The organism is Streptomyces sp. NPDC087270 (assembly GCF_044744625.1).
Lineage (GTDB): Bacteria > Actinomycetota > Actinomycetes > Streptomycetales > Streptomycetaceae > Actinacidiphila.
In genome coordinates, this window is the sequence record NZ_JBIUYR010000005.1 from 281067 (window position 1) to 338737 (window position 57671).

40 protein-coding genes, 1 tRNA gene and 4 pseudogenes (2 of these 45 cut by a window edge) are annotated in these 57671 nt (G+C 72.7%); 19 read left to right on the plus strand and 26 right to left on the minus strand.

Translation table 11 applies throughout. The features are described 5' to 3' along the window. Both ACIPAE_RS12660 and ACIPAE_RS12665 read right to left on the minus strand, forming a co-directional pair. Positions 1 to 1529 carry the 5' end (the start) of a TIM-barrel domain-containing protein gene (locus ACIPAE_RS12660; protein WP_329362959.1) on the minus strand. The gene continues 1747 nt to the left of window position 1, outside the view, so 1529 of the gene's 3276 nt are visible here — the first part of the coding sequence; the start codon lies at positions 1527 to 1529; its stop codon lies off the left edge, out of view. Then, positions 1526 to 3868, minus strand: a complete 2343-nt coding sequence (locus tag ACIPAE_RS12665) for a glutaminase domain-containing protein (RefSeq protein ID WP_402444834.1) — start codon at positions 3866 to 3868, stop codon at positions 1526 to 1528. The genes ACIPAE_RS12660 and ACIPAE_RS12665 overlap by 4 nt, the downstream gene beginning before the upstream one ends. Before the next feature lie 624 nt (positions 3869 to 4492). On the opposite strand from ACIPAE_RS12665, the gene ACIPAE_RS12670 reads away from it, so the two are divergent. Both ACIPAE_RS12670 and ACIPAE_RS12675 read left to right on the plus strand, forming a co-directional pair. Next, a complete protein-coding gene (locus ACIPAE_RS12670) occupies positions 4493 to 7654 on the plus strand; it encodes a glycoside hydrolase family 2 TIM barrel-domain containing protein (protein ID WP_402445050.1) in 3162 nt (1053 codons plus the stop codon). 98 nt (positions 7655 to 7752) lie between these two features. Continuing rightward, positions 7753 to 8280 (plus strand): NUDIX hydrolase family protein, encoded by a 528-nt coding sequence (locus ACIPAE_RS12675; protein ID WP_366410944.1) that lies wholly within the window; start codon positions 7753 to 7755, stop codon positions 8278 to 8280. Positions 8281 to 8354: 74 nt separating this feature from the next. Here ACIPAE_RS12675 and ACIPAE_RS12680 read toward each other — a convergent pair whose 3' ends face one another. From ACIPAE_RS12680 to ACIPAE_RS12705, 6 genes are all read right to left on the minus strand, one after another. Next, positions 8355 to 9209, minus strand: coding sequence for a hypothetical protein (locus tag ACIPAE_RS12680; protein WP_402444836.1), 855 nt, complete (start codon positions 9207 to 9209; stop codon positions 8355 to 8357). 280 nt (positions 9210 to 9489) lie between these two features. Further along, the gene (locus tag ACIPAE_RS12685) at positions 9490 to 11754 is read right to left on the minus strand and encodes a right-handed parallel beta-helix repeat-containing protein (RefSeq protein WP_402444838.1); all 2265 of its coding nucleotides are present in this window, start codon (positions 11752 to 11754) and stop codon (positions 9490 to 9492) included. Continuing rightward, complete coding sequence (locus ACIPAE_RS12690; protein ID WP_402444840.1) at positions 11751 to 13298, minus strand: M1 family metallopeptidase; 1548 nt, start codon at positions 13296 to 13298, stop codon at positions 11751 to 11753. Before ACIPAE_RS12690 ends, ACIPAE_RS12685 begins: the two co-directional genes overlap by 4 nt. Then, entirely contained in the window at positions 13295 to 14977 is a 1683-nt protein-coding gene (locus ACIPAE_RS12695) for an extracellular solute-binding protein (protein WP_366410908.1), read from the minus strand. Before ACIPAE_RS12695 ends, ACIPAE_RS12690 begins: the two co-directional genes overlap by 4 nt. 53 nt (positions 14978 to 15030) lie before the next feature. Then, positions 15031 to 15891, minus strand: a complete 861-nt coding sequence (locus ACIPAE_RS12700) for a carbohydrate ABC transporter permease (protein ID WP_329373731.1) — start codon at positions 15889 to 15891, stop codon at positions 15031 to 15033. A 133-nt stretch (positions 15892 to 16024) separates the two neighbouring features. Further along, complete coding sequence (locus ACIPAE_RS12705; RefSeq protein WP_328471644.1) at positions 16025 to 17017, minus strand: ABC transporter permease subunit; 993 nt, start codon at positions 17015 to 17017, stop codon at positions 16025 to 16027. Positions 17018 to 17401: 384 nt separating this feature from the next. Here ACIPAE_RS12705 and ACIPAE_RS12710 point away from each other — a divergent pair, with 384 nt between their 5' ends. The 4 genes from ACIPAE_RS12710 (at position 17402) to ACIPAE_RS12725 (ending at position 24255) form a co-directional block, all read left to right on the plus strand. Beyond that, complete coding sequence (locus tag ACIPAE_RS12710; protein ID WP_402444843.1) at positions 17402 to 18391, plus strand: hydroxyacid dehydrogenase; 990 nt, start codon at positions 17402 to 17404, stop codon at positions 18389 to 18391. Positions 18392 to 18483: 92 nt separating this feature from the next. Further along, a complete protein-coding gene (locus tag ACIPAE_RS12715) occupies positions 18484 to 19587 on the plus strand; it encodes a LacI family DNA-binding transcriptional regulator (RefSeq protein ID WP_402444844.1) in 1104 nt (367 codons plus the stop codon). Between the two features lie 142 nt (positions 19588 to 19729). Further along, positions 19730 to 22144 (plus strand): polysaccharide lyase 8 family protein, encoded by a 2415-nt coding sequence (locus ACIPAE_RS12720; protein ID WP_402444847.1) that lies wholly within the window; start codon positions 19730 to 19732, stop codon positions 22142 to 22144. A gap of 110 nt (positions 22145 to 22254) precedes the next feature. Further along, on the plus strand, positions 22255 to 24255 hold the full coding sequence (locus ACIPAE_RS12725; RefSeq protein ID WP_402444849.1) for a DUF2264 domain-containing protein: 2001 nt from the start codon (positions 22255 to 22257) through the stop codon (positions 24253 to 24255). 114 nt (positions 24256 to 24369) lie between these two features. On the opposite strand, the gene ACIPAE_RS12730 is transcribed toward ACIPAE_RS12725, so the two are convergent. The 7 genes and pseudogenes from ACIPAE_RS12730 to ACIPAE_RS12760 form a co-directional block, all read right to left on the minus strand. Further along, positions 24370 to 25026 (minus strand): DUF309 domain-containing protein, encoded by a 657-nt coding sequence (locus ACIPAE_RS12730; protein ID WP_402444850.1) that lies wholly within the window; start codon positions 25024 to 25026, stop codon positions 24370 to 24372. Positions 25027 to 25214: 188 nt separating this feature from the next. Next, positions 25215 to 25424 (minus strand): hypothetical protein, encoded by a 210-nt coding sequence (locus tag ACIPAE_RS12735; protein ID WP_402444852.1) that lies wholly within the window; start codon positions 25422 to 25424, stop codon positions 25215 to 25217. 77 nt (positions 25425 to 25501) lie between these two features. Then, the gene (locus ACIPAE_RS12740; RefSeq protein ID WP_329362982.1) at positions 25502 to 26095 is read right to left on the minus strand and encodes a DUF4291 domain-containing protein; all 594 of its coding nucleotides are present in this window, start codon (positions 26093 to 26095) and stop codon (positions 25502 to 25504) included. A gap of 103 nt (positions 26096 to 26198) precedes the next feature. Further along, the gene (locus ACIPAE_RS12745) at positions 26199 to 27137 is read right to left on the minus strand and encodes a GlxA family transcriptional regulator (protein WP_402444854.1); all 939 of its coding nucleotides are present in this window, start codon (positions 27135 to 27137) and stop codon (positions 26199 to 26201) included. Positions 27138 to 27270: 133 nt separating this feature from the next. Further along, positions 27271 to 27858: pseudogene (locus tag ACIPAE_RS12750) on the minus strand (cysteine hydrolase family protein); the annotation flags it as partial. A 247-nt stretch (positions 27859 to 28105) separates the two neighbouring features. Beyond that, positions 28106 to 29008 (minus strand): transketolase family protein, encoded by a 903-nt coding sequence (locus tag ACIPAE_RS12755; protein ID WP_402444856.1) that lies wholly within the window; start codon positions 29006 to 29008, stop codon positions 28106 to 28108. A gap of 105 nt (positions 29009 to 29113) precedes the next feature. After that, the gene (locus ACIPAE_RS12760; protein WP_402444858.1) at positions 29114 to 29845 is read right to left on the minus strand and encodes a transketolase; all 732 of its coding nucleotides are present in this window, start codon (positions 29843 to 29845) and stop codon (positions 29114 to 29116) included. A gap of 54 nt (positions 29846 to 29899) precedes the next feature. On the opposite strand from ACIPAE_RS12760, the gene soxR reads away from it, so the two are divergent. After that, the gene (soxR, locus tag ACIPAE_RS12765; RefSeq protein ID WP_329362989.1) at positions 29900 to 30364 is read left to right on the plus strand and encodes a redox-sensitive transcriptional activator SoxR; all 465 of its coding nucleotides are present in this window, start codon (positions 29900 to 29902) and stop codon (positions 30362 to 30364) included. Between the two features lie 76 nt (positions 30365 to 30440). Here the strand turns inward: soxR and ACIPAE_RS12770 are convergent, their stop codons facing one another. After that, complete coding sequence (locus tag ACIPAE_RS12770) at positions 30441 to 30734, minus strand: YiaA/YiaB family inner membrane protein (RefSeq protein ID WP_328471618.1); 294 nt, start codon at positions 30732 to 30734, stop codon at positions 30441 to 30443. A gap of 154 nt (positions 30735 to 30888) precedes the next feature. Here ACIPAE_RS12770 and ACIPAE_RS12775 point away from each other — a divergent pair. Continuing rightward, a tRNA-Pro gene (locus tag ACIPAE_RS12775) sits at positions 30889 to 30965 on the plus strand. A 537-nt stretch (positions 30966 to 31502) separates the two neighbouring features. On the opposite strand, the pseudogene ACIPAE_RS12780 reads toward ACIPAE_RS12775, so the two are convergent. After that, positions 31503 to 31863: pseudogene (locus ACIPAE_RS12780) on the minus strand (transposase); the annotation flags it as partial. 205 nt (positions 31864 to 32068) lie between these two features. On the opposite strand from ACIPAE_RS12780, the pseudogene ACIPAE_RS12785 reads away from it, so the two are divergent. Both ACIPAE_RS12785 and ACIPAE_RS12790 read left to right on the plus strand, forming a co-directional pair. After that, positions 32069 to 32311, plus strand: a pseudogene (locus tag ACIPAE_RS12785) (winged helix-turn-helix domain-containing protein); the annotation flags it as partial. 432 nt (positions 32312 to 32743) lie between these two features. Beyond that, the gene (locus tag ACIPAE_RS12790) at positions 32744 to 33490 is read left to right on the plus strand and encodes a tyrosine-type recombinase/integrase (protein WP_402445051.1); all 747 of its coding nucleotides are present in this window, start codon (positions 32744 to 32746) and stop codon (positions 33488 to 33490) included. 169 nt (positions 33491 to 33659) lie between these two features. On the opposite strand, the gene ACIPAE_RS12795 is transcribed toward ACIPAE_RS12790, so the two are convergent. From ACIPAE_RS12795 to ACIPAE_RS12805, 3 genes and pseudogenes are all read right to left on the minus strand, one after another. Next, positions 33660 to 34028: a hypothetical protein gene (locus tag ACIPAE_RS12795; RefSeq protein WP_402444861.1), complete on the minus strand. Its 369-nt coding sequence runs from the start codon at positions 34026 to 34028 to the stop codon at positions 33660 to 33662. A gap of 882 nt (positions 34029 to 34910) precedes the next feature. Further along, positions 34911 to 35261 carry an RHS repeat-associated core domain-containing protein gene (locus ACIPAE_RS12800; protein WP_402444862.1) on the minus strand — a complete coding sequence of 117 codons (351 nt, stop codon included), beginning with the start codon at positions 35259 to 35261 and terminating at the stop codon, positions 34911 to 34913. Between the two features lie 860 nt (positions 35262 to 36121). Next, a pseudogene (locus ACIPAE_RS12805) lies at positions 36122 to 36493 on the minus strand (hypothetical protein); the annotation flags it as partial. Here ACIPAE_RS12805 and ACIPAE_RS12810 point away from each other — a divergent pair. Beyond that, the gene (locus ACIPAE_RS12810; protein WP_402445053.1) at positions 36389 to 36718 is read left to right on the plus strand and encodes a LamG-like jellyroll fold domain-containing protein; all 330 of its coding nucleotides are present in this window, start codon (positions 36389 to 36391) and stop codon (positions 36716 to 36718) included. The pseudogene ACIPAE_RS12805 and the gene ACIPAE_RS12810 sit on opposite strands and share 105 nt — an antisense overlap. Positions 36719 to 37181: 463 nt before the next feature. On the opposite strand, the gene ACIPAE_RS12815 is transcribed toward ACIPAE_RS12810, so the two are convergent. The 6 genes from ACIPAE_RS12815 to ACIPAE_RS12840 all read right to left on the minus strand — a co-directional run bounded on the left by ACIPAE_RS12815 (position 37182) and on the right by ACIPAE_RS12840 (position 42742). Beyond that, the gene (locus tag ACIPAE_RS12815; protein ID WP_402444864.1) at positions 37182 to 37706 is read right to left on the minus strand and encodes a VOC family protein; all 525 of its coding nucleotides are present in this window, start codon (positions 37704 to 37706) and stop codon (positions 37182 to 37184) included. Positions 37707 to 38225: 519 nt separating this feature from the next. Then, positions 38226 to 38627, minus strand: a complete 402-nt coding sequence (locus tag ACIPAE_RS12820) for an STAS domain-containing protein (RefSeq protein WP_329362993.1) — start codon at positions 38625 to 38627, stop codon at positions 38226 to 38228. Continuing rightward, positions 38624 to 39718, minus strand: a complete 1095-nt coding sequence (locus ACIPAE_RS12825; RefSeq protein ID WP_402444866.1) for a B12-binding domain-containing protein — start codon at positions 39716 to 39718, stop codon at positions 38624 to 38626. Before ACIPAE_RS12825 ends, ACIPAE_RS12820 begins: the two co-directional genes overlap by 4 nt. Before the next feature lie 200 nt (positions 39719 to 39918). Further along, positions 39919 to 41577 (minus strand): PP2C family protein-serine/threonine phosphatase, encoded by a 1659-nt coding sequence (locus ACIPAE_RS12830; protein WP_402444868.1) that lies wholly within the window; start codon positions 41575 to 41577, stop codon positions 39919 to 39921. 285 nt (positions 41578 to 41862) lie between these two features. After that, positions 41863 to 42324 (minus strand): ATP-binding protein, encoded by a 462-nt coding sequence (locus tag ACIPAE_RS12835; protein WP_366414519.1) that lies wholly within the window; start codon positions 42322 to 42324, stop codon positions 41863 to 41865. Positions 42325 to 42394: 70 nt separating this feature from the next. Then, positions 42395 to 42742, minus strand: coding sequence for an STAS domain-containing protein (locus tag ACIPAE_RS12840; protein ID WP_402444870.1), 348 nt, complete (start codon positions 42740 to 42742; stop codon positions 42395 to 42397). Positions 42743 to 42900: 158 nt separating this feature from the next. On the opposite strand from ACIPAE_RS12840, the gene ACIPAE_RS12845 reads away from it, so the two are divergent. The 8 genes from ACIPAE_RS12845 to ACIPAE_RS12880 form a co-directional block, all read left to right on the plus strand. Next, positions 42901 to 43167 carry a GlsB/YeaQ/YmgE family stress response membrane protein gene (locus ACIPAE_RS12845; RefSeq protein ID WP_328471521.1) on the plus strand — a complete coding sequence of 89 codons (267 nt, stop codon included), beginning with the start codon at positions 42901 to 42903 and terminating at the stop codon, positions 43165 to 43167. Positions 43168 to 43450: 283 nt separating this feature from the next. Further along, on the plus strand, positions 43451 to 43621 hold the full coding sequence (locus ACIPAE_RS12850; RefSeq protein ID WP_329363004.1) for a hydrophobic protein: 171 nt from the start codon (positions 43451 to 43453) through the stop codon (positions 43619 to 43621). A gap of 900 nt (positions 43622 to 44521) precedes the next feature. Continuing rightward, a complete protein-coding gene (locus ACIPAE_RS12855; RefSeq protein ID WP_402444872.1) occupies positions 44522 to 44863 on the plus strand; it encodes a sulfurtransferase TusA family protein in 342 nt (113 codons plus the stop codon). A gap of 31 nt (positions 44864 to 44894) precedes the next feature. Continuing rightward, positions 44895 to 49139: a carboxypeptidase regulatory-like domain-containing protein gene (locus ACIPAE_RS12860; RefSeq protein WP_402444874.1), complete on the plus strand. Its 4245-nt coding sequence runs from the start codon at positions 44895 to 44897 to the stop codon at positions 49137 to 49139. Between the two features lie 97 nt (positions 49140 to 49236). Next, positions 49237 to 52638: an ATP-binding protein gene (locus ACIPAE_RS12865; RefSeq protein WP_402444876.1), complete on the plus strand. Its 3402-nt coding sequence runs from the start codon at positions 49237 to 49239 to the stop codon at positions 52636 to 52638. Between the two features lie 787 nt (positions 52639 to 53425). After that, positions 53426 to 55036, plus strand: a complete 1611-nt coding sequence (locus ACIPAE_RS12870) for an AMP-binding protein (RefSeq protein ID WP_402444878.1) — start codon at positions 53426 to 53428, stop codon at positions 55034 to 55036. After that, positions 55033 to 56307, plus strand: a complete 1275-nt coding sequence (locus tag ACIPAE_RS12875) for a pyridoxal phosphate-dependent aminotransferase (protein ID WP_329363014.1) — start codon at positions 55033 to 55035, stop codon at positions 56305 to 56307. The genes ACIPAE_RS12870 and ACIPAE_RS12875 overlap by 4 nt, the downstream gene beginning before the upstream one ends. A 31-nt stretch (positions 56308 to 56338) precedes the next feature. Next, positions 56339 to 57671 carry the 5' portion of a KamA family radical SAM protein gene (locus ACIPAE_RS12880; RefSeq protein ID WP_402444880.1) on the plus strand. It continues 11 nt past the right edge of the window, so only the first 1333 of its 1344 coding nucleotides appear in the window; it begins with the start codon at positions 56339 to 56341; the stop codon falls past the right edge of the window.

The following is a 57671-nucleotide window of genomic DNA, read 5'->3' on the forward strand; positions in this document are numbered from 1 at the left end:
CCGTAGCCGAAGAGGTAGCCGTCCTGGTAGGGCGCGCCGCCGTGGCCGGGTCGCGCGGAGGCCGTCCCGGTCGCGGTGGAGTACAGCGCCGAGGAGGTGTCGTCCAGCAGGTACCAGCCGTCCCGGTAGAGCAGGCCGGGCGTGATGGACGGGTCGCCGTTGTCGCCGTTGACCCCGTCCAGGCCGCGGCGGTAGCCGCCCAGGGCGATGTGCGGCGCGGGCGCGGGCGCGCTCTGGTCGCTGACGGACACCGTGTCGGCGTTGACGTGGCAGCTGGTCGCGTCCGGGCAGCCCAGGGTGATGTCGTCGGTGCCCGCGGTCAGGGTGACCGGGACCGACGCGGTGCCCCAGGTGTCCCAGTCGGCGGTGGCCGGCAGGCTGAGCGTCGTGTCGTCGCCGCCGGCCGTGACCGTCATGGTGCGGGTCTGGTGCAGGCCGTCGCCGCCGACGCCGTTGGCGTAGCGCACCCGCAGCAGGTAGGTGCCGTCGGCCGGCACCCCGACGATCCGGTGGGTCAGCCCGGCGCCCTGGTTCAGCTCCGCGACGAAGCCGGCCCCGGAGTAGCCCTGGTGGTTCGTGGCGACCACCGCGGAGCCCGTGGCGCGGCCCGCCTCGGACTCGCAGCTCACCCCGAACCGGCAGTCCGTGATCGCGGTGGCCGACGTCCCCGGGTAGGACGCGCCGGGCGTGACCACCGCGACGCTGTCGAGGTTGACGTTGCCGGAGTCCGCGGCGGCGTGCGCCAGCGTCACCGTGTGGTGGCCCGCGGTCAGGTCGATCGGCACCCGCGCGACGGCCCAGGTGTCCCAGTCCGCGGTCACCGGCAGGCTCACCGTCCGCGCCGTGCCGCCGTCCACCGTCAACGACAGCGTGCGGGTGGTGTTCTTGCCGTCGCCGCCCAGCGCGTTGGCGTACCGGGCGTCGAACTCGTAGGAGCCCGCCGACGTGGCGTCCACGTCGGCGGAGACCGAGTCGCCCTGCGCGGTGAAGCCGGCCAGGAAGCCGGTGCCGGTGGCCCCGGTGTGGTCCGACGCGGTGCTGACGCCCGCGGCCGAGAGGTCCTCCGCCTCGCACAGCGCGCCGACCGTGCAGGTCAGCCCGTTCCACGGGGTGGCGGTGACCGGGGTGGTGCCCGCGTTCTGGTCCACCGTGAGGTTCTGCGCGGTGAAGGCCCCCGAGTCCACCTTGTACCGCAGGGTCACCTTGCTGGTGGTGAGGGTGAGCCAGCCGTCGGAGGTGCTGGAGGTGTACGGCGTGCTGGTGAAGGAGTCCCGGCCGATGGCGTTGAAGGTCGGGCTGTCGGTGAACTGCCCGTCGCCGGCGTACTCGGTACGGATCAGCGTCGGCGACAGCACCTCGAACCGGGCGTCGCCGGACGTCACGGTCGGGATGCGGGGGTGGGCCGTGCCGTGCGCGGACGCCGCCTGTCCGGTGCCGGTGAGCACCGTGGCGGCGGCCGCCGCCGCGGCCACGACCGCGATCCGCCGCCGTACGCCGATCGCCCGGCGGCGCGACCTCGCCGCGCTCATCGGGTCACGCTCAGCAGGGCGAAGACGCCGCCGATCACCGGGCGCGCCTGGAAGCCGCCGGCCGGCCGGTCGTTGACGGTGTCGTACCAGTCGGTGAACGGCACCCGGGACGGCGTGGTGTGCGCGAACGCGTAGTACGAGTCGATGAGGTAGGCGCTCACGGGGTGGTCACGCAGCCAGGCGGCGGTCCACATCTCCCAGTCTCCCTTGGTGTAGGCGTGCCGGACGTCCAGCGGGATGCCGTAGGGGTTGACCTGGGTGAGGTACCACGCCGCCTCCTCGGCGGCGACCGAGGACGGCACCAGGCCGAGGCCGAGCAGCGCGTCCGGGTAGCCGTTGTACTTCAGGCTCCAGGTGCCCGGCTGGTCGTAGGCGAGCTTGAGGTGGTCGGGGGTGGTGTCCTGCGCCTTGCCGGTCCACTGCCCGATGTAGTCCTTGGCGACGCCGAGGTAGCGGGTGCGGTCGGCGGCGTTGCCGGCCGCGGCGGCCACCTGGCTCATCGCGCCCAGGCCGAGGATGCCCTTCAGGGCGAGGTTGGCGCTGTGCCCGATGAAGCCGGTGAAGTCGTCGGTCTGGTTCTGGAAGCCCGGGTCGAGGGCGTTGTCGACCAGGTAGTCCGCCCACTGCTTGAGGATCGGGTAGTGCCCGGTGGCGAAGGCCCGCCCGGCCGAGGCGGACGCCCCCTTCAGGTAGGCCGCCGACATCAGCAGCATGTTCGCGGACTCCTCGACGGGCATGTCCTCCTCGTTGCCGTCGTTGTGGCCGGCGGCGTTCGGGTAGGAGGAGCCCAGGTCGTGCTCGGCGAACTCCTTGGGCCAGCCGCCGTGTTCGGCGTACTCCAGCACCGGCGCCAGCAGCAGCCCGAGGTAGGCCGGGTCCGCCCAGGCGAAGACCGGCATCGCCGGGTAGAGCAGGTCCACGGTGGAGACGTTGCCGGAGGAGGAGATCTCCTTCAGCATCGCCCACGGCTTGCCGTCCTTGCTGACCAGTTCGGTGCCGCCGTACGCCTGCCGCAGCGCCAGCGCGCACAGCGCCGCGTACTTCGGGCCGCCGGCCGCCGTCGCCTCCTGGCGCACCTTGCGGTCGAGCGCGGCCGTACGGGTGGCGGCGGTGGCGAGGTCGCCGTGGAAGAAGGCCGCCATCTGCTGCCAGGTCGGCCAGTACGACTTCCACAGCGGCGGCAGCGGCGTGCCGAGGTAGCTCACCGCGGGCTCGCGCACATGGCCGACGGACAGCACCGCCTGCTGCGCGGTGCGGTGGACGCTGCCGAGGTCGAAGTGGAAGGCGAAGACCGGCCAGGCGTCGTTGATCGCGCGCGGCTGGCGGGTGTCGGCGCTGCCGGCGAGCTTGCCGTCGGTCAGGGCGCCCGGGCGCACCACCGTGTCGGCGCCGATCTGCCAGGTCAGCCCGGGGCGGTTGGTGGCGCTCCACACCACGGTGCCCCAGGTCGCCATGTCCCCGTTCTCCGCGAGGGACTTGGTGCCGTCGGGGGTGAACGACAGCGAGGTGAGCGAGCCGCTGCCGGCGCCGGCCACCTGCTCCCCCGACCAGCCGATCTTCGTGCCGGAGTCGCCGTGCGCCCACTCGCCGGAGATGTCGAGGTACAGCTTCACGTCGTGCGCCGCGCCGTCACCGCTGCGCGCCTCCGCCGTCAGGTACGACAGCGGCACCGACTGCCGGCGCAGGTCGCCCGGCTCCACCGGGGACAGGAAGGTCAGCGTCAACTCCACGCCGGCCGCCTCGTACTGGAACACCGAACGCGTCGCGGTGGTGGTCAGCGAGCGCTGCGCCATGCCGCGCAGCACCTGCCCGTCGATGTTCGGCGCGCCCAGGAACAGGTACGGCACGCCGTCGATCTGCGCGATGCCGGTCATCGCGGTGGTGCGGCCGGTCCAGAACGTCGGCCAGGTGCCGGCGGTGTTGCTCGCCGGCAGCCAGGCGCTCAGATACGGCGAGCGCACCGCCAGCGGCACCGCCGGCGGCCGGATCGGGTCGAAGACGGTGTCCACCGCGGTGGTGCCGCCCGGCTTCCCGGACGCGCCGCTCCGCGCGGCGGCGAAGGAGGCGGTGGAAGCGGAGGAGGAGGGGGCCGCCGTGTCCGCGGCCCGCGCGCTGCCCGCGACACCCGGCAGCAGCCCGGTGCCCGCCGCGCCGAGCCCGACGACGCCGGCCGCTCCCGTCCAGCGGATCAGGCCGCGCCGGCTCATCCCCTGCCCCGGCCCGGCGGCGGCAACGGTGGTGTCGGCGTCTGCGTCGGCGGCGTCGGCGGCTTCCACGGGCGGCGGGCCGTCCGGCGGCCCGGTGACGGGTGGGGCCACGTCGTTGCTTCTGTATGTCATCGGTTTCCTCCAGGAACCGCTCCCGTGCGGAGCGGGATGGCAGGGGCGCGCGCTCCGGCCCGGGTGGGGCAGACCGAAGCCGCGGCTTGGGGCGTGCCCGTCGGAAGAGATTCCTACAACGATGTAAAGCGAGGCGAGATGATGACAGCACAGCCCAGATGTCATGTCCATCCCCTGTACCGGACAGATTTCCGCCGCGTTTCGCGATGTCCGGCCACGGCACACCGCGCCCCGTGAATATCCGAACACCCTTGCCCATCAGCAGGTTTGAAGCCGACTCCAGGAGGAGCGAGCCGGTCGGGGAGAGCGCCGCCGGCGCCTCGCGCAGCCGCGCACGAAGGAGCCCGCACGCCTGGCACGCGCCAGGAGAGCGTCACGGCGACCGCACACGTTCGGCACCGTGGCGACCGGGTTTCTCCATCGTTGTAAAGGCGCCCGCCGGACCCGGCGCACCGGCCGCGACCTGCGGTCGGCGACCGCGAAAGCCGTGCCGCACCCCTTGACCCGCGACAGTACGGCGATGCGAGAATCCGTGAGTTCCTGGTTGGTTCTGTTCAATGCTGGTCAGTTATGACGCCTCTTCGGGGCGCCATCGGTGCACGCGTCGACGAGAAGGGTCCCACCATGCCGGTCGACCGCAGGTCTTTTCTGATCGCAGGAGCGGCCGGAGCCGCGGCCCCCGCGCTGCCCGGGCTCGCCGCGACCGCGAGCGCCCACACCGACCCGGCGCGGCCGGCCGGCTCGCACTCCGCCCTCCCCCGCACCGTCGACCTCGCGGACGGCTGGCGCTTCGCGCTGGTGAACCCGGCCGGCATCACCGACCCCACCGGCTCCTACGCCGACGCCGCCGACCCCGGCTACGACGACTCCCGCTGGCGGGCCGTCCGCGTCCCGCACGACTGGAGCATCGAGCAGACCCCCACCACCGCCGACAACACCTCCGGCGGCACCGGCTTCCTGCCCGGCGGACTCGGCTGGTACCGCAGGTCGTTCACCCTGCCGGCCGCCGTCAAGGGCCGCCGCGTCTCGGTCGAGTTCGACGGCGTCTACATGGACAGCTCCGTCTACTGCAACGGCACCCTGGTCGGCTCCCACCCTTACGGCTACACCGGGTTCGCCTACGACCTCACCGACCTGCTGCACACCGACGGCCGCACGGCCAACGTGATCGCGGTCCAGGTCCGCAACCAACTGCCCAGCAGCCGCTGGTACTCGGGCAGCGGTATCTACCGCAACGCCCGGCTGGTCGTCACCGACCCGGTGCACGTCGCCCGGCACGGCACCTACGTCACCACGCCCGACCTCGCCGACACGCTGAACCCGAGGCAGGGAAGCGGCTACGCCACCGTGCGCGCCCAGGTCGGCGTCGTCAACGAGACCGGCGGCACCGTCGCCGCCACCGTGGTCAACACCGTCCGGGACCGCCAGGGCCGCCAGGTCGCGCGGGCCAGCTCGCCGCTGACGCTCGCGGCGGCCACCGGCGCGCAGGACGTCACCACGGAACTGCGCGTGGAGCGGCCGCAGTTGTGGTCGTACGCCACTCCGGAGAACCGGTACACCCTGGAGACGGACATCCAGGTGCACGGCGAGACCGTGGACACCGTCACCACCACCTTCGGCGTGCGCCACTTCACCCTCGACCCGGACCACGGCCTGTCCGTCAACGGCGAGCCCACCAAGATCCGCGGCGTGGACCTCCACCACGACCAGGGCGCGCTCGGCGCCGCGATCCACTACGACGCGGTGCTGCGCCAGATGACGATCATGAAGTCCATGGGCGTCAACGCCTTCCGCACCTCCCACAACCCGCCGTCGCCGGAGATGATCCGGGTCTGCGAGGAGCTGGGCATCGTGATGATGGTCGAGGCGTTCGACTGCTGGCGCACCGGCAAGAACACCTACGACTACGGCCGGTTCTTCGACGCCAACAGCGCCGCCGACATCGCGGAGATGGTGTCCGCCGCCCGCAACTCGCCCGCGGTCATGATGTGGTCGATCGGCAACGAGATCCCCGACTCCACCTCCACCGCGGGCCTGGCCATGGCCGACGGGCTGATCGCCGCGATCCGCGCGCTCGACACCACCCGCCCGATCGTCATCGGCTCCGACAAGTACCGCGGCCTGCCGGCGGTCGGCTCCCCCGCCGACCTGATGCTCGCCAAGCTCGACGGCCTCGGCCTCAACTACAACACCGCCGCCTCCGTGGACGCGCTGCACGCCCGCTACCCGCACCTGTTCCTCTTCGAGTCCGAGTCGTCCTCGGAGACCTCGACCCGCGGCACCTACCAGGAGCCGCAGCACCTCAACACCGGCGAGAACCACACCCCCGGCCGGCGGGCCACCTCCTCGTTCGACAACAACCTCGCCTCATGGACCATGAGCGGCGAGTACGGCCTGAAGAAGGACCGCGACCGGGCCTTCTTCGCCGGCGAGTTCCTCTGGTCCGGCACCGACTACATCGGCGAGCCGACGCCGTACGGCGTCTTCCCGGTGAAGGCGTCGTTCTTCGGCGCGGTCGACACGGCCGGCTTCCCGAAGGACATGTACCACCTCTTCCGCAGCCAGTGGACGTCCGAGCCGATGGTGCACCTGCTGCCGATGGACTGGACGGACCACCGGCCGGGCGAGACCGTCGAGGTGTGGGCGTACTCCACCGTGGACACCGTCGAGCTCTACCTCAACGGCCGCTCGCTGGGGGTGCGCCGCTTCGACACCAAGAAGACGGTGGACGGGCGTACCTACCTGGAGACCACCGAGCCGACCGGCGACGACAAGACCGTCACCACCGGCGCCTACCCCGGCAGCTACACCAGCCCGAACGGCAGCGCGGGCAAGCTCCACCTGACCTGGCAGGTGCCGTTCGCCGCCGGCGAACTGAAGGCGGTCGCCCGCAGGAACGGCAAGGTGGTGGCCACCGACGTGCTGCGCACCGCCGGCGAGCCGCACGCCGTCCGGCTCACCCCGGACCGCGCCTCCGCGGTGGCCGACGGCGACTCGCTGGTCTACGTCACCGCCGAAGTGATCGACTCCCACGGCGTGGTGGTGCCCGGCGCCGACCACCTGCTCACCTTCACCGTCTCCGGCGGCTCCCTGGCCGGCCTGGACAACGGGCAGCAGGAGAGCGCCGAGCGCTACCAGGCCACCACCCGCACCGCCTTCCACGGCAAGGCCCTCGCCATCGTGCGCTCCGGCACGAGCGCGGGACACCTCGACGTGACCGCGAGCGCCCCCGGCCTGCACCGCGGCACCACCTCGGTGCGCACCACGCGCGCGCCCGGCGCGGTGGCCGCCACTCCCCCGGTCCGCTTCGTCCCGGACCCCGGCCCCGGCACCCCGTCCTACCCGCTGGCCGACGCGAGCTACTCCGGCTCGCCCTCCTCGCTGCCGGCCGCGATGCTCGACGGCGACCCGGCCACCGGCTGGTCCAACGCCTTCGCCAAGAGCGCCACCGCGCTGCTGCCCGCGTTCAACGGCGCCCGCCCCGCGGACTGGGTCTCGGTCACCTGGGCCACCGCCCGCCGCGTCGACACCGTCTCCGTCTCCTTCACCGTGGACGCGACGCACACGCTGCCGGCCACGGTCACGGTGTCGTACTGGGACGGCGACCGCTGGACCCCGGTGAAGCACCCGGCCGTCTCCTGGGCGAGCGCGAGCGACAGCCCCACGGTCGTCTCCTTCACCGCCGTCCACACCGCGCGGCTGCGGCTGGACCTGACCAGCGCGGCCCCCGGCACGCCCGCCGGCGCGCAGCGCGTCAGCGCGCTGACCGCCACGACGGCCGGGTGAGCGGATGAGCGGATGACCCGGTGGAGCGGCGCTGCTCGGAGTACCCCACGTCATAGTGGAGAGCGCGCCGCTCCACGTACGATCACGCAATGGCTGACATGACCGACACCACGCCCGGCTGGCTGGCTCCCGAGGAACTGGAGCTGGCCCGCGCTCGTATGCCGATCCTCTACGTCGACGCCGTGCCGGTGCGGGTCGACGACAACGGAGAAGTCACCCACATCGGGCTGCTGCTGCGCATCGGACCGGACGGGACGGTCAGCCGCAGCCTCGTCTCCGGGCGGGTGCTGCACCACGAACGGGTGCGGGACGCGCTCGTCCGGCACCTGGAGAAGGACCTCGGGCCGGTCGCGCTGCCGCGGGTGCCCGCCTCGCTCCAGCCGTTCACCGTCGCGGAGTTCTTCCCGACCGAGGGCGTCACGGCCTACCACGACCCGCGGCAGCACGCGGTCTCGCTCGCGTACGTCGTACCGGTGGCGGGTGACTGCCGACCGCGGCAGGACGCGCTGGACCTGGTCTGGTTCACCCCGGAGGAGGCGTCCTCGGCGCAGCTCCAGGAGGAGATGCCAGGCGGCCGCGGCATCCTGCTCAAGCAGGCACTGGCGCACGTCGGCCGCCTGGACTGACCCTGTCCGGCCGCCTGGGCCGGACGGCGCGGTCACCGGGTGGAGAAGGTCACCCGGTGAACCCGGTCACGCGGTCACCCGGTGAAGGTGTCCCCGGTCACGGTGACCTGGCGGCCCTGGGGCGTGCTGGTGGACGTGGTGCTGAGGCAACTGCCCGAGCTCGGGTCGGTGACGGCCGGGAGGCCGCCGGTGTAGTCGGTGCCGCCCTCCGAGCCGACCGGGGCGCCGTAGGTCACGGTGACCTGCTGGCCGCACCCGGCGGTCAGGTAGGGCTCGATGAAGCCGGAGTCGGCGGGCTTGAAGCGGCCCGAGTCGGACGGCAGGCTGAAGCTGCCGATGTGGGTCACGGTCGCGCCGGTCGCCTCGTCCACCACGTCCCCGGTCATGAGCTGGGTGTCCCCGGTGACGCTCGCCCGCTGCAGCACCAGCGCGTACATCGTGCCCTTGGTGTAGGCGAAGCGTGCCGCGCAGCTCACACCGGCCCCGCCGTCCGCGCCGTAGGAGCAGTTGGCGTCGGTCGTGGTGGCCGCGGCGTTGAAGGAGCTGAACACCGCCTGGAGGGTGGGGCGGCCGTCGGCGTCCACCTCCTTCGGCTGGAAGCCGGCGTACGGGCGGGTGCCGCTCTCCAGCGTCGTGTAGTAGGCGAAGTAGATGCCGCCGGCGTCGGGCGCGGACTCGAAGGACATCGGGAGCGTGAGCCGGCTGACCGGGGTCGGTGCGCCCGTGCTCCAGGAAGAGGTGGGCGTCGAGGCCCACGACTGCCCGGTCATGGCGACGCCGAGCAGCGCGGCCGCCCCGGCGACGGTCGCCGAGCGCAGCAGCGTACGGCGCCGGGAGCGGATACGGGTGCGGATACGGGTGGGGGTGGAGGTGCGGGACGCGGCGGGAGCGGGGCGGGAGGAGCCGGGGGAACGCAGGTCGGGTCGCATGTCATCTCCGGTGTGGGGCGGGCCAATGGATGCGGAACGGTGGTTCGGGGTGGGTCGGTTGGGGGCCGGGTCGGTGGCCGAGGGCTCACGTCGGCTGCGGGCGGGGCCGGTCGGGGTGCGCGGGGCCGGGCTGGGTACCCGGGGTGGGGCGAGGGTGCGGCCGGGCCGGTTCGGAGCCGCCGGCCGGGTCGCGGCAGCGGGTGTTCCCGAACCGGCCGCGGCCGTCGGCGAGTCAGGCGGTCAGGCGGTCAGGCGGTCAGGCGGTCAGGCGGTCAGGCGGTCAGGAGTGGACGCGCACCTCGGCCAGGCCGATCCGGGCCGGGCCGGTGCCGGTCGCGGTGATCCGCACGTAGCGGCCCCGGGCGTGCAGGTGGTCCAGGATGCTGGGCCGCAGCGCCTTGCCGCCGAGGTGCACCGTGGTGGCCCGGGCGAAGTCGGGCGTGGCGCTGATCGACACGTCGACGTCGGCGGTGGCCATGGTGGCGTCGTTCCAGATCTCGATCCGGTCGATCGGGCGGACCGCGCCGAGGTCGGTCTGCCACCAGGAGCCGGCGCCGGAGAGCGTGAGCGCGTCGGTGGTGGTGTCGCCGTCGATCGCGTTCGCGGCCGTGGCCGTGCCGTCGGTGGCGGACTGGGTGGCCGTGCCGGCCCGGGCCAGGTCGGCGGGCAGCGGTTCGACGTGCGGGCCGTCGGCGCCCGCCCGGGCGGCGATCGCGGTGGCCTGGGCCGGCAGCGTGTCGAGCCGGGTGTGGTTGCCGGTCGCGACCGAGCCGGTGCCGGCCAGGGCGGGGGCGTCGGTGTCCGTCCAGTTGCCGGTGGCGGTGTTCTGGATGCCGTAGTCCGCCCAGTTGGAGATCCACTTGTAGCCGAGGCGGGTCAGGACGTTGTCCGCCACGGTGATGTGGGAGGACTGCTCGTCCAGGTAGATGCCGTTGCCGTCCCGCTCGGTGTTGCCGTACGCGGAGCGGTTGATGTAGTTGCCGGAGATCACCGTGCCCGGCTGGTCGCCTTGGGTGTAGATCGCGCCGCCGTCGTGCTGGCCGTCCTTGACCGTCATGACGTCGGTGATCCGGTTGTCCGTGATGTGGTTGTCGCGCAGCACCGACTGCTGCGCGCCGGGCTGGTTCCAGCCCCATCCGACGGAGACACCGGAGTACGGCAGGTGCTCCAGCGTGTTGTGGTCGACGGTCAGGCCGGCCTCGTAACCGGCCCAGATCCCGGCGGCGTCGGTGTACTCGACTCCCGCGTGGTCGATGGTGTCGTACGCCACCGTGTTGTCGGTGCCGGCGAGTTGAGGCGCCGGGTTCGGGTCGGTGTCGCCGATGTAGAGGGCGCCGGAGGACAGGTCGGTGAAGCGGGAGCGGGTGACCGAGGAGTGCTGGGTGCCGTCCTGGAGCACCGCCCCCGCGCCGCCGAGGTGGGTGAAGTCGGCGCTCTGGACGTGTACGTCGCGGCCGCCGTCGACGGTGAGCGCGGCCGACGGCTTGGTGTAGTAGCGGCCGGACTGGTCGGCGGGGCCGCTCGCTCCGGTGAGGGTGAGGCCGGCCTGGGTGCCCGCGTACCCGTCCGCGGTGTCCGGCTGGTGGTAGGCGGCGTAGGCGAAGCCGATGCCGGTCAGGTCCAGGTCGTGCGCGTGGTCGAGGACCGCGAGCTGCTCGGTGGCGGGGGTGACGGCCTGGTCGCGGCGCATGTCCTGCCCGGGCAGCGGCAGGTAGGTGACCGTGCGGGCCGCCGAGTTCCAGACGAACTCGCCCGGCGTGTCGAGGAGTTCGGGTGCGTTCTGGAACCAGGCGACGCCCGTGTAGCGGGTGGAGTCCACCGTGGTGGTGTCCCAGGAGGGGCCGGTGCGGCCGGTGCCGCTGGAGGAGTCGGCCCAGCACGGCTGCGCGAAGGTCAGCACGTCGCCGCTGACGCCGGTGACCCGGCACTGGTAGTTGCGCCAGCGGACCTTGATGACGGCGGTCACGTCGGTCGGACGGGCCCACCGCGCGATGCCGGTCGCGACGGCTCCGGTCAGGCCGTCCTTCGTCGCGTGGCAGACGCTCGCGGCGCAGGCGGCGCCCCGGGCCGGTGTGGCGCGCCGGCCACCGACGAAGAGCTGGCGGGCCGTCACTCCGGCGGGCACGGCGGCGGTCCAGGTGCCGTCGTGGTTCCTCGTCCAGCCGGTCAGGGTGCGGCCGCCGGACAGCACGGGGTGCGCACCGGGTGCGGCGGCCCAGGTGACGGTGTGCCCGTCGCGGCCGGAGTCGTCCGGGCCGAGCGTCAGGGGCGCGGTCAACGGGTAGGTGCCGCCGCGCAGTTCGACCCGCACGTCCCGGTCCATGCCGCCGGCGATGTCGGCGCGGACCTTGGCCCGCGCGCCGTCCAGGGAGCAGGGGCGCGCACGGTCGCAGACGTCGCCGCTGCCGGTGGGCGCGGCCTGGTAGACGGTCGGGCCGGGCCGCGCGGCCGACGCGGACGAGGTGGCGGACGCGGCGCCGGCGGGCAGCACGGTGGCGGCCAGCGCGGCGGCGGCGAGTACGGCGGTGCGGATGGTCGGCTTCACGCGCTCACGCTCCAGTCGGGGTGGCCCGGCATCGGGGGGTTGACGGCGCCGAAGAGCCAGTCACGCAGGAAGGGGTCGAGGGAGGAGTCCCCGGTGACCTGCACGGCGTGCCGGATGAAGTCCTCGCTCGACGCGTTGGAGTTCCTGAAGCGCTCCGGCCACAGCCGCATGATCCGGTCGAACCGCGCCTGGCCGGCCCGCATCCGCAGGGCGTAGAGCACGAGCGCGCCGCCGTCGTAGATGTTGGTGCCGCCGAGCGCGTTCGGCAGCCCGGGCGGGCCGTCGGCGGCACGGACGGCGTTCAGCGACCCGTAGGTCTTCCGCATCGCGTCCGCCAGCACCGACCAGCCGCGCTCCTCGCTGTAGAGGGCCGCGTAGTACGTCGCCGGGCCCTCGTTGAGCCATGCCTGCTGCCAGTCGCGCGGCGTGACCGAGTCGCCCCACCACTGGTGGGTCAGCTCGTGCACCATCGTGTTCTCCCACGTCGGGTTGCCGTCCGCGTTGGGCTTGAACCAGTTGGTGCCAAACAGGCTCAGCGTCTGGTTCTCCAGGGCGTCGGTGTAGCCGCCGTAGATGTGCAGGCCGTACAGCGAGAACGGGAAGCGCCCGAACTTCGCCTCCAGCCAGGCGAGATGGTCCGCCGTCCGCGCCACCACCGGGGCGTAGGTGTCCTCCTCGCCCTGCGGGACGACGTGGCGCAGCGGCAGCCCGGTGTGGCTCGCGCCGTACAGGTAGGTGCCCTTGACGACGGCGATCCCGCACAGTTCGGTGGGCATCGGCTCGCGCAGCGCGAAGTGCCAGACCGCCGAGCCGTCCGAGCGTGGCGTCCTGCGCAGCAACTCGCCGTTGGCGGTGGCGACATAGCCCTCGGGGGCGCTGAGGTGGAAGGTCCACGCGGCCTTGTCGGAGGGGGTGTCGTTGCAGGGGAAGAAGGTGTCGGCGCGTGACGCCTGGGCGGCGCAGGCGAAGCCGCCGTCGGCGCCGAACACCCAGCCGCTGAGGCCGGACCGGTGGTCCTTGCCGTTGCCGTGGTAGCGGACCTCGACGGTGAACGGGGCCCCGTCGTGCAGCGGCCGGGCGGGGGTGACGGTCAGCTCCTGGCCGCTCTGCCCGAGCGAGAGCGCCCATGCCGCGTCCCGCCCGTCCACGGTCACCCGGTCGATGGTGTGCCCGTCGGTGTCGAGGTTGAACGCCGACAGGTCCTGGGTGGCCAGCGCGCGCATCGCCACGACGCCGGTGAAGTCGTAGCTGACCGGGGTGAAGTCGAAGGTCAGGTCGTAGTGCGTGACCCGGTAGCCGCCGTTGCCGAGGGTCGGGAAGAGCGGGTCGCCGACACCGGGCGCGCCCGGCTCGGGATCGAAGCGGTGGGTGGCGGACGCGGCCGACGCGGGGGCGGCGCCGGCCACGGCGACCGTCCCGGCGGCGACGGCGCCGACCGCGCCGGCCCGCAGGACGGTCCGGCGGCCGGGGGCGGTCGGGGCGGTCGCGGCGGCGGGGTCGGTTCGGGTACCGCGGGGGGCGGGCTCGTCGCTGGGCAGTCTCACTTCTTCGCCCCCGTCTGCGCGGCCTCCTGGAACTCGGTCCTGGCCTTCTCGCCGCCCGCGGCGAGGTAGTTCTTCGTCAGCGTTCCGTACCAGGACATCGGCTTGCGGCCGGTGATCAGGTCCGCGACACCGTCGCCGAGCAGCGTGAGCAGGCTGCCGTAGCCCTTGGAGTCCCAGGTCGGCGAGGAGTAGCCGAGGGTGGGGTCGGGCGCCATCATCGGGATGAGGGTCGCGTACGCGTCGTGGCTGTAGCGCACGCCCTGCTCGGAGGTCGCGCTGAAGACCGCGGGCACCGCCGAGCCGAAGAACTTCCAGGGCACCGCGACGTCGGAGGTGCCCTTCGTGGTGAGCACGGGGTTGCCGCGGGCGTCCCTGGTGAAGTCGGTGCCCTCGACGCCGTAGTTGATGAGCGTGTACTCCACGCTGCCGAACGGCGAGGCGGCGAAGTCGGCGAAGGCCAGCAGCTGCCGCACCCGGTCACCGGACGCCTTCTTCAGGTGCACGTTCTGCAGCGAGACGTTGTCCATCCAGGAGACCGCGGTCTTGCCGAACGGCACCATCGGCCGCGGGTCGAAGCTCTTGTCGACGGCCTTCATGGCGTCGACGTAGCCGGTGCTGGGGGTGAGGTAGGAGGGCATGCCGTCGTAGACGTAGGCGGCCTTGCCGTTCATGAACATGTCGGTGTACTTGGCCTTCTGGGAGCCCGACATGCCGATCGAGCCCGGGTAGAAGCAGCCCGCCTTGTACAGCGTGCGCAGCGTCTCGACCGCCGTACGGAACTCGTCGGTCTCCAGCTGGTGGGTGAACTTCCCCGTCCCGGCGTCCATCCGCCAGTCCTTCGGCGAACCGGTGCTCATCGCCACCAGGTTGGTGGCGCCGGCCATGATGGCGTACTGGTCCTTCGAGGGGCGGGTCAGCTCCTTGCACACCTTCACGAACGCGTCCGGGTCGGCGATCTCGCGCGGGTCGGTGACGCCGACCTCGGCGAACAGGTCGTGCCGGTAGAAGCCGGCGCCGCCGGTGCCCATCCGGGAGATCGGCACGCCGTACAGCCGGCCGCCGAAGATGGCGCCCTGCCACGCGGCCTTGGGGATCGCCGCGAGGTTCGGGTAGGCGCTGACCTTGTCGCCGGCCAGGTACGGGGTGAGGTCCGCGCAGGTGGCGGCGAGGAAGGCGGCCTTGTCGTCCACCCCGCCGGTCTCCGGGTACTCGAAGATGTCCGGCAGGCTGCCGCCGGCCACCATGGTCGAGAACTTCGTCGGGTAGTCGTCGGTGGGCACCGCGGTGACGTCGACCTCGGCGCCGAGCAGCTTCTCGATCTGCTGCCAGGCCGCGTTCTTCCCCCGGCCGGGCGGCGGCGGCATGAACGTCTCCGAGGTGGCCCGCACCGACTTGGCGCCCGCCAGCGGGGCGCCCTTGGTGGCGCGCAGCGGGGTGGCCGGATAGCGGTAGAAGCCCTGCGGGACGCCGGCCGCGGTGCCCGGCAGGTCGGGCTTGAGGCCGATGTCGCGGACGGTGGTGGCGGGCAGCAGGTCGGCGGCCTTCGCCGACGCCTTCGCGGTGCTCCCGCCGTCACCGCACGCGCTGAGCACGGGGGACGCGGCGAGGCCCAGGCCGACGCCGATGGCGGAGCGCAGCAGCGCTCTGCGGCCGAGGGAGGGGATGGCGGAACGGGACATGGCTCTCCTTGCCAGGAGTGGGGCAGGGTGCTGCAGGACGAGGCGGGCGGGGCTCAGCCCTTGACGGCGCCGGTGAGCACGCCCTTGGTGAAGTAGCGCTGGAGGAAGGGGTAGACGAGCAGGATCGGCACCACCGCGATGACGAGCACCGCCATCTGCACGGCCTCCTGCGGTGCCACGGTCTCGCCGGCCGCGGCGCCGCTCAGGCTCTGGCCCTGGAGCACATAGCTGCGCAGCACCATCGGCAGCGGCCACTTCGTGGAGTCGTCGAGGTAGAGCAGGGCGTTGAAGAACGCGTTCCAGTACGTCACCGCGTAGAAGAGGCTGACCACCGCGATGACGGCCTTGGACAGCGGGAGCACGATGCTGACCAGGATGCGCAGGTCGCCGGCGCCGTCGATGCGGGCCGCGTCGAGCAGTTCGGCCGGCAGGTTCATGAAGAAGGCCCGCAGCACCACCAGGTTGAAGGCGCTCATCAGCGTCGGCATCACCAGCGAGGCGTAGGTGTTGTACAGCCCGAGGTTCTTCACCAGCAGGAAGTTCGGGATGATGCCGGCGTTGAACAACATCGTGACCAGCGCCGTCATCAGGATGAGCCGGGAGCCGGTCACCTCGCGCCGGGACAGGCCGTACGCCATGCCGATGGTGAAGAGCAGGCTGACGAAGGTGCCGACGACGGTGACGCCGATGCTGACGAACAGGGCGCGCAGCACCACGCCGCCGGTGAAGACGGTGCGGTAGGCGGCCAGCGTCGGGTGGGCCGGCCACAGCACCAGTCCGGAGCTCTTGATGATGTCGGACTGGGAGGCGAAGCTGGTCGCGATGATGCCGATCATCGGATAGGCGACGGCGGCCACCACCAGGACCAGGATCAGCGCCTTGCCCCAGCGCCCGATCAGGCTCGGCCGTTCCATCCACGGCGGCCGCCCCTCGGGCGCGGCGGCCCGGCGGCGGGCGTCGCGGCGGGCCTTGCGCAGCGCCTTCGCCCTGCTCCCGGCCGTGCCGGACTCCTCCCGGCCGGGGAGGGATCGCGTGACGTCGGTGGAATCAGCGGTCAGCACCGCGGTACACCCCCTCATGGCCCAGCCGGTGGGCGAACTTGTTGGCGCCGACCACCAGAACGGTGCCGACGACGGCCTTGACCAGGCCGACCGCGGCCGCGACGCCCCAGTCGTTGTCCTGGATGCCGTGGTAGTAGACGTAGGTGTCGAGCACCTCGCCCGCGTCCGGTCCCACCGCGTCGCGCTGGAGCAGGATCTGCTCGAACCCGACGGACAGCAGGTTGCCGAGGTTGAGGATCAGCAGCAGCACGATCACCGACGAGATGCCCGGCAGCGTGACGTGCCACAGCCGCCGCCAGGGCCCGGCGCCGTCGATGGCCGCCGACTCGTACAGCCCGCGGTCGATGCTGAGCAGCGCGGCGAGGATGATGATCGTGCCCCAGCCGGCGTCCTTCCAGATCGACTCCAAGGTGAGCAGCCACGGGAAGGCGTGCGGGTCGGACATCATGTCGTAGCGCGGCAGGCCCACCTTGCCGAGCAGGTGCGGCAGCAACCCCGCGCCGCCGAGCACCTGTTGGAAGATCGAGACGATGATGATCCAGCCGATGAAGTGCGGCAGGTAGACCACGCTCTGCACGAACCGGCGCACCTTGCTGCTCATCACGCTGTTGAGCAGCAGCGCGAGCGCGATCGGCACCGGGAAGAAGAACACCAGCTGGATGACCGCGATCTCCACGGTGTTGCGGGTCGCGGACCAGAACGCCGGCTGGGAGAAGGCCGTCGAGAAGTTGGCCAGTCCCGTCCAGGTGCTGTGCATGTAGCCCAGGTAGGGCTCGTAGTGCTGGAACGCCACGACGTAGCCGAGCAGCGGCACGTAGTGGAAGACCACGAAGTACAGCAGGCCCGGCAGGGTCAGCAGCAGCATCACCTTGTCCCGCTTGAGCCGTTGCCACAGGGACGGCCGGTACACCGGCGGGCCGGCGGACGCGGCGCGCTCGCGCCGTCCGCTGCGCGGTGGACCTGTTGCGGTGTCAGCCATACGACGGGGTTCCTCTTCGACGGGGTGGCGCAGGGGTCGCCTCGGGCGGCGCCGGGGGTGTGATCGGATGTCTTCTGCTGCGAGAAAGTAGTAAGCGATTACGTCCAGCGTCAATAGTCTTCGTGAAAAGTCTGTGTTTCACGGCCGTGCGGCAGCCGGTTTCGCGAGCCACGAAACCCGTGGTCAGGCCGTATGTGCGGGCGTGACCAGCGGTGTTGGGCACCAGGAGGTTTCTTGACGGCCGCCCGGCCGAGTGCCTAGCGTGCTCTCGTCCGTAGTACACGTTTACTGTCCGGAGGCAGGGTGCGTAGCATCGATGAAGCGTCGGCTGGTCCCGCAGCGGAGGCCGGCGATCCACCGAGGCGGCCGCGCGCGCTGTTGACGATGAGCCCCGGCGCGGTCGACAACGTCTTCCCGCCGGCCGTGCGGCGCCGCCTGGCGGAAGTCGCCGACCTGCGCCGCCCGCACCCGGTGGACGACTTCTCCTCCGCCGCCGTGGCGGCCGAACTGGCCGACGTCGAGGTGCTGGTGACCGGCTGGGGCTGCCCCCCGGTGGACGCGGCGGTGCTGCGGCGGGCGCCCCGGCTGCGCGCGGTCATCCACGCCGCCGGCACGGTGCGCACCTTCCTGTCACCCGAGGTCTTCGACCGCGACATCGTCGTCTCCTCGGCCGCGGCCGCCAACGCCGTACCGGTCGCCGAGTTCACGCTGGCGGCGATCATCCTGGGCGCCAAGCGGGTCATGCCGCTCGCCCGGCTCTTCCAGCACCGCCGCACCCACCGCACCGCGGCCGACCTCGACGGCCAGCACTGGCTCGGCACCCACGGCCTGACCATCGGGGTGATCGGCGCCTCGCGCACCGGCCGCCGGGTGATCGAACTGCTGCTGCGCACCCTGGACGCCCAGGTGCTGCTCTACGACCCGTACCTGCGCGACGGCGAGGCCGAACTGCTGGGCGCGCGGCGGACCGACCTGGACACCCTGGTGGCCGACAGCGACGTGGTGACCGTGCACGCGCCCCAGACGCCGGCCACCCGCCACCTGCTCGACGCCCGGCGGCTGGCCCTGATGCGGCCGGGCGCCCTGCTGGTGAACACCGCGCGCGGCGCGCTGGTCGACATCGACGCGCTCACCGAACACCTGGTCAGCGGCCGGCTGGACGCGGTCCTGGACGTCACCGAGCCCGAACCGCTCCCCCCGCAGCACCCGTTGTGGACCCTGCCGAACGTCTTCCTGACGCCCCATCTGGCCGGCGCCCAGGGCAACGAGGCGGCCCGGCTCGGATCGCTGGCCGTGGACGAACTCGTCCGCTACACACGGCGCGAGCCGCTGCTGCACCAGGTGCGGCAGGCCAGCTGGGAGTATCTGGCATGACGGCGGCCGACCCGGTCGGGGAGAGGTGGCGCGAGGCCGCACCGCCAGACCATAGGCTCAGCGGAACGAGACGGCGGGCAGAGGGCGGCACGATGCGTCGGGCAGGTACGACATCCCAGGACGCGCGACGGCGCGCGACAGTCACCGACGTGGCACGGCACGCAGGTGTCTCCACGGCCACGGTGTCACGGGTCATGAACCGCAACTACCCGGTGGCCGCGGCCACCCGGGAGCGGGTCGAGGCGTCCATGCGCGAACTCGGCTACGTCGTCAACGCGCACGCCCGCGCGCTCGCCGGGGTCTCGGCCCGCACCGTCGGCATCGTGGTCAACGAGGTGATCGACCCGTTCTACGCCTACATCGCGCGCGGCGTGGAGCGGGAGGCGGCCAGTGGCGACCGGCTGTGCCTGGTCTGCTGCACGCAGGGCGACCCGCAGCGCGAGCTGGCCTTCATCGAACTGCTCCACCAGCGCCGCGCGGACGCGGTGATCCTGGTCGGCGGCAGCGTGCAGGACCGCGGCTACGTCGCCGAACTGGAGCGCCGGGCGAGCGCGTTGCACGCCGACGGCAGCAAACTGGTGCTGTGCGGGCGGCCGGGCATCGGCGAGCGGGCCCCGACCGCGCAGGTGGAGTACGACAACGAGGGCGGCGCCTTCGCCATCACCGACCACCTGCTCACCCAGGGCCACCGGCGGATTCTCTACCTCGGCGGCCCACCGCGGCTGTCCACCAGCCGCGACCGGCTGGCCGGCCACCGCCGGGCGCTGAAGGCCCGGGGCGTCGAAGCCGACCCCGAACTGGTCCAGCACGGCCCGTTCAGCCGCTCCTTCGGCCACCACCGGATGGCCGAACTGCTCGACGGGGGGCCGGACTTCACCGCCGTCTTCGCGGCCAACGACATCGTGGCGGCCGGCGCCGCCCAGGCGCTCGAAGAGGCGGGCGTGCGGGTGCCGAAGGACGTCTCGCTGGTCGGCTACGACGACATCCCGGTCGCCCAGGAACTGCGTCCGCGGCTCACCACCGTGCACGTCCCGCTGGAGGAGATGGGCCGCCAGGCGGTCCGGCTCGCCCTCGCCGGCGGCGACGAGGACGACTGGCGCGAGCAGCCGAGCGGCGTCGTGCGGCTCGGCACGCACATCGTGGTCCGTGACTCGGTGGCACCGCCCGGCGGCGGCAGCCGGGCCCACCGGGTGTGAGCGTTTACTAGCCGCCTCAGCCCGCTTGCCATAGTAAAAGACAGTAACTTCCCGGGCGTTCTTGCGCTCACATAGCAATCGCTTACATGCTGTCCGGCATCCGCTGAACGCTTCCACGCCTCATCTCAGCAGAGGAGTTCGCATGCGCTCGGACCTCCCCCCCTCGCGATCGCACGCAAGCCGGCGCACCGTCCTCGCCGGGCTCGCCGGCGCCGGCGCGGCCGCGGTGCTCGGCCCGCTCACCCCCGCACCCGCCGTCGCCGCCGACGACCCCTTCGAGAGCCTGCTCGCCCGTGCCGAGACCCTGATCACCGGCGGGGACATCGACCCGGACGACCCCGACTTCGCCACCGCGCTGCGCACGCTGGACAGTTCGGCCGGCGGACTGTGGAGCACACTCGACCGCTCGGCGGACCGGACCGTGCTGTGGCCGGACTTCGCCCCCGTCACCGACCCCGACATGTTCGCGCAGTGCTACACGGCCCTGCGGACCCTCGCCGTCGCCTGGGCCACCCCGGGCACCTCGCTGACCGGCAGCCAGGACGTCGCGGACACCCTGCTCGCCGCACTGCGGTTCCTGCGCGAGCGGGCGTACGACCCGGCCCGCGCGGAGACCGGCAACTGGTACCAGTGGGAGATCGGCTCGCCGCGCGCGCTGCTCGACACGTGCGTGCTGCTGCGTGCGCGGCTCACCCCGGACGACCTCGCGGCCCATCTGGCGGCCGTCGACCACTTCGTCCCGAACCCCGACCGCCGCACCAACAGCCCCACGCTCTCCGAGACCGGCGCGAACCGGGCGGACAAGTCCGTCATCGTCGCGCTGAGCGGCCTGCTGAGCCGCGACGCGGACCGGCTGGTCCTCGCCCGCGACGGCCTGTCCGACGTCCGGGACGCGGGGAAGGACAGCCTGTTCCAGTACGTGGCCGCGGGCGACGGCTTCTACCAGGACGGGTCGTTCGTCCAGCACGACGTCTTCGCCTACACCGGGTCCTACGGCAGCGTGCTCCTGAACAGCGCGTCCTACCTGCTCGCCCTGCTCGGCGACTCCGACTGGCAGATCACCGACCCGGCCGTCTCGGTGCTCTACGACGCGGTGGAACGGACCTTCGCGCCGTTCGTCCTGGACGGCCTGATGATGGACCCGGTGCGCGGCCGGGCCATCTCCCGTGAGTACTCCCAGGACTTCAACGCCGGCGCCGACGCCGTGTCCGGCATCCTGCTGCTGGCCGAGCGGGCGCCCGCGGACCGCGCCGCGACCTGGCGCGCGCTGGTGAAGGGGTGGATCAGCCGCGGCCAGGACCACCCGTTCCCCCGGTCGGCGACGATCCCGGCGATCGTACGGGCCAAGGCGCTGACCGCCGACCGCGGCCTCGTGCCGACCGGCCCGGCCGCCGCCCACACGGTCATGGCCGACATGGACCGCGTGGTGCACCGCCGCCCGACCTGGTCCTTCGCGCTCGCCCTGTCCTCGCGCCGGATCGCCCGCTACGAGGCGGGCAACGGCGAGAACCTGCACGGCTGGTACACCGGCGACGGCATGGCCTACCTCTACACCGACGGCGACCGCGGCCAGTTCGCGGACGGCTTCTGGCCGACCGTGAACTCCTACCGCCTGCCGGGCACCACGGTGGACACCCGGCCCCGCGCCGACCTGCAAAGCAGCGGCACCTCCGGCGACCTTCCGGCCAACGCGGTCGCGGGCGGCGCCGTCCTCGCCGGCCGCTACGGCGCCGCCGCCATGGAACTGGCCGCCGAGGGCAGCACCCTGCGGGCCAGGAAGGCGTGGTTCTGCCTCGACGACGCGGTCGTCGCGCTGGGCACCGGCATCACCGCGAGCGACGGCCGGAGGATCGAGACCGTGCTGGAGAACCGCCGGCTCCCGTCCGGCGCCTCCCGCCGGCTGCTGGTCGACGGGGTGCCGCAGCCGGAACGGGACGGCTGGCAGCGTGACTTCGACCACGTCCGCTGGGCGCACCTGGAGGGGGTGGGCGGCTACGTCCTGCCCTCGGGGGCGGCCCTGCGCGCGCTGCGCGAGGAACGTACCGGCACCTGGCACGACCTGGACGTCGGCGGCACCACCTACGGAAGCACCACTCCCGTCACCAACCGCTACGCCACCTTGTGGTTCGACCACGGCGTGTCACCCGCGGGCGCGACCTACGCGTACGTGCTGCTGCCGGGGGCCGACGCCGCACGGACGGCCGCCTGGTCACTGGCCCGGCCGGTGCGGGTGCTGTCCAACCTCCCCGCGCTGCAGGCGATCGAGGATCGCACGGCCGGGCTGCTGTCGGCCCACTTCTGGTCGGCCGGCGAGGTCGCCGGGCTGGCCTGCGACGGGCCCGGCAGCGTACTGGTGCGGCGCCGGGGGACGCGGGTGTCCGTGGCGGTGGCGGACAGCGGCCGCTCCGCCGAGTCGCTGACCGTCACGCTGCCGTTCCCGGTCGGCGATGTGCTGCGGGCGGACGACACGGTGACCGTCACCACGGGACGGCGCCCGGTGCTCCACGTGCGGGTGGGAGGGTCACGGGGGCACACCCACAGCGCAGAGCTGACCTGAGCACCACCGCGACGCGCCGCGCCGTGCGCGCCGGACGGCGGACACGGCGCGGCGTACGACAAGACCACCCGGCGCAGCAGACAGAGAAGAAGAGAAGACAGGACCCCCGCATGCCCGCTCCGTTCCTCCCGCTCCCGCCGACCGACCGGGTGCTGTCGCCCCGCACCGGCTGGACCCGCGCCCACTGGGAAGCGGTCGCCGACCATCTGCTGGACTCCGTCGTGCCGTTCGCCACCCCGGACTTCGCGCAGTACCGGCTGCCGGGGCGCAACTCCTGGTCGGGCGTGGTCTGCGACGGCCTCGAAGGGTACGCCCGGACCTTCCTGCTGGCCGCCTTCCGGATCGCCGGGGCGGGCGGCGCGGTGGACGGGCACCTGATCGAGCGGTACGCGCGGGGACTCGCGGCCGGCACGGACCCCTCCTCCGGCGAGGCGTGGCCGGTGCTCACCGACTGCTCGCAGCAGATGGTGGAGGCGGCCTCGATCGCGGTCGGCCTGCACGAGACCCGGCCCTGGATCTGGGACCGGCTGGACACCGCGGTCCAGCAGCGGGTGGTCGACTGGTTCTCCGGGTTCGTCGGCGGCCGCACCTGGGACAACAACTGGCGGCTGTTCCAGGTCGTCTCCGAGCAGTTCCTCGCCTCGGTCGGCGCGCCGTTCAGCCAGAGCGACATCGACGGCGGGCTGGACCGTATCGAGGACTGGTACCTGGGAGACGGCTGGTACACCGACGGCGACGGCCGCAACTTCGACTACTACGGCGGCTGGGCGATGCACCTGTACCCGCTGCTGTGGGCGCGCATCGCCGGCGCGGAGGACGGCGGGCGGGCCCGGGAGTACCGCGAGCGGCTGGGCCGGTTCCTCGCGGACTACCCGCACTTCTTCGGCGGCGACGGCGCCCCGGTCCACCAGGGGCGGTCCCTCGCCTACCGGTTCGCGGCGACCGCGCCGGTGTGGATGGGGGCGCTCGCGGACTGCTCGCCACTGGCCCCCGGGCTTACCCGGCGGCTCGCGTCGGGCGCGGTGCGGCACTTCGTGGAGCGCGGCGCGCCGGACGAGCGCGGCCTGCTCACCCTCGGCTGGCACCGCACGTTCCTGCCCGCCACCCAGCCGTACTCCGGGCCCGCCTCGCCGTACTGGGCGAGCAAGGGCTTCCTCGGGCTGCTGCTGCCCGCCGACCACCCGGTGTGGACCGCGCGCGAGGCTGCGCTGCCGGTCGAGGAGTCCGACCACTGCACGGCGCTGCCGGTCCCCGGCTGGCTGCTGCACGGCACCCGGCACGACGGCATCGTCCGGCTGGTCAACCACGGCAGCGACCACAACCCGCTCACCGGCCCGGCCCAGGACGACCCGCACTACGCCAAGTTCGGCTACTCCACCGCGACCGCGCCCGAGTCGGCGCAGCACGCGTGGGAGCGCGCCGTGGACGGCCACCTGGCCCTCCTCGCGCCCGACGGCACGGCGTCCCGCCGGGTGCGCATCCACCCGCTGCACTGCGACGGGCGGACCGCCGCCTCCCGCCACGACGCCCTGCTCCCCGGCAGCGACGAGGCGGTGCCGATCGAGTCGGCCAGTGTCCTGCACGGCCCGTGGGAGGTCCGCGTGCACCGCGTCGGCGGCGCGCGGCACGCGGCCGTACGGGAAGGCGGCTACGCGGTCGCCGACGCCGAGCCGCCTTACGTCGAGACCGGTCCGGGCTGGGCGCTCGCCCGCACCGCGAACGGCCTCACCAGCGCGGTGATCGCCCTGTACGGCTGGGACGAGCAGGCCGCGGTCGCCCGCGAGGTCGCCGCGAACGCGTTCGGCTCGCACTCGGCGACGCCGTATCTCTCGCGCGCGGCACGCCCTGAGGGCACAGGCGCGGGCGCGGGTGCGGGCGGGAACGGGGACGAGGGCGCGGGTGCGGACGCGGGTGCGCCGGGAGGTCAGGGTGCGGGTGCGGGTGCGGACGCGGGTGCGGGTGCGGGGGTCCACGTCACCCTGGTCGTCCTCTCGCAGGACACCGTCGACCCCGGGGCACTGCGGCAGGCGATCCGCTGCGAGGTGCGGGGGGACCGGGTCCGGCTGAGCTTCCCCGGCGCCGACCCCGTCGAGGTCCCCACGCGGTCGTGACGGTCCCCCGCCGTCACGCAAGACGCGCGGGCCGCACCGGAGTTGGCGGCGGGCCGGGGTCAGGAGACGGCCGGGGTCGGAAGACGGCCGGGGCCAGGTGGCGGCCGGACCCGGTCAGGTGGCGGAGTGCGGTGTCCGGAGGGCCGGGGACGGTCCTGCGGCGGTGTCGCGGTCCGCGACCCACCGCACCAGCCCGGCCGCGTCGATGCCGTAGGGCGCCCGGTCCCCGTACGGGGCGAGCCCCTTCGCGGCGCGCTCCAGGAGGGCTGCGGCGCCACGGCTGTTGCCCCGGGCGGCATGGGTGAGGCCGACCGCCAGTTGGGCCAGGGCCCGCCACAGGGCGCGCTCGTCGGTCGGCGCGGCCTTCCACATGTCCTCCAGCACCTCGTGGGCGTGGAAGGGCATGCCGTCGTCGAGAAGGCGCTGGGCTTCGTCCAGGGTCTGCCGGGGCGTGCGGAGGATTCCCTCCGGCTGGCGCTCCACGCCCTGCGCGCCGTAGGGCAGCGGGCGCCCGAGGCCGTCGCGCGGCCGGCTGTTGCGCGCCCGGCCGTCGACGTCCCGGTCACGCCCGGAACGCCCTTGCGCCGCGCCTGAGTCGGTGGCCTGCTCCCGGCGGTCGGGCCTGCCGTGCGGCGCCTCGTCCACCGGCTCGGGGACCGCGCCGCAGCGCTCGCAAAGCGCGGCGGCCGGCGTGGTGCGGACGGCTCCGCACCGGTCACAGACGCCGTGCGTCCGGTCGGCCGGGGCTCCGTCCTGCGGCGTGTGGTCCATCCGGCAATTGTGCCGCGCGGTGGCGCGCGGGTGGGTCAGCGGCCCGCCGTCCGGAGCGACCGGCTCGGTGGGTGCCGCGGAAGCGGTGCGGGAGGGGCGGTACGGGAAGGGCGGTGCCGGAGGGGGCGCCGGAGAGGCGGTGCCTCGGAGCCGGGGAGATCCGCCGACGCGTACCCGGTCCGCGCTGCTCACCGGCCCCGTCTGTTGAGGGCCTGCACACGGGCGATGAGCCCGGCGAAGGTGAACGGCCCGTCCGCGTGGCCGTCGGTGCCGAGTCCGGTGCCGAAACCCGGGCCGGTGCCGAAGCCGAGGCCCGGGCTGCCGGCGCGCTCGTCGCACGCGACCGTCGCGAGAGGTCTGTGGTCGTGTCTGTGGTCCTCCGCAGTTCTTACGCTCATGGCCACACCCTGACATCCGTCAGGTCACGATGGCATAAAGGTCCGGGCGAAGTGGCCGCTCTCCCCTTATGTGGGGCTCATCCCCGCACCCTGGCGAGGAGTTGGCCGTGCTCGGGGTAGGGGCGCTCCGCCGGCAGCAGGTGCCGGGCGGCTTCCAGTTCCCCGTTCCGCACGTGGGCGTGGACCTCGTGCGCGAGCGCGGTGACATCGGTGACGGCGACCGTCCACTCGTCGGCGTAGCGGCGCGCGGCGTCGCCCGCGAGGCCGAGTTGCAGCGAACGGTGCGGCAACGGCCGCAGGTGCAGGTCGCGTTCGGGGTCCCACTGGACCCGGGCCGGGGCCCGCTTGAGCTCGCGCTTCCAGGCGTCGTGGTCGGGGTGGAGCGCGGGGTCGTAGTGGGCCAGGCAGGCGTGCTCCAGGGCCCATTCGAAGCCGTCGCGGGTGATCTCGACCGCGAGCACGGTCTCCTGGCCCTCCTTGGTGCCCCACCCGCAGCGGTACATCATCCACAGGAAGGACGGCTTGATCCACGTCATACGGTCCCGCTTCCAGGCCGCGGGGAATCGCCCGTGCCGGACGGCCGGTCCGCCGATCTCCGGCGCGTACGCCTGGTAGACGGTCACCGTCGAGGCCGTGTGCACGGCGCGGATCTGCTGTCGGGGTATGTCCACGCTGCCCAGCCTCGGCGTTCGGAATCGCGGGCGCCACCCTTTTACGTACGGGTACGGGTACGGGTACGAGTACGGAGCAACGGACGAGGTCCGGACGAAGCGGTCAACTCCCGCGCGCCCGCAGGCGGCGCAGCATGCGGGGGTCGTCGAAGCCGACCGCGCGGGCGGCGGCCTCGACCGTGGCGCCGTGGCCGATGAGGTGCTCGGCGCGTTCGAGGCGGAGGGCCTGCTGGTAGCGCAGCGGGGTGAGCCCGCCGGTGGCGTGGGTGAACAGTCGGGTGAGGGTGCGCTCGCTCACCCCCACGGCCCCGGCCAGGACCGGCAGCGGCAACGGCTCGGCGAACCTCGCGTCGAGCACGTCCTGGGCGCGGTGCACGGCGTCGTCGAGGTGGGAGCGGTATCTGAACATGGCGCTGGCCTGCGGTTCGTGGCCGTTGCGCCGCGTGTGCAGCACCATGTCCCGCGCCACTTGGGCGGCGACGGCGGGCCCGTGCCGGCCAGCGACCAGGTGCAGGGCCAGGTCGATGCCGCTGGCGATGCCGGCCGAGGTGACCACCCGGTCGTCGGCGGTGTAGAGGACGTCGCGGACCACCACGGCCGCGGGGTGCCGGCGGGCCAGCTCGTCCTGCACCTCGTGGTGGGTGGTGCAGCGGCGCCCGTCGAGCAGCCCGGCCCGGCCGAGCGCCTCCGCGCCCACGCACACGCCGGCCACCGTCCCGCCCCCGGCGTGGTGGTCCCGCAGCGCGCGCAGGGCGGCCGCGCCGATGGCGGGGCCGCCCACCCCGACGCCGGTACGAGGCCCCGCCGCCGGGACGGACACCCGCCAGCCGGGCACCACGATCAGGTCCTCCGGGCCGAGGCGGGGCCACTCGGTGCCGGCCACCACCGGCAGCCCCTGAGCGGTCGGGACCACCGGCCGCTCGGCGACGTAGACGAGCGTGCTGGGATGCCCGAAGTCCGCGGCCGTGGAGAAGACCTGCGCGGGTCCGGCCAGGTCGAGCAGATGGACCCCGGGCACCAGGAAGAAGACGACGCGGCTCACGATCCGGCCATCATGCCGAACGCCCGCCCACCGCCGCACCCGCGGGTGTGCCCGCCGCCGCGCCCGAGGACGGAGCCGCACCCGCGGGTGTGCCCGCCGCCGGGTCCGAGCGCTCGGCCCCCGTGCCCGAGCGTTCGGCCGCTTCCTCCAACTGCTCGACGGTCGCGATGGTGGCGAAGCGTCCGGCGAGCGCGTACTCGGTGCGGCTGATGACCTCCTCGGCGCTCAACGTCCGCGGGTCCGCGAGCAGTTCGGCGACGCTCTGCCCCGCGGGCGCGTCGCGGTGCGGGATGGGGTTGGTGGCGGTGGCGTCGACGACGAAGGTGACCTGGTAGCCGAGGTCGCTCGCGACCCGGGTGGTGGTCTCCACGCACTGCTCGGTGCGGATGCCGCAGACGGTCAGCTCGCGCACGCCGTGCCGGGTGAGGAGCTGTTGCAGGTTGGTGGTGGTGAAGGCGTTGTGCGAGGTCTTGTGGAGCAGCGGTTCGGCGTCCAGGCGCCGCAGCTCCCCCATCAGCCGGACGTGTCCCAGCGCCGGGTCGAACGTGTCGCCGCTGCCAGGCTCGGTGTGCAGCACCCACACCACCAGGTCCCCGGCCCGCCGGGCGAGCCGGACCAGCCGGTCCACCCGCTCGGCGATCCTCGGGTCGGAGATGGACTGCCACAGCGGGCGGGCGCGGAAGGACTCCTGGACGTCGATGACGATCAGTGCTCGGGTCATGCCCCGAGCCTGACGGCCGCGCCGCGGACGGCGACAGGCCCCATCGGGTCCGGATGCGGACGGATCAGGTCACCGGGTCCGGGCGGTCCGGTCCTCGGCGGCTCCCGGTGCAGGGCCACAGGGCGGGCTGCGGCGCGGGGGCGGTGCCGTGCGGGTTGCGGTGCGGTGCGGGTGCGGGTGCGCTACGGTCCGCCGCAGTGCGGTCCGCTTCTCTACGGCCCGCTTCGCTACGGCCCGCTTCGGTGCGCTACGGCCGGAGGAACCCGTCGATCCGCTCGCGCAGCCCGGCCGCGTCCAGCCCGTGCGCGGCGATGTGGTCCCGCGGGGACCCGTAGCGGCGCAACTCCTCGCGCCGCGTGCCCAGCGACAGCACCCGGTGCGGCACGTCCGCCAGCGCCCGGCCGGCGAAGTCCGCCGAGGTGCCCGCGAGGTACGGCTCGACCAGCACCAGGTCGGGCGCCGCCGCACGCGCCACCGCCTCGCGCACCGTGGCCGCGTCGAACGGCCGTACCGTCGAGGCGTACAGCACGGTCACGTCGCGGCCGCTGGTCGCCTCCAGCACCGCGTCCAGCATCGGCCCGACCGCCAGCACCACGCCGGCGCGGCCCTCGCGCACCACCTGGAACCGTCCCGGGGAGACCGGCTGCGGCGCGAGGTTCGTCTGGTCGCTGAGCCGGACGTACACGAGGTTGTCCCCGTCGGCCGCGGCGTGCCGCAGCAGCGCCTCGGCCTCGTCCGGATGCCCGGGCACGTGCACCGTCCACCCGTCGAGGGTGTCCAGCAGCGCGACGTCGCCCGGGCTCTGGTGGGTGCGTCCGCCGGCCGCGATGTCGTACGAGGCGCCCGCGCTCACGAGCACCGCGCCGACGCCCTGGTGGTTCAGGTCCAGTTTCACCTGCTCGAAGGGGCGCTCCACCAGGAAGCTCGCGAAGGTGTGCACGAGGGGGCGCAGGCCGGTCAGCGCCATGCCGCCGGCCACGCTGACCAGGAGCTGCTCCCGGATGCCGACGTCGATCACGCGGTCCGGGTGCGCCTTGGCGGCGTCCTTGAAGCGGTCGCCGGAGATCACGGCGAGCACGACCGCGAGGCGCGGGTCCTCGTCGAGAAGGCGGCCGGCGACCGTGCCGAAACGGTCACGCATGGTGTCCATGGGGTGCTCCGAGAAGTGGGGTGGGGTGGGGAAGGGGGTTGCGGCTGTCCGGCCGGCGGACCGGGCGGCGGACCGTACGGGCGGCGGACCGTATGGGCGGCGGGCTCAGTCCTTGGGCTCCACCCGGGCGACCACCGCGTGCGGGCGGCCCGGGTGCGGCGCGGTGAACGCCTCGTACAGCGCGTCGTGGTCCCGCCCGTCCACGGTCAGCGCGGACCAGCCCTCCATGGTGAAGCGGGCGGCGAGCCCGCCCGGCCAGCCGTAGGTCGCGGACTGGTTGTCCACGGCGACCACGTGCAGTTGCTCCAGGCCCATCGCCCCGGCGAACTGCAGCGCCTCGTGGTTGCTGCCCTCGTCCATCTCCGCGTCGCCGACCAGCGCCCACACCGCCGGATCGGTCAGCCCCTGCGCCCGCAGGCCCAGCGCGCTGCCCACCGCCAGCGGCAGCCCGTGCCCGAGCGAGCCCGAGCCGATCTCCACGCCCGGCACCAGGGTCCGGTCCGGGTGGTGGCCGAGCGGCGAGTCGTATCCCCCGAAGCCGGTCAGCCACGCGCGCGGCACGAAGCCCTTCGCGGCGAGCACCGCGTAGTACGCCATCGGGCCGTGGCCCTTCGACAGCAGGAAACGGTCCCGCTCGGGGTCGTCGGCGCTCTCCGGGGAGACCCGCAGCACCCGGTCGTACAGCACCCACAGCGCATCGAGGGTGGAGGTGGCCGCGGGGCCGTGCTTCTCGTCGCCGCTCATCAGCGACATCAGCGGGTGGAGGTCCTGGTAGCCGTACGGTCGCCCGTCCGGGTGGCCGGCGACCGCCTGTGCGGCGGCTCTCGTCGTCGTCATACCCCGACTGTGCAACTTCAAGTCCGCTTGAAGTCAAGCGCTACCCTGGACGCCGTGAGCCTCTCCACCCGCGACCGCCTGACCATCGGCGAACTGGCCGCCCGCAGCGGCAACGCCACCTCCGCGCTGCGCTACTACGAGGAGATCGGCCTCATCCAGGCCGAGCGCACCTCCGGCGGCCAGCGCCGCTACCGCCGCGCCACCCTGCGCCGGCTGGCCTTCGTCCGCGCCGCCCAGCGGATCGGGCTGAGCCTGGAGGAGGTCCGCGACGCCCTCGCGCACCTGCCCGTCGACCACGTGCCCACCTCCGCCGACTGGAGCCGGGTGGCCCGCACCTGGCAGCGCCGGATCGACGCGCAGATCGCCGAGCTCCAGCGGCTCAAGGAGCAGCTCACCGGTTGCGTCGGCTGCGGCTGCCTGTCCCTGACCCGCTGCGGGCTGTACAACCCGGACGACACGGCAGCGCACCAGGGGCCCGGCGCCCGCTATCTGCTGGGCGACAGTCCCCCGGCGCGCTGAACCCCCGCTCGCCCCGGCCCCCTCCCCCGGGGCGCGTCCTCGTATCCGCTCCCCCGGTTCCCCCGGTTTCCCCGGGCTACATCCCCTCGACCTTGTACGGGTCGTGCTCGGCGAGCAGCTTGTCCAACCGGGCCTGGTCCACCCGGCTGGTCACCTGCCCCTCCTGCTGACGGTCCCGGACCACCTTCGACAGGGTGAACGTCGCCGTCACCACATAGAGCAGCCCCACCGCCAGGAACGCCCTCACCCACGCGTCCACCGGCAGGTACGCCACCCCCACCACCATCGCCCCCAGCGCCAGCCCGAACGAGATCGCGGCCTGCGCGGCATACGCGGCAGTCGTCTGCTGCTGCGGAATCACCTTGGTCATGCCTCCACCCTCCCCGCCCGTGACCCGCCCCACATGAGTACGCCTACTCAACCCTCCCCCTGCCCCGTCCCCACGGTGCGAGCGACCACCTCCCCAAGTGCGGTATTGTTTCCCTGCGCGATCAACCCGGGGCCCGCCCCGGAAGATCAAGCACCGGGACGTGGCGCAGCTTGGTAGCGCACCTGACTGGGGGTCAGGGGGTCGCAGGTTCAAATCCTGTCGTCCCGACCAGCGATTTCGCAGGCCGGAGGCCGTTTCCGCAGAAATGCGGGAGCGGCCTTCTTCGGTTCTCTGCCTGCGGTTGTCGCACGTTGTCGCGTCGGCCGTGATGCGCTCGGTGGGCCCACCCGGGCTTGACCTGCGCGTTCGCGTTTTCTGTCGACGACGGGGTTTCTGGTATCCCAGGTGTTGTCGCGTAGGGGCGACAACACCCGCGCACGGTGGGGCGCTGACGTGCCGTCACTCCTTGAGGACCCTCGGGCGGCGAGTCGCCGCGTGCCGGGGGCTTGAGGGCGCTGGGCGCGTTCGTGGTCGGCTTGGTCGAGGGCGGCGGCCAGCGCGGTGGTGGCGTCGTGGGCGGCGTATGTCATGAGGTGTCCGTAGAGGTTGACGGTGGTGGCCAGCGTGGGGTGGCGCAGGTCGTGCAGGCCGATGCGGGACAGACCGATTTCATCGCTTCGGTGGCGGATTGGGTCCAGCACTCGCTGCGGTCGCAGTGGTGCTCCGTCGGAGCCGGCGAAGACCAGCCCCCAGCGGGGTTCCTGCGGGCCGGAGTCTCTGGTGTACGGCGGTTTGTGCGATCGCGCCCACCAGGCCGGTGTAGGCGTCAGAGATCACGAGCTGGACTCCGCCCAGGCCGCGGGCGGTCAGGGAGCACAGGAACGCCGGCCGGCGGCGCCGTCCTCGGCGGTGGTCACGTCCAGACCGAGGATCTCGCGGTGCCCGTCGGCGTTGACCCCGACCGCGACTAGCGCGCGGACGCCTGTGACCCGGCCGCCTTCCCGGACCTTCTGCGTCAGGGCGTCCACCCGGACGAACGCGTACGGCCCCGTGTCCAGCGGACGGCTACGAAGGCCGCGACCTGTTCGTCCAGGTGCTTGGCCATCGCGCTGACCTGTGATTTCGACAGTTACTGAAATTGAACTCGTGGAGTCGTAGGGGCTGACGTTCGGTGCCTGTCTGCGGTATCCCGGGAGGATGCGGTATCGGTTGGGGGGCTGACCGCCGGACGGCATCGCAAGCGCGAGGAGTTACGACTTGCGGCGGCTGAGCGGTTCGCCTGGGGTGAAGGCTGTACGTCGATCCCCGGAGACCTGCGAGTCAGTGTCCGGTCGATGCAGCGATTGCGTCACACGTGGGCCGAGGGCGGTCCACGCTCATTGCGGTCGCAGGGCCCGTCGTCGCTGCCGAGGCTGAGCGAGAGGCAGTTCGCCCAGCTGGAGACGGAGCTGGCGAAGGGGCCGGCCGCGCACGGCTGGGAGGACCAGCGCTGGACCCTGCCCCGGGTCAAGACCGTGATCGGGCGACGCTTCCACCTGACCTACACCATCCAGGGCGTACGAAAACTGCTGGTCCGCGACGGCTGGTCCTGCCAGGTCCCGGCCCGACGCGCCATGGAAAGGGACCACAACGCCGTAAAGCCGGGTGGGTCAAGGAGGTCTGGCCACGCGCGGAAGGCTAGGCCGTGTTTTGGAAGTAGCGCCGTCCGCCCAAAAGGGCGGGGCCCGTGGCGTCTGGTGCGTGCGATCGCAAGGCGGAGGGTTGTCCTCGTAGTGGGCCTACTCGGACAAGCCCGACAACGAAGCGAGCGTGCGTGCCAGGCGCCACGGGATGGGGGCACCTCCCCCGCCGAAGGCAGGGGGGGAGGGACTTCCAAAACACGGCCTAACCGCTACTACCCGCATCGCGCCCCGCGCTGCTGCGCTATCGGGAAGTGCTGCGGCAAGCGACTCTCCCCCCGCACCGTCCAGTACATCCACGCCATCCTCGGCTCCACTCTCCAACACGCCGTGCGCGAGGAACGCATCCCCCGCAACGTCGTCCGAGCTGTCCAAATCGGACCGATCCAACACCGCCGCTTCGAACCACTCACCGCCGACGAAGCCCGACGCTTCCTCAAGACCGTAAAGGACGATCGACTCCACGCTCTGTGGGAACTCGCCCTGCGCACCGGCATGCGCCGCGGCGAACTCCTCGGCCTGACCTGGACCGACCTCGACACCCGCACCCGAACCCTGAGCGTCCGCCGCACCCTCCAGCACGCCCCCGCCGGCGGCGGCACCGCCCTCTACCCCACCAAGACCCTCGCCTCGGAACGGCGCATCGCCCTCCCCAACGCCTGCATCACCGCCCTGAGCCAGCACCACCGCGCCCAGCAGACAGAACGCCGCGCCAGCGGGGAAGGCTGGCACGACTCAGGGCCGATCTTCACCACCCCGAACGGCAATCCGCTGCTTCCGACCTCGGTCACCGCGCGCTTCCGGGTGCTCCTCGGCCAGGCAGGCGTACGCCGCATCCGATTTCATGACCTCAGACACACCTGCGCCACCCTGCTCCTGGAACAGGGCGTCGAACTCATCGTGATCAAAGACCTTCTCGGCCACGCACACATCTCGATCACCGCCGAGATCTACGCACACGTCCGCCTCCGCCTCCAACACGACGCCATCGAAGCCCTCGGCAACGCCCTCACCGACCCCGTAGAAAAGGGCTCCCGGGACGACGAACCCCCAACAGATGGGATCGCCGTCCACTGACGTTGCCGTCAGCGTTGCCGTCAAACCACCCCACAGACCACAGTGGCCCCACCGGAAAAAAATCCGATGGGGCTTCAGTCGCCTGTCGAAGATCAAAGATTGAAAGATCGGTACTAGATATCGAGCTCGCCGGAACCGACTAGTTCGACAACAACAAAGCGAAATTGGATCACGATTGATCGATTTCCGGGAAATCCGTTTGAATTCTCACCAGAAGAGCAGAGAGCGCAGAGCGCAACTCCGCTTCCGAAATGGCGACATTATCGAACTGCCCATACTTGTCGCAAATCTCGAAGCCACCACCTTCGGACTTCTTGACGTATGCGGTGGTGGTATTGACGGTACCGGAGTTGGGGGAAGAGGGTGCCAGCCCGTCAAGCGCTTCGAGAAATTGACAGACAGCATAAGCCCGTTTGCCGAAAGAAATCGCCAACGTCTCGATGGCCACGAGCAAGTTGGCGTCCGCCTGCGGGGTGCGGGTGGGCTGCCAGACTCCACCCGCATAGGCGAAATCCCACGTCACCTGATTCTCAGCCATGGCTCATCCTCCCGTCGGAAAGAAGGTGGAAGGCGAGTACAGGCCATCAGCACCTTTTTCCAGGTACCCTATCATCTCGACGCCCCTGTACGGACCGGCTACACGAGTGCCCGCGTTGCTGTACTCCCCATTTGCGAAGAGATATTCACCAGCGGCCTGGATTTCCTTAGGGCCCCAGCCTTCAGGGAAGAAGGTATGGCCAATGCTCGACTTGGGCGTCATATCCCAAGTCTCCGGGTCATAGGAACCAACAGTCCCGCGGACCGAAACAGATCCGTAGGCGTGCGCGCACAGGCGTCGATGCCGGTCTGGAGATAGTGGCCCGCGCGGCGGTGGGTAGGCCCCCAGAAGACGTCCCGCGCCTCGCTCGGGGGATCGTGCAAAGTCAGCTCGCTGGAGACGGATGAGGCGTTCCAATGGGTGTCATGGCAGATTCCTGGATCGGGTGAGTCGTCGTAGCCGCATTAGCCGCTGCGGTGATCGTGACAGGGTGCTCGGCTCTGCGAGCGCGAGCGCGAGCGCGGCCAGCCAGCTCCCCCGCCGGCCGCGTGAGGCGCAGATCGCCCTCAGCGGCGTTGTCACGGGCGATGCCCAGCAGCGGTTCACCCTCGCCGACGTCGCCGGAGGCGTGGCCCGGCCCAAAGTACGCGGGCAGGGCCACGCCAGGATTTCCGCCCTACCTATGGCGCAGCCCGGTGAGGATTCCGACGAGGGACATCACTGCGCAGATTCCCACCAGAACCAGAACTAGGGGGACTGGATTGAGGAGGCCATTGAGGAGAGCCACCACGATGCATAGCAGCAGGCCGATTGAGGACAAGCGGACACGAAGGCGACCTTGAGGAGCACTACGACGCGTCACCAACTTCCCCCTTCTTTTTGCTAGCTGATAAGGCCCAACGCCCAGGCACCCACGCCCGCCGTGACGCCCCAAACACCGCATGACTCGGCATCGTCCACAAGGGATCCCCCACCGAAGGCTGCACCTACCGCTCCTCCGGCGCATCCTGCGGCCGCTGCTCCCACAATGGGGCCAGCCAGGGCTCCCACGGTAAGTCCGAACGCGGCCGAAACGAAAGCTGTTTCGAAGTCTTTGAGGAGACTGAATGTTCCGTTGGGGTCGGTGTTGTTGGCGGGGTTGTTGGCGAAGGCGGTGTAGGGGTTGGTTTCCTGGCCCGAGGGGTCGGTTTGGGTGAAGCGGGCGAGGGTGGGGTCGTAGGAGCGGGCGCCCATGGCGTAGAGGCCGGTGGGGTCGAGGTAGGCGCGCCCTGGAACTGGTAGGGCTGGGGGACGGTCTGGGTGGGGGTGGTGCGGTACAGGCCGGTGGGGCCGTAGGCGTAGGTGTCCACGCGGGTGCCGGTGTTGTCGACCAGGCCGAGGACGGAGCCGTCGGCGTCGGTGAGGTAGTAGTAGGACTTGCCCCCGGTCCTCATGGAGTTGAGTGTGCCCCCGGGCTCGCGGGTGAATCCGGTGTCCACGCTCGCGGTGGTGGAGGCGGCCAGGCCCTCCGGGCCGTTGTGGAAGGTCGTCGTGGTGGCACCTGCGGTGAAGGTGGCGCGTTCGGCGGCGTCGGTGCCGGCGTAGGTGACGGAGTAGGTGGTGGCGGGGCCGGAGGCCGGGGTGACGGTCAGGGCGGTGGGCTGGTTGAAGTCCGACCAGGTCTCGTTGGTGCGCGGGCCGCCGGCGGAGTTGCCGGCGGTCTCGTCGCCGTCGGCTTTGTACGACCAGCCGGTGGTGGAGCCGGACTTGGAGGTCAGTTCGGAGGCGTCGTTGTAGCCGTAGGTGGTCTCACCGGGGCAGGTGCTCTTGTCGCCGGAGTGGGAGGTGCGGTTGCCGGCGGCGTCGTAGCATTCCAGCCACATCGCGCTGCCCGGGGTTTCGGCGGTGTAGGTGAGGCGGTTTTGCGCGTCGTAGGTGTAGGTGAGGGTTTTGCCGGCCTGGTTGTCCTTGCTGGTGTGGATCAGCGTGCCGTCCTTGCCGCTGGGGCCGGTGGTGTAGGTGTAGGCGAGGTCGACCAGCGTGGTGGAGCCGGCCTTGGCGGTCACGGACTTGGGCCGGTTGGAGTTGTCCAGGCCGATCGTCTGCGTCGTCCCACCGGGGTAGGCCGTGGTGGTCAGGACGTTGTCGTTGTTGTAGGTGTACGTGGTGGTCGCTCCGGAGGGGTCCTTCAACGTGTGGAGGTTGTTGGCGTCGTCGTAGCCGTAGACGACCTGCCCGGTGGGGTCGGTGTAGGTCTGCACGTTGCCGGCCGGGTCGTAGGTGAGCACCGTGGTGGAGGTGTCGGGCAGCGTGCGCGCGGTCTCGCGGTCCAGGGCGTCGGGCAGGTAGGTGGTGGTGCCGGTCGCGTCGGTGCGGGAGGTCTGGTTGCCGTCGCCGTCGTACACGTACGACACGGACGCGCCCCCACGACACCCGTCGTCGGCAAGTGGACCCGCCTGGTCGCCGTCTACGACTCCACCGCCCACACCATGTCCCTCTACGTCGACGGCAGCAAAGCCGCCACCACGCACTGGACGGGCACCGACTGGAACGCCGCCGGACCACTCGAAATCGGCCGCCGCCAATTCACCGGCGGCTACGGCGAGTACGCCGACGGCGAGATCAGCGACGTACACGTCTACGACACGGCGCTGCCCCTCGCGGACGCCGTGAACATGGCCGACAGCCCGAAGGCCGCCCAACTCGACTGAGCCGGAACCGTAGTTGATCGGTCACGTGTCCGCCCGCTCCCTCGGCAACCAGGATCGGGCGGACAGGGCTACGGACCCCAGCAAGCAGGTCTCATGACAGCCGGATTCGACCGAGGCTCTCTCTTGACCGTCAGAGGTCGACCCGCGGGAACCCCGGTGAGTACGCGCCTCGTGCAGCTCGCAGGTATTTGCTGGGGGACCGTTCGGGGCCGCATCCCGCGCGCCCGGTGGTGAGCGATCGCGTATCCGTACGTACCGCACGCCCCGTTCATCCGGGACAGGGCGAATATGCCCCACCGGGGGTCAGGGGGTCGCAGGTTCAGATCCTGTCGCCCCGACAGACGGGGAAGCCCGCTGGCGGAGCACATCGCTCCAGCCCAGCGGGCTTCTTCGCGTCCACGGGCACGCCACCGCGCGATCCGCAGACGCCGCGGGGCTCCAGGGGCGAACGGCGTTCGCCGGTTCAGTGGCGGGCCGGGGCGGAGATGCCGGTCCCGCCCGGGAGGTCGGCTCCGAACTGTGCGATGACCGCGTCCAGGTCGAGCGGCGTGAAGGCCTCGCGGTCCACCTCGTCGATCCTTTCGGCGGGCACCAGCCAGCACACTTCGAACTCCAGGCCGTCCGGGTCTTTGACGTACAGCGACTTGGTGGTGCCGTGGTCGATCTCGTGGGCCAGCGCACCTGCCCGCAGCAGCTTGTCGCGGATCTGCCGGAGTTCGGCCAGGGTGTCCACCTCCCACGCCAGGTGCGCGAGCCCGGGGTATCGGCCCGGGCTCTGCGGGGAAGCCGGGTCCGCTGTCTGGAGGAAGGCGAGGTCGTGGTCGTTGGAAGACCCCTCGGCCTGCACGAACGCGCCCTCGGGCACCTTGCCGCCGTCGGCGTGGAGGCGGAAGACGGTGCGGAACTTCAGCAGGTCGGAGTAGAAGGCGACGCTGCGTTCGACGTCGCGGACATAGAGCACGGCATGGTTGAGACGCTGGACCGGCATGTCGCTCCTCGATTGGTTACGACTAGTGCGTAGCCCCACCATAGGGAAGCAACGAGGGCGTCACAAAAGGCACATTCATGTGCGCAAAGCACATCAATGACCCTGACCGTCCCACTGTCCCGCCCCGTCTACGCCGCCGAGGTGCCCCGCGTCGAGTACGCGCCGAGTACGCGTCGAGTACCCAATTGACGCCACCGGGCGGGCGGATCAGGCTGCGGAGACGGCGCCGGGTCCGCGTTCGTCGCTGTCCGCCGTGAGTTGGGCGCGCGCCCCCGCGCGGACCCGCACAAGCCCGCTCGTGAAAGCCCGAGGCCAACCGGACTTGGGACGGGGAAGCGGGGGCGATGGCGGAGGCGATGGCAGGCCGGGCGGCCTCCTCGGAGAGGCTTCCTGAGGCGACGTCTGGTGCTGGCAGGGGCTCCCCGTCGATGGGTCCCGGTTCTGCGCGCCCGGGGGCGGCCGGGAGCGGCCGGGGGAGGCCGGGGAGTTCGCCGTCAGGGGGTGGTGTCCGGCCCGGCGCTACGGGGCACCGTCGCCTCCCCGTTCGTCACGGGGGGTCTCGTCCGCGCCGGTCTCGTCCGTGCCGGCCACCGGCGCCGTGAGGTGTTCGAGGGTACCGGTGACAGCCAGGAGGCGGTCCAGCCGCGTGCCGCGCTCGTCCAGGTGGAGGCGGACGCCGGCTTCGCCGGTGCGGCGGCGGATCATCAGCAGGGCGGACAGCCCCATGGTGTCGACGGTGCCGAGTTCGGCGCAGTGCAGGTGCAGGTCGTCCAGGTGCGGGTGTTCGGCAAGCTTCTCCGTCACGGCGGCCACGAGGCGGTCGGCATTGTCGTAGTCGAGGTCGCCGTGGAGTTCGATCCGGACGGTGTCCTCGGTGTCGACCGTGGTCAGGCGCAGATGGGCGGGGGGTGTCATCGTCATAGGGGCTTCCCGGCGATGGTGCGAGGGGCGGTGGCGAACGTGTCGAGGGCCTGTTCGAGGATGTTGACGGCCCGCGGGAAGTCCTTGAGCTCGCGGGCCAGGATGCCCAGGGCCGGCGGCAGGCTGTGCGCGGGGACGCCGCGAGCGGTGAGTATCCCGGCGGTCCAGGTGACGAACCCGGTGAAGAGCTCCGCGTCGCCCAGGTAGAGGGCGGTGGCGAGGAACTCCACGATGTGCGCGAGGTCTTCCGCCGTACGCTCCCGCTGTGCCGCGCTGTATCCGCGCATGGCGGGGAACGCCTCCTCCAGGGAGGCGAGGACGGTGCGCACGAGCGAGGCGCTGTTGCGGGTGACCATGGTGTATTCCTGGTCGGCCAGGTGCGGCAGGTCGTCGGCCGGCTGGTGGTCGGGCTGCGGGCGGGGCAGCGGGCCGCGGGCGAGCCGGTCGGCCGCGGCGCGGGCGTCGGGCGCCCAGGCGTCGGCGCCGAGCAGCCGGGCGTAGCGGCCCCCGGGTCCGAAGGCGGCTCCTCCGACCAGCACGGGTACGCCGATGGCCTGGCAGGCGGTGATCGCGGCGTGCGCGGTGGGCAGCCGGACCGCGATCGAGCCGGACAGGGCGACCGCGTCGGCGTCGGTGCGGTGCAGGTGGCCGACCAGGTGCGGGGTGGGGACCTGGGCGCCGAGGTAGTCCACCTGCCAGCCGCGCAGGGTCAGCACCTCGGCGAGCAGGCGGGCGGGCAGGGCGTGCCATTCCCCGTCGACGCAGGACACCGTGATCCGGCCCTGGTCGGGCGCGGCGTCCGGGGCGGCGTGCAGCGTGAGCGCGGTGACGACCCGCTCGTTGATGGCTGTCGCCGCGTGCTCCTGGGCCACGCTGAGGCGGTTGGCGGCCCACTCCTCGCCCACCTTGCCCTGCACCGGGGCGATCACGTCCAGCAGGAGGGTCTCCGGGTGCACGCCGTCCGCGAGCGCGCGCAGCACCACGTCGGTGGCCCTCCGCTCGTGGGTCGCCACGACGGCCTCCCACAGCTCGTCGACCAACCGCTCGACCACACCGCTGTCCGGAAGGCGGTCCCGTGTACTGGTTCTCATGCAACGCATCTGCCCTGAATGCGCGCGTTCACCGCACCCCGCGGCCCGGCGCGCGGCCGCCGGGCCCGTGCCGCCGCCTCCCGCCGGGCGCACGCGCGGCCCGGCGGGCCGGAGCCCGGCGGTCAGGAGCCCGGCGGTCAGGATGTGCGGTGTTCACCAGGTGCGGCGTTCACGAGCTGCGGCGTTCACCAGGCGCGGCATCACGCGGTGAAGCGGCCCCGGGTGTGGCCGTTCACCGCGATGAGATGGTGGCTGCGGGGCGCGGAGATCACCACGACGGCCATGTCGTCGTGGGAGCCCTTCCCCACCCACTCCGAAGCGAGCATCTGGACCCGTTCGACGACGCTCTCGGCCGGCATGCCCGCGCACTCCGACAGGGCCCGCTGGAGGCGTTCCTCGCCGAACTGCGTGCCGCCCATCGGTCCTCCCTTGGCCTCGGTGATCCCGTCGGTGTACAGGACGCAGGACTCGCCGGGCGCGAGGGTGATGCTCGCGGTGCGGGCGGGCGCGCTGGGCAGGGCGCCCACCAGGGTGCCCCGGGTCCTGGCCTCCTCCACCGCGCCGGTCGCGCGGACGATCAGCGGGCTCGGGTGACCGGCGCTGGTCAGCCGCAGGCCCACCCCGCTGCCCTTCCGTACCGCGGAGGCCAGCACCAGGGTGGCGAACCGGCTGTGGCGGGAGTTGAGCAGCGCGGTGTTGAGCAGGCCGATCATCCGCTGGTGGTCGTCGGCCATGGGCAGCAGCGCGTGCAGCGTGTTGCGGATCTTCCCGGTCAGCACGGCGGCTTCCAGCCCCTTGCCGCACACGTCCCCGAGCGCGACCAGCGACGGCTCGCCGTCGACGACGGCGGGGTGCACGTCGTAGAAGTCCCCGCCGATCCGCTCGTGGTCCGCCGACGGCCGGTAGCCGCCGGCGAAGTCCACGCCGGAGACCTCGTGCAGCGACGGGGGCAGCAGCTCCTGCATCAGCGTCTCGGTGATCGACGACTGCTCCGCGTACAGGCGGGCGGCCGACATCGCGACGCCCGCGCGGGCGGCGAACAGCCGGGCGCAGACCTCCTCGTTGTCGGTGAACGGCGCATCACCCGAGCGGCGCAGCAGGACGAGCGCGCCGGCGGGTACGCCGTGGCCGGGCAGCGGGGTGACCACGATCGAACCGGCCGGGCCGAACCCGTCGGGCACCAGCCAGTCGGGCGCGGCCGACGGGTCGATCCACCGCGAGGGCATCGGCGGGAAGCCGCGCAACGCCTCGCCCAGGCCGGGCACTTCGTCCGGGTCGACCGGCGCGTGGGTCCGTACGGTGTCTCCGCCGCGCAGGCAGGTCACCATCGGCAGTCGGGCCCCGCGGGCCGGCGCGACGACCAGTGCCGCGTCGGCGAGGTGCTCCGAGGCCAGGTGCGCGATCACCTCCATGCAGCGGACCATGTTGAGCGAGGACAGCAGGGTGCTCGACGCCCTGGTCAGGAACGCGGTCTGCTCACGCTCCAGCCGCAACGCCTCCCGCACCAGCCGGAGTTCGGTGTCGTCGACCAGCCACCACACCACCGTGCCGTCGCCCTGCGCCCGCGGGTACGCCTCGAAGCTCCGCTCGCCGATCAGGCCCGAGAGCGGTTCGGCCGCCGCGGAGCCGGCCGGGCGGGGGCGGGCCGCCCGCACGGCGTTGTGCGCGGCGGACAGCCAGTCCGGCGCCCAGTCCGCGAAGCGCGTCCCGGGGCGGGCCCCTGGCAGCAGCGCCTCGGCTGAGTCGTTCCGCACGACGATCGTGTCCCGGCCGTCAACGACCAGGACGGGATAGGGGGCACGGCGCCACGGAGAACCGTGTTCCGGTCCGGCGCCGGTCTGCGCTCTGGTGGAGACCATATGCTGAGGACCCGCTGTGCGAATCCCTCACCTCATCGACTCGACGAAATCGTTGCCACCCGGCAACCATCCTGCATGTCCCGCCCCGATGGCAACCGGCCCCCGTCCCAACGGCGCGCCGCACCGGAGGCTTTCGGCACCGCGCGGGCGCGCTCCGGGCCGGCTCCGGACCACGTCCGGGTCAGGCACGACGGCGCCGCCCGCCTGCGGGACGAGGGCCGAGGGGCCGGGGCGGAAGGGGCCTGGCGGAAGGTCCCGGCACCCGCCCCGGACCGGCCGTGCCGGCTACACCAGAGGGAGCACGGCCGAGATCGTCTTGCCCGCGCGGTGGGTGACGACTGTCACCTCGTGGGCCAGCCGGCAGACCATCTGCCAGCCGTACCCGCCGATCCTCGGCATGTCCTCGGCCGCGTCCGGTCCGGACGGGCTGACCGGGGGCTCGGGGCTGGCGTCTCCGACGTACAACCGCAGCGCGTCCCCGTCGATCTCCGCGGAGAACCGGGTCAGGCCGCCGCCGTGCCGGTTGGCGTTCGTGACCAGCTCCGACGTGACCAGCAGCACATCCGCCACCACCACGGTCTCCCTCCAGTCGGCCGCCGGAGCGCAGAAGCGCCGCTCCAGCAGAGCGAGGACCGCCGCCCGCGCGTCCGCGCTGGACCGGGGAAGCGCGCTCGGCGATCCCGCGGCGCCGCCGGACCCGATGCCCGTACCCGCGCCGTGCTGATCACCTGCTGCTTCCCCGCTCACTGGGGGCCTGTCTACCCGGTGCGCGCAACGGCACGCCACCGGGTTCCCCGCCGTCACCGAGCGCGCGCCGTCAATACGTCATCGCCTCCCGCAGGCTGTCCGCCAGGACGAACGCCGAGGCCGTGTTGGTCACGTCGAGCAGCCGGCGTACCGCCAGGCTGGGCCCCGCGATCACCAACTCGACCTCCGTGGCGACGTATGCGGCTCTGGCCTGGAGGAGTGTGTGCAGCACCGAGGAGTCCGCGAACGCCACGTCCGAGGCGTCCACCACGGTGCGCCGTCCACCGGTGTCCAGGCCCCGCCGTAGCGCGTCCGACATCGCCGCCGTGCGGGACTCGTCCAGATCGCCCGCGATCCTCACCATCCACACCCCGCCGCCTGCGGCCCAGGCGGACACCTCCGCGCCCTGCCCCGCCATACCTGCCTCCCCCACTTGTCGCGGTCTCTTCGCACGGTGCTCGGGACGATACCCCGGGCCGATCATCCGATGCTTCGCGGGGAACGGGTGTTTGAAAGTCCAGCGCCGGTAAAGACGGTCGCTGTCAGGGATCGTCGGAAACGGAGAAAGAGCGCGTCATGGGTATTGTTGCCTGGATCATCATCGGACTGCTGGCGGGCGCCATCGCCAAGGCGCTCATGCCGGGCCGCGACCCGGGCGGCATCATCATCACGATGGTCATCGGAATTCTCGGTGGACTGCTCGGCGGATGGCTCGGGAAGGTCATCTTCCACGTGCACTCCATCAACGGGTTCTTCCACCTGTCCACCTGGATCGCGGCGATCGCCGGATCGATGATCCTGCTCGCGATCCACCGGGCCGTCACCAACGGCCGACGCGCCTGACCGGCGCACCCCGGCGGGTCCGGCCCGCGCCCTGACACCCGGCTCCGCCCGTGTCCGCGCGCCTGACCGGTCCGGCACACCCCCCGCGTCGTCGACGTCCCGGGGACGCCGGGAACCGAGGTTCCCGCCTCAGGGGCTCATCGCATTTCCCGACCGCCCGGTAGCGCGGGCGTCGGCGTACCACTTGTCCGCACCACGGGTACTGCCTCGCCTGAGTTGTCACAGGAATCCCCTGAATCGGCCGGCGACTCCCGGGCACACCAATTCTCGGAGGTTCACCATCATGGCACCGTTGCTCATTGTTCTCCTGCTGGCACTGATTCTCATCGGTGCGGGTTTCGCGGTGAAACTGCTGCTGTGGATCGGCATCGTGGTGCTGGTCCTTTGGGCGCTGGGATTCCTCCTGCGCTCGACCGGATCGGGCGGCAACCGCGGGCGCTGGTACCGCTGGTAGACGAAGCGTCACCGCGTTCGCGGTGACCGAACCCGCGGCCCCACGCGTGCCCGCCCCGAGGAACATCTCGGGGCGGGCACGCGCGCGCGTGCGAGGGTGAGGGCCGCCGCACGGGCGTTCAGGCTTCCTGACGCCCCGTCACCTCGGCCGGTGCCAGGCGGTGCCCCCGACGCCCCCGCTGCCCTTGCTGCCCCCGGTGCCCCCAACGCCCCCGACGCCCCACCGCGCGGGTGTTCGGTGTCGAGGAGAGCCGCGAGGTCGGGTCACCCTCCACGAGTACCAGGTCAGCCGCGGCGCCAGGCTCGATTCGCCCGCGGTCGGTAAGGCCGGACCGGTCGGTGGGGCCGGACCGGTCGGCGGTACGCCGCGCCGCCGCGCTGAGCGCCCCGACCGGACTCCAGAGCGCCGGCCCGAGCGGGCGCGGCTCGTCGTGCGGGCCGGCGCCGTGAGCGAGGCCCGGGACACCGAGGTGGGGACACCGAGGTGGGGTGCGCCGGTACCGGGGAGAACCTCGACGCCCGTGGCGTGCAACGGCCCGACCGGGCGCAGGCGTCGGACAGGTGGACGTTCCGAGAGAACCAGCAGCGTGCCGGGCGACTGCCCCGTGTCGATGAGGCGCCGGCGTCGCCGGGCATGGATCGCCCGGTCGCCGATGCCCAGGAGCCGGGCGACCTCGGCGACCTCGGCGACCTCGCTTCCGGTGCGACGAGAGCGACGAGAGCGACGAGAGCGAGAACCCTCGTGGAGGGACCCGGGAGTGACGTCAAGCCGCGCCACACGCAGGCATCGGACCGGCCGCCCGTCATCCGGTGAGGTGCGGCCGAGCGCAGTAACACACGAGTAACGCCCTTCGACCGTACCTTCGGTGAGCCCTGGTACCCCACGTCCGAGGACCGCTCAGTGCCCGATCCCTGTCCACCCGACCCGACTTCCGCTCCCGCCGACCCACCCGGCGGCGCCGACCAGCCGCTCGCCGTGGTGGACGGCGGTGAGGAGCCGTGGTCCCGACTGCGCGCCGCTCTGGAGCGGCGCCGCGCGGCGCTCCCACCGGGCGCGCTGCTCGAGGTCTCGACCTCCCACCCCGAGGCCGTTTGTGCCGTCCCGGCCTGGTGCGCCCGCAACGGTGACCGGCTGACCCGCACTCACGACGGCGACGCCGTCGCCCGCTTCGTCATCCGGATCGGCGCGCACCCGGAACCCGGTTCCGCGGGACAGGCCCTGTCCCGCGGCCCCCATGAGTAAGCCCACTCCGCCATCAGCAGGGAGACACCGCATGTTCCGTCGAAAGTCGGCCGACCCGCCGCGGGCCGGCCGTCAGCCGCAGTGGCGCGGCTTCGCCCGCAGACTGCTGCCGCCCCTCGTGGCACTGGCGATAGCCGCGGGGCTCGCCGTGGCCACCCCGGCCGTCGCTTCGGCTGCCCCGACCGCTGCCCCGACCGCTGCCCCGACCGCCGCCCCGGCCTCGGCTCCTGCCGCCCACCCCACGCACGAGCTGTGCGCCAAGCCCACCAAGCCGCGCCAGATGGCCTGTCTGGCCGTGGTGCGCGACGACGTCGCGCCGCTGCGCGGCGTTCAGCGGCCCAACGCCGCCGGTACGGACACCGCCCCCTCGGGCCTGTCGCCCAACGACATCGACAGTGCCTACGACCTGCCCACCGACACCGGCGCGGGGGCCACGGTCGCGGTCGTCGACGCCTACGACGACCCCAACGCCGAAGCGGACCTGGCTGTCTACCGCAGCCAGTACGGCCTGCCGCCCTGCACCACCGCCAACGGCTGCTTCCGCAAGTCCGACCAGCGCGGCGGCGTCACCTACCCGGTCAGCGACAGCGGTTGGGCCGGCGAGATCTCGCTGGACGTGGACATGGTCAGTGCGGCCTGCCCGCAGTGCCATATCCTGCTGATGGAGGCGGACTCGCCGACCACCGAGAACCTGGGCAGCGCGGTGAACGAGGCGGTGGCGTTGGGCGCCGACTACGTCTCCAACAGCTACGGCGGCGCGGAGTACGCCGGTGAGGCCGCGGACGCCGCGAAGTACTACGACCACCCGGGAGTTGCGGTCACCGTCAGCTCCGGCGACAACGGATACGGCAACGAATTCCCCGCCGCTGCCTCCCAGGTGACCGCGGTCGGCGGTACCTCGCTGGTCAAGGACGCGAGCGACCCGCGGGGCTGGCGCGAGAGCGCGTGGAACGGCGCCGGCAGCGGCTGCGCGGCCTACGCTCCCAAGCCCTCCTACCAGTCCGACACCGGTTGCGCGCAGCGCACCATCGCCGACGTGTCCGCGGTCGCGGACCCGGCGACCGGTGTCGCCGTCTACAACACCTGGGCCGGCGCCGGCTGGGCGGTCTACGGCGGCACCAGCGCCGCCGCGCCGATCATCGCCGCCGTGTACGCGCTGGCCGGCACCCCGGCCACGGGCGACCACCCGGCCGCCTACCCGTACGCCGACCGCAGCGGCCTGAACGACGTGGTCGACGGCAGCAACGGAGGCTGCGGCAGCTACCTGTGCACCGCGGGCACCGGTTACGACGGGCCGACCGGCCTCGGCACCCCGCACGGCACGGCCGCCTTCGGGATTCCCGGCGCGCACGGCGAGATCACCGGCACGGTGACCGACGCGGCAACCGGCAAGCCGGTGCCGGGAGCGACGGTCGCCACGTCCGCGGGCACGGTCTCCACGGGGAAGGACGGCACGTACCGGCTCGGCCTGCCGGTGGGCCGGTACGACCTGAAGGTGACCGCCTACGGATACGCCGCTCGCACCCTGGACGGGGTGTCCGTCACCGACGGCGGTACCACCGCCGAGGACGTCGCCCTGACGTCGGAGCCGATGGCCACGCTCAGCGGCAAGGTCACCGACGGCAGCGGGCACGGCTGGCCGCTCTACGCCACGGTGGCCGTCGGGGGCCGCCCGGGCGCACCGGTGTACACCGACCCGAAGACCGGCGCGTACAGCGTGCGGCTGCCGCAGGGCTCGGACTACACGCTGCACGTGAGCGCGGTCGCGGCCGGCTACACCGCGGCGGACGACACCGTGACCGTCGGCACCGCGGACACCGTCCACGACACCGCGCTCGCCGTGGACGCGACGGCATGTGTCGCCCCCGGCTACGCCGCCGCCTACACCGGGTTGAGCCAGACCTTCGACACCGGCTCGACACCCACCGGCTGGACCGTGGACACACCGCGGACCAGCGTCGCCGGCTGGACCTTCGACGACCCCGCCACCCGCGGCAACCAGACCGGCGGCCGGGGCGGCTTCGCCATCGTCGACGGCCAGTACGCGGGCCTCGGCCTGTCCCTGACCACCACGCTGACCAGCCCGTCCACCGACCTCAGCGGCCAGGACGCTCCGGTGCTCGGCTTCCGCTCCGACTACAACGAGGCCTACGGGGGCTCCGCCTACGTGGACCTGAGCCTGGACGGCGGCACCACCTGGAACACCGTCTGGCACCAGAGCCACGTCGGCGGCCAGATGGAGACCGTTCCGCTGCCGCAGGCCGCCCACCAGCCCAAGGCCCAGATCCGGTTCCGCTACGCCAACTCCTACGACTACGACCGGTGGTGGCAGGTGGACGACGCCTACCTGGGCACCCGGGCGTGCGCGCCGGTCGCGGGCGGCCTGGTCATCGGCCGGGTCACCGACAGCAACACCGGCAAGGCCGTGGACGGCGCGAAGATCACCAGCGCCGACCAGCCGCTGGACTCCGCCACGACCGCGCCGACCGGCGCGGACACCGCGCTCGGCGACGGCTTCTACCAGATGTTCTCCTCGCTGACCGGCAAGCACGCACTGAAGGTCGCCGCCGCCGGCTACACGACGGCATCGGTCCCGGTGACCGTCAAGGCCGACGCCGTGGTCAGGGCCGGCACCGCGCTGGCGGCGGGCCGGCTCACCGTTGGCGGCCCGGTGACGCGGAGCGTCGCCCTGGGCAAGGCCGGCACCGGCACGTTCACCATCACCAACACCGGGACCGCCCCGGCGAGCGTGCAACTCGGCGAGCGGGACGGCACCTTCACCTCGCTCACCGGTACGGTCAGCAGCCCCGCCTCGACCACCGCCCCGGCCGGACCCGCGACCCAGCGGATCAAGGGCCACTACGCCGGGACACCGCTCGCCCGGCGCGCGGCGGGCCCGGCCGCCACCCCGAGGACCGCCTCGCCGTCCGCCGCGCCCTGGCAGACCCTTCCCGACCTGCCCAGGGCGGTCCAGGACAACCTGGCCGCCTCCCTCAACGGCGTGATCTACTCCGTCGGCGGCACCCGGGGCGTGGACGCGGTGCCGGACGGCTACGCCTACGACCCGGCCACCGCCACCTGGTCATCGATCGCCGACCTGCCCGTCCCGAGCGAGCGCCCGGTCGGCGGCTTCATCGGCGGCACGCTCTACGCGGCAGGCGGCTGGGACAGCACCGGCCGGCCGATCACCAATCTCCAGGCGTACGACCCGGTGACCGACACCTGGTCGCAGAAAGCCGCGATGCCGCACCCGTACGCGGCCGCCGGCGCCGCTGTGCTGGACGGAAAGCTGTACGTGGTCGGCGGCTGCGACCAGAGCAACTGCGGCCACACCGATGTGCAGGTCTACGACCCGGTCTCGAACACCTGGTCCGTGGCGGCGTCCTACCCCGCCCCCACCTCGTGGCTGTCCTGCGGCGGTCTGGACGGCGCGGTCTACTGCGCGGGGGGCCTGGACCTGAGCAGCGTCAGCACCACCAAGGGCTGGGTGTACGAACCGGGCTCCGACTCCTGGACCCCGCTGCCCGACCTGCCGATCGACCTGTGGGGCAGCGCCTACGGCACCGCTGACGACCGGCTGGTCGTCTCCGGGGGTGTCACCTCGGGCAGCACCGTCCTGACCAACCAGGGCTTCGCTCTCGACCCGCAGACCCGCACCTGGACGCCGCTGCCCAACTCGAACGCGGCCACCTACCGCGGCGGGGCGGCCTGCGGCTTCTACAAGGTCGGCGGCTCGGTGGGGCCGTCCCAGATCGCGCCGGTCGCGGAGGTCCTGCCGGGCTGGGACCAGTGCGGGTCGGCGGACGTCGACTGGCTCGGCGAGACACCCGCGAGCGCGAACCTCGCGCCGGGCGCGTCGGTGAAGATCGCCGTCACGGTCAACTCCGCTGTGGTGAGCCAACCGGGCACCTACGGAGCACAGTTGACACTCCGCCAGAACACCCCGTACACCGTCGGCCCGGTCGACGTGACCATGGACGTGACCCCGCCCAAGAGCTGGGGCGAGGTCACCGGACTGGTGTCGACCGCGCAGTGCGACGGCACCACGACCCCGCTGCCCGGCGCACTGGTGCAGATCGACGGGGCGGCCGGCAGTTGGACGCTGACCACCGGTGCCGACGGCCGCTACGCACTGTGGGCGGACCGGAAGAACAACCCGCTCACCGTCATCGCGACCGCCGGCGGGCGGCAGCCCCAGACGGCGAAGGTGAAGATCACCGCGGGAGGTGTGAAAACCGCGGACTTCGCCCTCAAGCCCGTCAACTCCTGCGGCTGAGACCGCGGGTGGCCGGGTGCGGCGGGAACGTCCCGCCGCACCCGGCGCCTCGGCCGGCACGAGACACCGCCGGTGAAACTCATTACAGTGCCCAACCATGGACCACGACCTGCGGCTCCACCTCCTGGGCGGCTTTCGCGCCGAGTTGGCGGAGGCGGGAGGCGACGCGACGGCGGTCGTCGTGGACGAGGAGCGCTGGACCCGCTCCAGCGCCCGGCACCTGGTCAAGCTGCTGGCCCTGAGTGAAGGAACGTCACTGCACCGCGATCGGGTGCAGCGCCTGCTGTGGCCGAGCGCCGGCCGGCAGGCCGCCCAGGTCAGCCTGCGCGTCGCCCTGCACGCCGCCCGCCGTGCCCTCGAACCGGGCCTGCCGCCCCGCGCCGCCTCCTCCTACCTCGTCGTCCAGGACGGCATGGTCCAGCTGGTCCCGGAACGGACCCGGGTCGACCTGCACGAGGTCCGTGCGGCGGCCAACGCGGCCCTCGCCGGGCCGCCCACCACGACGGCCCTGGCCGCCGCGCTGGCCGCGCTCGACCGGCCGTTGCTGCCCGAAGACCGCGACACCCCCTGGACGGCCCCGGCCCGCAGGGACCAGCAGGAGCTGCTGCGCCGGCTCGCGACCGCGCTGGCCGACCTCTTCCGCGACGGCGGGGAGCCGGCCCGCGGGGTCGAGCCGCTGGCGGCGGCCCTGGCCGCCGACCCCCTGGACGAAGGGCTGCACCGCCGGCTCATCCGGCTCCACCTCGACCTCGGGCGGCGCCGCGAGGCCATCCGCCAGTACCACGCCTGCCGCACCGCGTTGCGCGCCGAACTGGGCGTCGACCCCGACGTCTCGACCCGCGCACTCTTCCAGGAGGCGGTCTCCGCACCGCAGGACAGCGTCTTCCAGGGGCTTGCCGCCGCCCTGCCGTCCGCCCTGGAATCGCCGCCGCCGACCCCGCTGTTCGGGAGGGTCCGCGCGCTGCGGCTGCTCACCGCCGACCCCGCGGGCACGGTCGGGCGACTCACCCTGGTCAGTGGCGAGGCCGGCGTCGGCAAGACCAGGCTGGTCGCCGAGGCGGCCAGGGCCGCCGCCGCGAAGGGCGCGGTCGTGCTGTGGGCGGCCGGCGAGGAGGGCGCGCGCGACGAGCCGTACCGCACGGTGGCCGCCGCGCTCGACGACTTCGTGACCGGATGCCCGCCGCGCGTCCGCGAAGCCCTCGCCGTGCAGTACCCCGACCTGGCGGAACTGCTGCCGGGCTTCGGCGGCGGTGTCCCCCCGCTGACCCGGGGCCCCGACGACCCGCACGTCGGCACCCCGCAGGAGCGCAGGGACAGGCTGCGCGCCGACACGGCGGCGCTCCTCACCGACCTGGCCGCGAACCGCCCGGTGCTGGTCGTCCTCGACGACCTGCACACCGCGGACGGGCCCTCGCTGGAGCTCGTGGCCCATCTGCTGCGCCGGACCGCGGGGCGCCCGGTGCGCTTCCTCGGCACCTACCAGGAGCCCGAGGCGGGCGGCGACCTGGAGCGGTTCGTCCGGGCCACCACCGCCGCGGGCACGCTGCGCCAGCTGGAACTGATGAGGCTCAGCCGCGCCGACTGCGACGGGTACGCGACCGCGCTGCTCGGCGCGGCAGCACCCGGGGCCGGGCCGGACCTGGTCGAGCGGGTCTTCCGGGCCTCGCTCGGCAACCCGCTCTTCGCCCACGAGCTGATCGGCGCCTGGGCGGCGGAGCCGTCGGGATCGGCGGGCGGTTCCACCCACCAGGTGCCCAGCGGCCTGCGTGAACTCGTGGTCGCCCGGGTCGACCGGATCTCGGTCGACGTCCGCCGGGTGCTGGAACTGCTCGCCGCGCTTGGCGGCCACGGCCCGCTGGCCGAACTCCGCGCCAGTGCCGCGCTCCTCGTACCTCCGCTGACCGAGGAGGTACTGCTGACCGCGTTGGACCGCGCTGTCACCACCCGCCTCGTGGAGGACCGCCCGGTCGGCACCGCCGCCGGCTACGCCTTCCGCCACCCGCTGGTCCGCAGGGCCCTGTACCAGCGGCTCTCGGCGGCCCAGCGGCTCCGGTTGCACCGCGCCCTGGCCCTCGCCCTGGAGCGCACCCGCCCGCGGGACGTGGACGCCCTTGCCCGGCACTTCGACCGAGCCGAGCACCCCCGGGCCGCCGACCACCTGCGCAGGGCCGGCGATCGGGCGGCCGCGCTCTACGCGAACGACGCCGCCGAGCAGTACTACGGGCGCCTCGCCGAGCGCCTCGACCAGTCCGGCGACCCTTCAGGAGCAGCGGCGGCCCGGGTGGCCCGGGCCGCGGTGCTGCGCACCGCCGCCCGGTGGGCCGACTCCGCGGCGGCGCTGGCCGCGGCCGAGGGCTGGTACCGCGACGCGGACGACACCGAAGGGCTGGTGCGCACCATCACCGAGGGCGGCCACCTGCACGCGGGAGCCGGCACCCCGGCCCTGGGGCTGGCCGCGCTGCTGGCGGTGAACGACTCGACGGCCTCTGCCGCGGTGCGCGCGGCCCGCCAACTGGTCCTGGGCCGGCTCTACTTCCCGCTCGGCCGGTATCCGGAGCAGTTGGCCGCCGGCGACACCGCGGTCGCCCTGGGCCGGGAACTGATCGCAACCGGCCATCCAGCCGGGCCCCGTACAGTGATCGACGGGCTGGTCTGCCGGTCGGTGGCTCAACTCGCCGTCGGACAGGCGGCGGACGGTCGGCGCAGCCTCCAGGAGGCCGCCACGCAGGCCGAACCCCTCGGTGACGCCGTGCTGCTGGCCACGGTGCTGGGCAACCTGTCCGAGGCGTGCCGGCGCGACGGAGACCTCACCGGCGCGCTGGTGCACCGTGCCCGCGCGGTCACGCTGGCCGAGCGGATCGGTGACCCCTCCCGGCTCGCCTTCCAGTTGGCGAACCTCGCCAACCTGCGCCTGCTGACCGGTGACCCCGACGCGGCGGCCGAACACGCGCAAGAGGCCGTCGCCCAGGCCCGCTCCGTCGGTACGTCCTGGTCGCTCGCCTACGCCATGCTCAACCTCGGCGAGGTGCACCTCCGCACGGGCCGCACGGAACAGGCCGAGCAGTACCTGGCCGAGGCCGCGGAGGCCGCCGCGGCCAGCGGCGACGCGCAGGCGGGACTGCGGACCGTCGTCCTGCGCGCGGAGGCGGCGCTTGCCGCCGGCGACCCGGCGCGGGCGGCGGTGCTGCTCGGCCCGTACACCGAAGGGGACGCGGCCGAGCGTGTCAGCCCGCTCGTCGGATGGGCCCGCTTGGAGACCGGGGCGGTGGACGACGCGCTGGCCGCCGCCGCGAAGGGAGTACGGCGCGCCGGCGAACTCCCCGACCGCCCGGCCGAGGTCGACGGCCTGTGGGTGCTGGGGCGCGCCCTGCTCGCGGCCGGGCGCCCCGCTGACGCGGCGGCGGAACTGCGCCGGGCCGTCGCCCTCGCCGATGCCATGCCGTACCCGGCGGGCGCGGCCCGCGCACGAACGGAGCTGGCAGCGCTTCAGCGACCGTAGCGACCGTGCACCGCTGGAGTCGTCGCCCCGCGCTGCTCCGTCGGCTGGACGGACCCCGATCCGCCGTCCGGAACCATGGCGCGGACGTGGCAGCGGCCGGCGGGGCCTGGGGCCGGTCGACGGCGGCGTCCAGGTAGCGGGTCGTCCGGAGTACGGCAGCGGTCAGGAGCAGGCCGGGAGCGCCGGGTCGGTCCTCCCGGTACACGGGGGCGGCCGAGTGGAAGACGCGCGCGGGAAACAGTTCCGAAGGGCGCCGGCATCGCGGGATTCCGGCCGCCGCACTTCGGCGTCCACCAAGGGAGTGGACCTCCAAAACGGCCGGGACGCCATGGACTTGCGCGGTCTTCGTCATTCTCGTGCAATGTTCTCTTCACGAATGTCTGCTACCAGCGGCGGGCGTTCACATTTTCCTCACCCTCTCACTCCGCCACCCTCGGCAGATCTTCTCCACTTCGCTCCGGGCGCCGCCGCGAGTCCCGATTGGCCGGAAATAAAAGAAGGCCGAAATTCGCCACGGCACAGAATCGGCCACCTCGGCGTCCCGCGGCGCGGAAGAAAGCGAAACGCCGGGCGAACCCCCTCGCGACCAGCGGATGACAACGATGCCCAGGTCCGGGAATCGGCCACCCGAAAGCGCCCCCGTCCAGCGCCCGCACTGCGCTGACGTGCGCCGGAGCCGCCGTGGCGGATACGGCAGCGGGGCTGGGACTCATGGGTTCACGCACATGGCTTCCGTAGTACTGTCCCCTGTGCCCAGGCCGCCCCGCCGATTTTCTCGGAGGAGAACATGGCCACCACAGGTTCGTTTTCCCCGTGGCATCGCCAAGCCCCTGAGCTCCTGCACGAGTTCCTGCTCGGTGCGAGCGATACCCTCCCCACCAGACCGGCGGTGATCGAAAGCGCCCCCGACGGGGGCCTTCACACGGTCACCTATCGGGAGTTGGCGGCACGCACCGCCGCCAGGACCGAAGAACTCGCCGGCCTCGGAATCGGAGTCGGCGACCGCGTGGCGCTGGAGTCCGACAGCAGTGCCGCCGTCCTCACGTTGCTGATGGCGTGTTCCGCACTCGGCGCGACCTTTCTCCCGCTGAGCCCGCAGTCGCCCGTGGGCCGCCGACTGACGATCGTCGGCATGACCGGACCGGCGCTGTACCTGCGGTCCGGCGGCGAGGAACCGGCGGGCCTGCCGGCGTCCACCGGCAGCGGCCGCTTCGGCCCGGAGGGGCTGGTCATCGAGCGCGCGCCGGCCCGGCGCGCCCACCACCGCACCGGCGCCGTCTCCACCGACCCCGCCTACGTCGTCTTCACCTCCGGCTCCACCGGCACCCCCAAGGGCGTGGTGATGAGCCACCGCGGGTATCTGGCCTTCTGCCGGGGGATGTTGCGGCACGACATCGTCACCGCCGAGGACCGGGTCGCCAGCACCTCGCCCTTCCAGTTCGACTTCTCCCTGCTGGACGCCGGGCTCGCGCTGGGCAACGGGGCCACGCTGGTGCCGGTACCGCGCGGCCTGCTGCGCTGGCCGCGGCGCTTCGCCCGCTTCCTGCGCGAGGCCGGGGCCACCCAGGTCAACGGCGTCCCCTCGATCTGGCGGCCGCTGCTGCGGCACGAGCCGGCGCGGCTGTCCGAACTCGGCGCGGTGCGGGGCATCCTCTTCTCCGGCGAGCGCTTCCCGCTGGAGGATCTGCGGCTGCTGCGCCGCGAGTTGCCCGGGGTGCGGATCGTCAACTGCTTCGGCAGCACCGAGTCCATCGCCTGCACGTTCGCCGACCTCCCCGACCCGCTCCCGGCGGACCAGGCGGACATCTCCATCGGTCGGCCGCACGCGGGAGCCGAGATCCTGCTGATCGACGGCGAGGGCCGGCCGGTGGACGAGCCGGGGGCCGTCGGTGAGATCCACCTGCGCAGTCCCGCGCTGTTCACCGGCTACTGGAACGACCCGGCGGCCACCCGCGCCGTCCTGGTGGCCGATCCGCTCGAACCGCGGTCCGGCCAGCTCGTCTACCGCTCGGGTGATCTCGCCTCCCGCGGAGCCGACGGCGAACTGTACTTCCACGGCCGGGCCGACTCGATGGTGAAGATCCGTGGCAACCGCGTGGAGCTGGGGGCGGTGGAGCACCGGCTGCGCGCGTTCCCCTCGGTGGAGGCCGCCGCCGTGCTGGTGGTGCCGCGCGCCGGGGACGCGGCCGATCCCGTGCTGACCGCCTTCGTCGTACCGGAGCCCGCCGCCGGCTGGGACCCCGATCAGCTACGGGAGTTCTGCGGGAAGGAACTGCCCGACTACATGGTCCCCGACGAGCTGAGAGCCATCGACCGCCTGCCGCTCAACCCCAACGGCAAGGTCGACCGGGCCCGGTTGCTGGCACTGGCGCTGCCCGGGAAGGAGCGGACGGTGTGACGCGGATCGAACTGACCGGCGCGCGCGGGATATCGCCCAACCTGGCGCTGGACGAGCAGGTCCGGGAGCGCCGGCGGCGCGGCGACACCGTGGTGCACCTGGGATTCGGCGAGTCGCGGCTGCCGGTGTTCCCGCCGCTGGTCGAGCGGCTGGCCGCGGGCGCGGGCCGCAACGCCTACGGCCCGGTCCGCGGCGACCTCGCGGCCCGGCGGGCCGTGGCCGGGTACTTCACCCGCCGCCGCGTGCCGACCGAACCGGACCAGGTGGTGCTCGCTCCCGGCAGCAAGCCCCTGCTCGCGGCGGTGCAGATGACCGTCCGGGGCGACACCCTGCTGCCGCGCCCCTGCTGGAACACGTATCCCCCGCAGGCGCTGCTGGCCGGGAAGGCGGTCTTCCAGGTGCCGATCCCCGCCGGCTGCGGCGGGGTGCCGGAACCGTCGGCCCTGACGCGGACCATCGCGCGGGCGCGGGAGGACGGCCGGGACCCGCGCATCCTGGTGCTGGCACTGCCGGACAACCCCACCGGGACGGCGGCGCCCGCCGCGCTGGTCCGCGAACTGTGCGCGATCGCCCGGGAGGAGGACCTGCTGATCGTCTCGGACGAGATCTACCGCGACCTCCTGCACGATCCGCGGCAGCCCTTCCTCAGCCCGGCCGAGGTCGCTCCGGAGCGCACGGTGGTGACCACCGGGCTGAGCAAGAACCTGGCCCTGGGCGGCTGGCGGATCGGCGCGGCCCGGTTCCCCGAGAGCACCTGGGGGACGGCGCTGCGCGACGCGGTGGCCTCCTTCGCCAGCGAGGTCTGGTCCACCCTGGCCGGTCCGATGCAGGAGGTGGCCGCCTACGCGTTCGCCGAACCCCCCGAACTGCGCGCCCACCTGGCCGAGGCCGCCCGGCTGCACGGAGCGCTGGCCGGTGCCGTCCACCGGATCGTCCGCGCGGCCGGCGCCGAGTGCCGCAGACCCGACGCCGGCTTCTACGTCTACCCGGACTTCGAACCGCGCCGGGAGGCCCTGGCCGCCCGGGGCGTCACCGACTCCGCCACCCTGCAGGACCGCCTGCTCGACGCGCACGGCATCGCCGTCCTCGGCGGCCACCACCACGGCGACGAACCGGGAGCGCTCCGCTTCCGGGCGGCCACCAGCATGCTCTACGGCGAGACCCCCGAGGAGCAGTCCGCGGCCCTGCACAGCCCCGATCCGCTCGTACTGCCCCATGTCTCGCGGCTCCTGGCCGCGATCGAAGAGGGGTTCGGCAAGCTCTGCGGCTGAGCCGCCCCCGACCGGAAGGAATGACCGCACGGTGCCCCCGAGCAACGCAAGCGTTCCGCCGACCACGGACAGCCCGCCCCGGTTCCATGCCGTCACCTCCAGACACCTGGACGACCTGACCGCCCGCGCCGGCCTGAGCCCCGACCAGCGCCTGGGCGTGCGGGCGGTGGCCGAGGTGTTGCCCTTCCGGGCCAACAGCCATGTCGTGGACGAGCTGATCGACTGGTCCGCGGCCCCCGACGACCCGATCTACCGCCTGGTCTTCCCGCAGGAGGACATGCTGCCGGCCGAGGACGTGGCCAGGATCGCGGACCTGCTGCGCAGCGGGGCACCACGCCGGCAGATCCAGACGATCGCCCACCAGGTGCGGATGCGGCTGAACCCCCACCCCGCCGGCCAGTTGGAGCTCAACCACCCGGTGGTGGACGGTCGGCAACTGGCCGGAATCCAGCACAAGTACCGCGAGACGCTGCTGTTCTTCCCCCGCCAGGGCCAGACCTGCCATGCCTACTGCACCTACTGCTTCCGCTGGGCGCAGTTCGTCGGCGAGCCGGAGCTGCGGATGGCGGCCGACAGCGACGAACTGGTCCTGGTGGACTACCTGCGCGCGCACCCGGACATCACCAACGTGCTCTTCACCGGCGGCGATTCGATGATCCCCAGCGCGGCGGTGCTGAGGCGCTACGTCGAGCCGCTGCTCGCGCTGGACCAGATCGAGTCCATCCGGCTGGGCACCAAGGCGCTGTCGTTCTGGCCGCGGAAGTTCCTCACCGATCCGGACGCCGAGGATCTGCTGCGGCTGTTCGAGGAGGTCGTGGCGGCCGGCAAGAACCTGGCGCTGATGGCCCACTTCTCCCACCCGCGCGAGCTGGAACCGCCGGTGGTGGCGCAGGCGGTGGCCCGGTTGCGCGGCACGGGGGCGGTGATCCGCACCCAGGCGCCGCTGATCCGCTCGATCAACGACGACCCGCGGGTGTGGGAGTCGATGTGGCGCGCCCAGGTGCGGCTCGGGATGATTCCGTACTACATGTTCGTGGAGCGGGACACCGGTCCGGTGGACTACTTCGCGGTGCCGCTGGCCCGGGCCTACGACATCTTCCGGGACGCCTACGCCTCGGTCTCCGGCCTCGCCCGGACCGTACGGGGGCCGTCCATGTCGGCCACCGCGGGCAAGGTCTGCGTGGACGGGGTGGTCGATCTCCTCGGCCAGAAGGTCTTCGCCCTGCACATGATCCAGGCCCGCGATCCGGCCCTGGTCGGCCGGCCGTTCTACGCCGCGTACGACCCCGCGGCGATCTGGCTCGCCGACCTCAAGCCCGCCTTCGCCGACCGGTTCCCCTTCGACGCCGACGACACGGCGGAGG

Excerpts from the sequence above, each read along its gene's own strand:
- ACIPAE_RS12870 (WP_402444878.1), top strand. The coding sequence starts at position 53,426 with ATGGCCACCACAGGTTCGTTTTCCCCGTGGCATCGCCAAGCCCCTGAG.
- ACIPAE_RS12705 (WP_328471644.1), bottom strand. The coding sequence starts at position 17,017 with ATGGCTGACACCGCAACAGGTCCACCGCGCAGCGGACGGCGCGAGCGC.
- ACIPAE_RS12725 (WP_402444849.1), top strand. The coding sequence starts at position 22,255 with ATGCCCGCTCCGTTCCTCCCGCTCCCGCCGACCGACCGGGTGCTGTCG.
- ACIPAE_RS12675 (WP_366410944.1), top strand. The coding sequence starts at position 7,753 with ATGACCGACACCACGCCCGGCTGGCTGGCTCCCGAGGAACTGGAGCTG.
- ACIPAE_RS12800 (WP_402444862.1), bottom strand. The coding sequence starts at position 35,261 with ATGGGCGCCCGCTCCTACGACCCCACCCTCGCCCGCTTCACCCAAACC.
- ACIPAE_RS12695 (WP_366410908.1), bottom strand. The coding sequence starts at position 14,977 with ATGTCCCGTTCCGCCATCCCCTCCCTCGGCCGCAGAGCGCTGCTGCGC.
- ACIPAE_RS12715 (WP_402444844.1), top strand. The coding sequence starts at position 18,484 with ATGCGTCGGGCAGGTACGACATCCCAGGACGCGCGACGGCGCGCGACA.
- ACIPAE_RS12840 (WP_402444870.1), bottom strand. The coding sequence starts at position 42,742 with ATGGCGGGGCAGGGCGCGGAGGTGTCCGCCTGGGCCGCAGGCGGCGGG.
- ACIPAE_RS12700 (WP_329373731.1), bottom strand. The coding sequence starts at position 15,891 with ATGGAACGGCCGAGCCTGATCGGGCGCTGGGGCAAGGCGCTGATCCTG.
- ACIPAE_RS12730 (WP_402444850.1), bottom strand. The coding sequence starts at position 25,026 with ATGGACCACACGCCGCAGGACGGAGCCCCGGCCGACCGGACGCACGGC.
- ACIPAE_RS12820 (WP_329362993.1), bottom strand. The coding sequence starts at position 38,627 with ATGACGATGACACCCCCCGCCCATCTGCGCCTGACCACGGTCGACACC.
- ACIPAE_RS12760 (WP_402444858.1), bottom strand. The coding sequence starts at position 29,845 with ATGACGACGACGAGAGCCGCCGCACAGGCGGTCGCCGGCCACCCGGAC.
- ACIPAE_RS12735 (WP_402444852.1), bottom strand. The coding sequence starts at position 25,424 with ATGAGCGTAAGAACTGCGGAGGACCACAGACACGACCACAGACCTCTC.
- ACIPAE_RS12815 (WP_402444864.1), bottom strand. The coding sequence starts at position 37,706 with ATGCCGGTCCAGCGTCTCAACCATGCCGTGCTCTATGTCCGCGACGTC.
- ACIPAE_RS12755 (WP_402444856.1), bottom strand. The coding sequence starts at position 29,008 with ATGGACACCATGCGTGACCGTTTCGGCACGGTCGCCGGCCGCCTTCTC.
- ACIPAE_RS12795 (WP_402444861.1), bottom strand. The coding sequence starts at position 34,028 with ATGGCTGAGAATCAGGTGACGTGGGATTTCGCCTATGCGGGTGGAGTC.
- ACIPAE_RS12680 (WP_402444836.1), bottom strand. The coding sequence starts at position 9,209 with ATGCGACCCGACCTGCGTTCCCCCGGCTCCTCCCGCCCCGCTCCCGCC.
- ACIPAE_RS12830 (WP_402444868.1), bottom strand. The coding sequence starts at position 41,577 with ATGGTCTCCACCAGAGCGCAGACCGGCGCCGGACCGGAACACGGTTCT.
- ACIPAE_RS12860 (WP_402444874.1), top strand. The coding sequence starts at position 44,895 with ATGTTCCGTCGAAAGTCGGCCGACCCGCCGCGGGCCGGCCGTCAGCCG.
- ACIPAE_RS12850 (WP_329363004.1), top strand. The coding sequence starts at position 43,451 with ATGGCACCGTTGCTCATTGTTCTCCTGCTGGCACTGATTCTCATCGGT.
- ACIPAE_RS12845 (WP_328471521.1), top strand. The coding sequence starts at position 42,901 with ATGGGTATTGTTGCCTGGATCATCATCGGACTGCTGGCGGGCGCCATC.
- ACIPAE_RS12710 (WP_402444843.1), top strand. The coding sequence starts at position 17,402 with ATGAGCCCCGGCGCGGTCGACAACGTCTTCCCGCCGGCCGTGCGGCGC.
- ACIPAE_RS12665 (WP_402444834.1), bottom strand. The coding sequence starts at position 3,868 with ATGACATACAGAAGCAACGACGTGGCCCCACCCGTCACCGGGCCGCCG.
- ACIPAE_RS12865 (WP_402444876.1), top strand. The coding sequence starts at position 49,237 with ATGGACCACGACCTGCGGCTCCACCTCCTGGGCGGCTTTCGCGCCGAG.
- ACIPAE_RS12825 (WP_402444866.1), bottom strand. The coding sequence starts at position 39,718 with ATGAGAACCAGTACACGGGACCGCCTTCCGGACAGCGGTGTGGTCGAG.
- ACIPAE_RS12770 (WP_328471618.1), bottom strand. The coding sequence starts at position 30,734 with ATGACCAAGGTGATTCCGCAGCAGCAGACGACTGCCGCGTATGCCGCG.
- ACIPAE_RS12670 (WP_402445050.1), top strand. The coding sequence starts at position 4,493 with ATGCCGGTCGACCGCAGGTCTTTTCTGATCGCAGGAGCGGCCGGAGCC.
- ACIPAE_RS12720 (WP_402444847.1), top strand. The coding sequence starts at position 19,730 with ATGCGCTCGGACCTCCCCCCCTCGCGATCGCACGCAAGCCGGCGCACC.